The organism is Legionella pneumophila subsp. pneumophila str. Philadelphia 1 (assembly GCF_000008485.1).
Lineage (GTDB): Bacteria > Pseudomonadota > Gammaproteobacteria > Legionellales > Legionellaceae > Legionella > Legionella pneumophila.
Genome location: NC_002942.5, coordinates 3,335,686 through 3,393,356 on the forward strand (window position 1 = coordinate 3,335,686; position 57,671 = coordinate 3,393,356).

Sequence of the window (57,671 nt, forward strand, 5' to 3'; positions counted from 1 at the left end):
ACACCAAGTCATAGCGTTCTAATATTGTATTGGTTTTATATTCGAATTGATATTTGTGTTGTTGTAAATGGTTACTCATCGAGATTATCTCCAGTAAGTAATAATCAATACAGATCATTTAGGTAGTTGATAAAAAATGCTGTGCTTAAAGCTGGGACCAAATGCATATTAACGTCTTGAAAATTTCTTGATTGCGGACTAATGGGATGATTAGCAAATAAATCCAAAAGGTATTTTTTAGGATAAATTTCCCAAATGAGAGGGTGTTTCTCTGCAATATCTGCCAAAAGCCTTCCCCAGGCATGACCATATTTATTGAATTGATAGTACCAATCTGCTGCCTGTTCACCGCGATAGGGATTATGGCGGATCTCAGGGGGCACAAGCCCTTCCAGAGCATCTCTCACCAATAAGCGCCTTTTTAATTTAGGCAATCGCCTGATTTCAAAATATTTGTTACCTCCATGATAAACCCATTCAGGAAGATCATAGCAAAACTGGACCAGATCCAGGTTACTTGTTGGGTCAATCACCTCTACCCCAAACCACAAATAGATGGAACGCATGTAACTTCTTGTTTCCAACCTGTTCTTACCTCTCAGGAGAGAATAATGGGGCTCTAAAAAATTTTTTTTCATCTCATTGAGATCAGTACGATTTTTTTTCAGGTTTAGCGAGCCAGATTTTATAAATTGCTTGCCTAATTTCATATGGTATTTTAAAAGATGCCGCGTAAATTTTACACGCTGATTCAGATAGTTGCCCAATGTCACTCCCTTCCATGAAATGGATCCATTCCCCTGTTCACCATTTAAAAGAATCCTGCAGTTTTTGGCTGCTGCCATTTCCAATCCTGCCAATATCCATTCCATATTGAATACCGCTTTGAATGGCTGATCTAAATAAGGATAAAAGACTTGAAGTTTATCAAAAATACTCAAGTCTTCAGAGCTTTGATAAACTATTGTTTCAATATTGTCATAGTAACGGCATGCGCTTTGCACCCGATCTAATTCATGATATTTACATCCTTTCCGATGACTATCGCCCGACAAATATTTAGGAATCGCGGTATATGCCATAAGAGTTTTATTTTCTTTGGCAAGTTGCAAGGCAGCAATCGAAGCAATGGATGAAGAGTCTAAACCACCGCTGTAATGGGCCATGATTTCTGCGTCAGTCCGGATACTTTGTCTGATACTTTGCTGAATCTCATTTCTGAATGCACTATAGTAGTCTTCACGCGATTGGCATTGTCCTGTCTGTTGTGTCTTACGGAGGTCCCAGTATTGTTGCTCTTGTAAATTTTGGTCGCTAACAATCATATATCTGGCAGCCGTCAGTTTTTTAACCGATTTCAGGCAAGTTTCCTGACCTATTTTCTGTTTTGCCGCAAGCTTATGGAAAGCGCCATGATTCACCGCTAAGGAGTCATGAAAAACTTTGAATGTATTGAATGTATTGCTAAATATAAAGTATTTACCAGGCACAAACAGATAGTAACAGCAACAAAAATTAAAATGATCAATGGCAATAAACAGCCGTTTTTTGCGTAAGTCATAAAATACAAGGAAAAAATTCCCTGCTAAATAATTCACACATTTTTCACCCCATTTTAAATATGCACGGGTTGCCAGGTATAAATCCGAATTTTTGGAGCTAACTCCTAACCAATTTGCCAAACTGGAATGATTAGTTAGATAAAGATCGCCGTTGGCAATTACACCCGATTCCTTATCATGATATGGAGCTGTTTGTAAGGCGCATTCGGGAGTAATAAAGCGCTGTGTGCTCGCCGTAGCATAAAAATCATTATAATAAAGTTCGCTATGATCCGCTCTCCAAACCGGGCTATTAAATTTGGCTCGTTCTAATAACTCTCGATCAAATGGTTGCCCGTCAAAACGCAGAACTCCATACAAAGCATTCATGCTATATCCTAAGATAAAAAATAACTACTAATGTTTGTGCTGCTTAATTTCCAACCAGCCAAAAATGTAACTACCGCAACAGCAAAACTAATAAATTCGTTGCCGGTAGTAGCAAGCTCCATTTCTACTCTAAGCTTTTCATTAAATGTAATAAAATTTGTTCGCCATCATACGTAATATTCTTCTTTTCGAGCGATATGTGCTTTTTGAATGGTAAATTAAAGAAATCAGGGCTTTTCTCGTTAAAGAGTTGGGTAGTAAACCTGCATTACCGCTTTCTGTAAACACACTTGGAAATATTCTCTCCGCACAATAAGTCGCCATTTGATACTCTGTCTGTATGGAAAGATTATTAACCAATTCAACAATTCTTCTGCTGTCATCCTGGCTGAGCAAGGTGGAATAACGGGCAAAATCATAAAGCCAGTGCAAAGATTCAAATCCATGATTCGCTCCATGTACAGCGACATACAGATACTCGTCAATAGGGGACAGGGTATAAAATAAATTTTTTCCCCCCACCAAAATCGGCACTTTATTGTTCCAATAAAACTCAAAAGGCTGATTGAATTTATCTTTCCATCTAAACAAACGCCAGTGGAGTTCGATTTTAATACCATATTTTTCAGCCACGTACGAAACATCCTTTAGTACTCGATGTTTCTTTAGCTTATTAACGTCATGTAAGAAACTGTATTTATCCCGAATGATTCCATTTTCAAAAAACACTTCATCTGCCTGTTCCAAGTGCTGGGGAGAAATATATAAATCGATGTCGCATGACTGACGAATCAAAGGGTCTCCAAACAATTTTTGCGAGAGTGGTAGTCCTTTCAGGTGAATAACCGGAATATTGTATTGCTGAAAAAGCTCGTTGATTTTGATGGACAAAAATAATTTCCTAATGGCCCTGTCTCTATTTTCCTTTAAAACGAGCTTAAAGTTAGCGAGTTGAGAAGCAGGAATACCATAGTGCTCCCTTAAAATGGTATAAACCGAATTGGTCAGGCGCATTCTTTGTGCTGTCTTTAGGATTTCAGGTGCTGAAAATGAAGTCAAGGCGGTTTCATTCGTGTTTAAAATATCAATAAGGTTGCCATATTCCATTAATTATCCTAAAGGCTTGATTGCTGGCGAATCTAAAAAATAGAAAAAGGGTAATTTGTACTTTACTTATAAAGAACCCTTTTCTTTTTAACCACCTGAACTGCTGCTTGAGGAAAGGCCGCTTTCACTACTGCCGTCCTGAACGTCAGCTTCCTCAGTGCTAGCGCTAACACTGTCTATTGGTATAGCACAAACCTCAGGCTGCTCCCAATTTAACTTATCCATCATCTACTCCTGTATTTCAGACTACTAAACGGCCGCCATTCTAAAATAATTTTTCAAGGCACGCAAATATCAGAAAAAATAACATTATGGATCTAACCAAAACAAGGAGGAATTTCTCTACTGCCATCTTTGATAACTATCAAGGATCATGGCATTTCATACCTATGAGAAAATCTTTTGAACAAGTTTTAGTTATCCCTCATATAAGTTGATTATGAGGGATAATAAGTAAAACTCTTTTTATTGAATTACCGGGAGTTGGGGTGCAGCGGTTCGCTTTGGCCCAGGAGTAGATTTTTGAGAGGTATCCTTTGACGCATAGCTTTTTTGTTGCGGCTGGGATTGATTGCTAGCGGTGGTTTGTCCTCCACTGGATGGCATGCTATTTTCCTGGTAAGAATACCCTCTTTCTTGAGGGCTTGTCCCGTCAAAATAACATCCTGATACCCCTAAAGCAAAGAGCGCAATGAGGCCATATCTCCATTTTATCGTTTTGTAATTTATCATAATTAAGCTTCCTGCATTCGTTAATTAAACAAAATATCAATTGAAATGAATTATTGTAACTATTTGAAAACACTTTGGATTTTTGCCATTTTTGTAAAACAGATAGAAATCCGTTTTTTGATCTCAATTAATAAGTAATGTTTTTCTGTTTTTACAAAAATAACCAACGCCCACAATAAATATAATGTAAAAAAGGAGAAATAACCATAAAAACGAAGTATCCCTGCATTAATAAGGAGGATATCACAAATATAAACTGCCAAGATGATTTGCATTTCTTTCCAATAAACGCGAGTTATGGATTAATATAGGTCATTATCTTGTATCGTTCGGGCTGACGAGGCATTTAGGCTGTCTTGAAGCCTTGCCTGAAATTTGATGTTTGGTACCAAGGCTTCGAGACGATGCTTACGCATCTCCTCAGCCCAAACGAATACTGGATATCGATTGCTTCTTATATAACCCTTATCTATAACTCCCGTTAATAAGAGAAAATAACTTGATTGTAGAAACCACCATTTTGCTATTTTACCTTATCCGCTTATAATCAACTCATTTCACCATGACAAAGGACTACCATGATTTACCCTAACATCCTGGCCACTATAGGCCATACTCCCGTTGTAAAAATTAACAGGCTTGGAAAAGATCTGGAATGTGAGCTGTATGCCAAATGCGAATTCTTTAATCCTGGCGGCTCCGTAAAAGATCGTATTGGCTATGAAATGGTAGTAAAAGCAGAAAAGGAAGGGAGAATTAAACCGGGAGATACCTTGATCGAGCCTACTTCCGGGAACACCGGCATAGGTATAGCCCTGGCAGGCGCTGTATTAGGCTACAAAGTGATTATTACCATGCCAGAAAAAATGAGCCAGGAAAAGCAATCCGTGCTCGAACGCCTGGGAGCCATCATTTATCGAACGCCAACAGAAGCGGCGTATAATGATCCAGACAGTCATATTTCTCTGGCTAAAAAATTACAAGCTGAAATCCCTAACTCCCATATCCTTGATCAATACGCGAACCCCAATAACCCCAATGCCCATTATTTTGGGACCGCTCAGGAAATTATTGACGACTTCGGAAAAGATTTACATATGGTTGTTGCTGGCGTTGGGACAGGCGGAACAATTACAGGCATTGCCAAACGCCTTAAAGAATTTAACCCTGCCATCAAAATCATTGGAGCAGATCCCGAAGGCTCAATTCTCGGTGGCGGCACAGAAATCAAATCTTATCATGTTGAAGGGATAGGTTATGATTTCTTCCCTGATGTGCTGGATAATACGTTGATTGATGCCTACATAAAAACCAATGATGCGGATTCTTTCCGTACTGCCAGACGCCTCATTAAAGAAGAAGGACTGTTAATTGGCGGCTCATGTGGAGCAGCGATGTGGGCCGCATTGCAAGCAGCCAAATCCTTAAGCAAAGGACAAAAATGTCTGGTGATTTTACCCGACTCTATCCGTAATTACATGTCCAAATTTGCCAATGATGAATGGATGAAAGAAATGGGCTTTCTTTAATTGAAAGCCATAAAAAACTATCGTATTGCTATTTCATCAAAAAATGATCGTTGACAATCCGCTTTGAAAAAATGATCCGGATTGCCAACACACTTTAACCAACAGACATGGATACTGAAGAAGGTCGATTTTCTAAATGATCAAACAATTGATCAACATCGACCTGTCTGGCACTAATCCATCCAGCCAGCGCAGAAGCCAATAACTGATTGACTCCATCCTTGTTTTCACCGGAATAATCAGGAATAACCGGCTTGTCAGAATCTTCTGATAACCTGGAAAAAAATTCTGCTGAGTCAACAACTAAGCCTTTTTCTGAAGGTAAAAACTTGATGTAAAGATTGATCATCCTCTGGGTTGTTATTTCGCCTAATTTAAGCATGGTTAGGAAGTTCTGATGCCATTGTTTATAGGTCTGTAATAATTTTTTATTATCAGACGCAATTAAATCAACCATATCAGCGATAGTATCTTTCCCACTTGTATTGGAGCTTTCTACTGGTTTGGGGGGGCTTACTGCCAATTGCCCTACATAAACAAAATCACCTTTATTTTTCACGGCAGGGAAATACCTGTTATTTTGCTGGACCTGAATGGTTATCCCGGGTTTTGCACTATTCAGATTATCCCCAACATACACTTCACGTTTCCTCAATTCCTTGCCATTTTCCACAACAGATAAAGTGATGTTTGTACCAATTACATGAGAAAGGGCTCTCAAAGCACTGGCTGGGAGAGGAGTAGATGGTTGACGTAACAATGATTTTGGCGTGTCGCGGTCGAATTCAGCAAAGATATCACGATAATTGAGAGGTTTTGCATAAATCTCATCTATAGCCAATTGGCGTAATACATAAGCAAAACATTCGACAATTTCTGACTTCCGTGCCCCATTAATCAACATACTCATGCGTTCGGAGGGGGTCAAATAAGGTTGGCTGGGAATGTATTTTGGAAAATGAAAGTAGAAACGCTCCAGTATTTTTTTCAAAGTATCATCATTAATGCGTGGGGATCTCTTAAAATAATCAATTAAAGCAACTGCAGCCGCATGAAACTGCTCTCCGCCCACATTAATAAAGCTTTGCTGTACTTGCGAACTATTAGTTTCTGCTTTAAAGAACCTAGCTCTTGGCATAATGTTCTCCTATCCCAACTTATATCTTCATTCTAATCAATCCAGATTAAGGAAATATTAACAAAGTTTTTACAGTCTACTGAAACTTTTAACGCAGGGCGTTTCTCTTGACCACATCATTTTTAAACCACCGCTCATTTTCATATAATGCCATTGAGCTTCGATTATTTCTGCAAACCGACAACTCGTCTCAGTGGATTTTAATAATAAAGAAAGTATATGCCGAGTATATTACATTCAAGCATAAATAATGCCAACTTTATGAGGCATGACTATACTGTACCCATCTAGAATTTATGGAACTAATAACGAAAATTGAGTGAGAATTTTAGGCAAAAATTGCCGTTTCCAAAATAAAGTTATGGATATAATATAATATGGAACATCATAATTCTAAATTCACAGCCAAAGAGGCAAGATGCATCAAAGGATATTATTAGCTCTCTTGTATAAACTGATTATTTTGTTTTAGGCAAAGTGCAAACATAGAAACGTTTGCAACGCGGCAATAAAATGAAAAGGATAGATTATGCGAGAGGTCTATTTGAAGATTCTCTGACTATGAATTTAGTAAGGAGAGAGGCATGGAGCATTATCAGGAAGATGACTTGGCTCGCATTAAAGAGTTGCTGAGACATACTGGAGAATTTATTGCCTATTTTGAGTTTGTCGAAGCGAAAATGATGGAATGGCGAGAGGAAATTGAGCAACAGGCTGGGCGAGTTCTACATATCGCTCAATCACTACAAAATGAATTAACTTCAATGCAAAACCTTATTTCTCAATCAGGAGTAACCCATTTTAAAATAAGTGCTGAAAAGGCACTGGCTCAAGGCGAAACACATTTACATTCTTTAGAAAGAACTTGCAATCAATTTACCCAAATCTTCCAACAACAACAAGAAAGGCTCAATGCCCTAACAGAAAACTGCATTGATAGAATCGAAAGGCATACTGGTCAAGCAACTCAAACACTGACTATGCAACTATCTAAATACGATGTTCAACACTTTCATCGCATCGCTAACGAAAGCTGTGACCATGTCGACCGAGTTGCAAACGATGCCATAAACAAAAGCAATAAAATGCTTAATATGCTTCAATTCAAAGTAGGTCTTTTTGCCATGTTAATCACCGTACTCACTGCCTTCGTGATAGTCATTTACCTTAATGATGAAATGCCTTGGGAAATGCATCACCAAGCCATGAGTGAACGCCAGGCTGGTAAAGTTCTTCTTCAAGCATGGCCAAAATTAAGTCAAAAGGAAAAGGCAAAAATCTTGAATGAAGATGGTCTGAAACCAGGATAATACTGTGCTTGATTTCATATCGTCAAAAACGCTTTTTTTATGCCTTATTCTGTTTCTCATTCTTTTTTGGCTTTGTTTTGATAAGGCAAGAAAAGAGTTGCGCATTAACCGATGGCAAAAAAAACTAAATTTAAAGCATCATGCTCAAATTTTTCATCTCCTGTACGGTGATGTTAATGGCTTCATGATTTCCCAACAAGCAAGAAAGAATCGAGATGCAATAGAATATGTGTATGGGGAAATTGAGTTTTTACCGTTCACTGCTTTATTATCAATGGTCAATATTGATCACAATACTGTTTTTTATGATCTTGGCTCTGGAACTGGTAAGGCTGTTGTCGCCTGCGCTATGGTATATCCAGTCCATAAAAGTGTAGGTATCGAATTGTTCCCTAACTTACATCAATGTGCTTGCGAGCGTCTCCAGAAATTGGCGGCTATGGAAGGCTATACAGAGAGCAGCAAAAAAGTCTCATTTATATTGGGTGATTTTCTAACCGTTGATTTATCTGAGGCGACCTTAATATTTATTAATTCAAGTACCTTATTCGGTGCAACCTGGGAAGCCCTTAACACCCGTCTCAATAGCCTGCCACAACTTTCAACCGTCATTACTACTAGCAAAACCTTATCATCCAGTCGTTTTAAATTAGTTACTCGCGCTAAAATACAAATGAGTTGGGGTGTAGTTTTCGCATTCATTCATAAGAAAGAAAACTAATTTTTACTAACCAGCTTGAAAACATTGAATAATTTTTTACCCGAACTATACTTATAAAATCAAATGGGAAATTGTCAGCGCCTGATGTGTCTTGGTAGCAGACATTAGGCCAGTTGCTCAGCTCGTGGAGTTTATTTTAGTATCGGCCACCCGTGTTTCAAGATACAAAGCGAATAGAAACATAGGCAACCAAGCTAAAATAATAGAGGATGCAATCGGTCTATTAAATACGCGACAAAACGAGGTGAGTATATGATTAAATCCGAACTCATTGAACACATCGCTGCTCGAATGACGCATCTTACTGAAAAGCAAGTAGCCGATGGCATCAACAGAATACTTGAATTAATGAGTGAAGCACTTATCCATGGCCAAAGAATAGAAATTCGTGGCTTTGGCAGTTTTTCTCTTCATTACCGACCACCGCGAAATGCTCATAATCCTAAAACGGGTGAAAAAGTAGTAACAGAGGCAAAATACAGTCCTCACTTTAAACCTGGAAAGGAATTACGAGAGCGAGTCAATTCGTCGCGAGCCAAGTTCCCACTTTTGGATAAAGATTAAATTTTATTTTTCATCCTAAGTGCGTGGTAGTGTAACCCCGGTTTGTCCCTGGTACTTTCCGTTTCGATCACGATAAGAAACAGCACAAACCTCATTAGCCTCTAAAAACAGCATTTGAGCAACTCCCTCATACGCATAAATCTTGGCTGGCAAAGTGGTCGTATTGGAGAACTCGAGAGTAACATGCCCCTCCCATTCCGGTTCCAGAGGAGTAACATTCACTATAATCCCGCAACGAGCGTAAGTGGATTTACCTAAGCATATCGTTAATATATTGCGGGGTATACGAAAATATTCGACAGTTCTTGCCAAGGCAAACGAGTTGGGGGGAATAATGCAGACATCAGACTGAACATCTACAAAGCTATTTTCATCAAACGCCTTGGGATCAACAATCGCTGAATTAATATTCGTAAAAATCTTGAATTCATTCGAACAGCGAACATCATACCCATAACTGGAGACGCCATAAGAAATAATCCTACCATTTTGGTTTTCTCGCACTTGACCGGCCTGAAATGGAGAAATCATCCCATGCTCAAGGGCCATTTTCTCTATCCATCTGTCTGATTTGATTGACACGATATTCCTCTTTTCTTAAAAAGATAGATTTCTATCATAAAAGTCAATGAAACGAAAGTTTGTTTTGGGAAATTATACAGAATAAGATGATTGAAACTTCGATAAAAGCCCTCATTTTAAAAAAATACTGATACCACAACCTGTTGTGGAATAAAAAAACTCATCACCATATTCTCATATCCAATGGCAGCACTCTATACACTTAGGTATATTTGGGGCTTATGCCACTGTTCAAGGTCTATTTTTTCTTGCCGGCCATGGAAGTTAATATATCACCTATCTCCATTGGCATAGGGAAAATTATCGTTGAATTGTTATTAACCGCTATAGTGGCTAAAGTTTGCAAATATCTTAGCTGCATTGCCTGGGGTTGCTGGGCTAGTACTTGAGAGGCTTGTAATAACTTTTCCGAAGCTTGCAGCTCTCCCTCCGCATGGATGACTTTCGCTCTCCTGTCTCTTTCCGCTTCAGCCTGTTTGGCTATTGCCCTTATCATACTTTCATCCAAATCCACCTTCTTGATTTCAACATTTGAAACTTTGATTCCCCAGCTTTCTGTTTGGGCATCAAGAATTTTTTGCACATCACTATTCAGTTGCTCACGTTCAGCCAACATATCATCCAAATCATGTTGACCTAATACTGATCGCAATGTGGTTTGCGCCAATTGGCTGGTTGCTTCAAAATAATTTTCTACCTGGATGATTGCATTTTCAGGAACAACAACGCGAAAATACACCACAGCATTGACGCGTACAGAAACGTTATCTCTTGAGATAACATCTTGACTGGGTACATCCATGACTATGGTTCGCAAATCAACACGTACCACTTGTTGAATAATTGGGATAATGATTATCAATCCCGGACCTTTAACGCGCCAAAACCGACCCAGCATAAAAACCACCCCACGCTCATATTCCCGAAATACCTTGAACATTGAAGCCAGTAGCAAGCCTATCGCTACCAGTAATATAACCAGAAATGGTCCCATCTCATTCTCCTTAATCCCTTTCATTCAACATGGAATAACCAACTAATAAACCGACTGATCTTCCTCCACTTCCAACAATAATCCTGATGCTCGCGTGACTTTAACACTTTTATTTGCCGCAATGGGCGAGCTTGAATGGACATTCCAAATCTCTCCCTTAATTACAGCCTGGCCTTCCAGATTAATGTCTCCTAACGCTCTGCCTTTTGCACCCACCAACGTTTCCAGGCCATGTCTTATTTTTTGGTTTCGAGATTTAATTAACATCCCCAGAACCAAAACAAAAATCAATATATTCAGAACTGCCATAGCCCAAATTGCTGACCACGCTATCTGAAAAGCCAGGTGCTCCGTGTTCATCAGCATAATGGAACCCAAAATAAAAGAAACAGTTCCTCCTACACCTAACGCTCCAAAACTTGGGGTAAATGCCTCGGCTATGACAAATAAAATACCTAAAATAATCAAGCCCAAACCCGCGTAGTTTATAGGCAACAGCTGCAGCGCATACAGCGCAAAAAGCATTGAAACTGCGCCAACCACTCCAGGTAAAACATAACCTGGATTCACCAATTCAAAGAAAATTCCATAAATTCCAAGTAGCAATAATAAATAAGCCACTGTAGGGTTGGTAATGACTGATAGAAAGCGGGTTCTCCAATCTGGATTGATTACTTGAATGTCAGGGCTTTCGGTATTAATAGTTATTGTCTTGTTATTTTGACTGACTTTTATTCCATGGATTTGAGACAATAAATCATCTCTATTTTTTGCAATATAATTGACCACTCCCTTGCTGAGGGCTTCATTCGCTGTTATGGATTTACCTTCTGTCACTGCCTTTTCAGCAAAATCAGGATCGCGTCCTCTTAGTTGAGCAAGTGACCTTATTGTAGCGACAGCATCATGAGTTACCTTATTTTCCATGGTTGATTTTTTTTTCTCATCTTTTTCACCTTCACTGAATCCTGTGCCAAGGCTGACAGGACTTGCAGCCCCCATTTGAGTGCCAGGTGCCATAGCCGCTATTGTACTCGCATACATTAAATAAGTTCCTGCACTCGCAGCCCTTGCTCCAGTAGGACTTACATAAGTCACTATGGGCACATCAGAAAGTAAAAATAACTGAATGATATTTCGTGTTGAATCATATAAACCACCTGGTGTATCGATTAAAATCACTATCAAATCAGCATCTTGAGCGCTTTTAATACCTCTTTCCATATAATCTACTGTAGCAGGCCCAATTGGTCCTTTTATATTCAATTCTACAATTTTTGCTGCAAATGAAGTTTGCAATCCAATCAAAAGGAACAAGGTAAGGAATATAAAAATACAGCTTGTTTGCATTAATTTACTCAGTCCCTTTTCACACGTTACTGAGGCTGGGGATTGTTTTGTTGCAACAGAATCTGAATCCTCATGAACTGAATCAGATAGTCTTCTTTTGAATATCATTCCTTGCAAAATTCTTTTTACCACAGCCAATTTGCAGAAAAAATTATTGAGTTTGTGCAGTCCCTCTTGCCTGACGCAATCCCGATGCATTTTTACATCCCTTTAAGAGGTAGTTATAAAATAAAAGATAGCACAGGTTGAAAAAAACAAAGGGGCTGGTCACGTCAATTCAGTATTATCAAAGTGAGTTGAACTGGGCAGGATACTTACCCCGCATCCGGTGTAAGCAGCCCCCTAAACACATCAGCTTGTAACCGATTGAATTGTTACAAGCCTGCTATTTGAATGGAAATAATTTAGAAATAAACACCAATTTGGGCTGAAACAGTATCGGCAGATTTTCCTGTACCCAAAGTCGGAAGATTAACAAAACCTTGAGGTGCAGCACCATTAGCGAACTGAGTAAGTCCATAATCAATATCATGCCTGTACTCAATACTCTCGACTGTGTCTTTCCAAATGGAAATGTTAAACACTCCGACATAGCGTCGTTTAGGTAGATTCAGTGCTAATGCTTCTTTTGTCCACTGATAACCAACTCCTATGGAGGCTGGTCTGTTAAAAGCCATAAAAGTCATACCGAGTTCTGCTTGGGCAGCTTGGGGTCTGGCACCTTGGCCATTAAAACTTAAATCCTGGGGTCTAAAACTTTGTATGGCACCAACCCATTCCAAAGTCAGATTATAACGATCATACCCTACGTGACCGTGGACATCAGCTGCTTTTGTTTTTCGAACGTTTTCATTACCGTTTGTTATGGAGCCAAAACCACCAAACGTTGTTCCTACGTTGGCGCCTGTGCTTTGCATACCGCCGGCATCTGCAATAGAGCTAATGAAACCGCCCCCTACCTCACCATTGATGTCATTATCAAATCCGAAAATATACCCTAAATTAACGCCTCCGACTCCTGAGCGACCCAATGTGGTATCACTTCTGTAGCCATAGACAGCGCCAAAAGGACCGGTATCAGCCTGAGACTTATAGCCAAAAATGACAGGCCTTGTTTTGGTCCTTGCTAAATTCATTGTCACAGGGGAACTGACCATTGCACTGGAATAACGGCCAAAAGGAACATAGACTTGTCCTGCTGTAAAATACAACGGGCTCTTATCCAAATTACCAATGTTCACGAATCCCATATTCAAATTAAATGCCGAGTTATTAACCCGCGGGCCAATTGCGGGAGGGCTTTCATCATAGGCAATTGCAATATAAGCTTCGACATTTTCATTCAATGCAGCAGCAACGTCCAGCTCACTTGAGCCTAGCGTGATATCACCATCCGTATTAGTTGATCGAAATGGATTATTAAATGTCGCTGCTGGTTCTGCCTTACCACTTAATGAAATAATTGGCATATTAGGGATAGGGTAGCCTATTTTTTGGTAGGCTCTGTATAAACGGCGTCGCTGCTGCATTAAACGTACATCTCGGTTAATACTGGAAATGTTTACTATATAATCAGAGCCATCAAACGCAGGCCGGTCTCCTAGGAATGGCGAGCTTACTACAGGAGTCCCTGCTATATAAGTAACCACTCGGTTATCGGCTATCAATGCTGTTGGATAAAAGCTTATTGACTCTGGGTGGGCATCAGGCGCATGGACTTCGACTTTGGATGAGTGATATTTTTCTTCTATTGCAGCCCCTGATTTAACCGTCGGCTTACTCTGTGGTTCTGCAGGCTTTGCGGCGGCCTGTTGCTCGTGCTTTTGCTGAGAGCTTTTATGATTTGCTAATTGTTTTTGTAATCGGTTGAGTTGGGCTTGTAAATCTTCTGCTTGATGCTGTAATCGTTGAATTTCACTTTTCAGTTGTTGATCTTGATCCGCATATAATGGCGATGATAAACAAGCGAGGGCCAAAATAATTTTTTTAAACTTCATGCGGGGTACTCCTGTTTATTATTTTTACATCCTAAACGGATAGCCACCGGATTATAGCGCGGCAATTACTGGCTGGCTATAGGATCACTCCGCTAAAATTTAAAATAAATTGATTTATTTGTATGCATTTATAGTTTATTGTCTATACATCAATAAATTAGGGGTTTAGTTGGTTAAACTTAGAATGGATTACCGTGATTATATTTTTTGTTAAAGAATTTTTTTCAAGATTTTTAAGCAGTATTTTAAAGCAATGCGTTCGTCGATGACGAACGCATTTAAGTAAAGGACTTCGTTTAGGCATTACCAATATATTTTGCGCCAATATATGGTCCATAGAGTCCATAATCACTATTGGTTACTGGGTTTGCCATGTTTTGCAGGAATTGTGTATGCAGGGCATTAAAATAGTTCATTACCTGATAACCACCCTCAAGATTTAATACTCCTTGGGCCATATTGTAAGCATAATTTAATCCAAGCTTAGCTTCCAGACTGGGAACTATCGTTCTTTTATTTGCATAGATGGATCGCACTACTGCGCCAGAAGAGCCTGTAGGCAATGCAACATAGCCGATGTTGTATTTACCCTTACCGTATAGAACTGAAGCCGCTCCATTCGCAGTGACACTCAATGCATTGGTTAGGGCATAGGCATAATCGATTCCTACAACAGGTCCTACCCCTTTATAATCAGTATTATCGAATAGGTTGACTCCGCCTAGCTGAGGAAACGCACCAAAATAATAGTTCGTATTATCAATTTCAATATTGGCGTACTGTAAACCACCATAGAATCGCATATCCTTCACCAAGCCAAAATCAGCATGTTGCCCCATCACCAGGTTCACTTGCTCAAATCTGTTTTTGTATATTGCGCTAAATAACCGTGGGAACGCTAATGCAGGCGGCAATGGAGGGATATCAATTCGCCCGACAAGACCGCTAGGATTTGCAAAATCACTGTAGTGAATCCATGTAAGAGTCACATCATTACCAGTATTAAAGTGATAAGAACCCTCTAATCGGTATCCCCAATCCCAACCCTGATCATCATCATATCTTGTAGGGGCTACGTGAACTTGTCTATAAGCCATATCGGCATCATAAACTGGTTTTAGATAGAGTGCCTGCACACCTAAATCCCAACGTTTTGCTTCACAGGGAACAGTGACATTACCAGGCGTACAAACAGGTCCCATAGTTCCTGCCAATGCATAACCACTTGCAGCCAATCCCAATAGGGCTAAACTTGTCTTTTTCAACATATGGACTCCATTTCAAAAAAAAAGCCCATCATTTTGGTGATGGGCTCAAAAAGAACTTAATTACTTAATAAATTACACATTACCAACATACTTCAAGCCAATGTAAGGACCAGAAGCTGCGAAATCAGTTTCAAGACCATTAGTAGCAGTATTGTGCATAGCGTTGAAGTAGTTAAACCACATGTAACCAACGTCTAAAGTCAAATCGCCTTGAGCCATTGCGTAAGTGTAGTCAGCGCCAAGCTTAGCTTCCAACTCAGGAACGATGGCATTTTTAGAACCAGTAACGAAACCTATTCCATCATAGAAATCGCTGGTACCAACCAGAATAGCAGCAGCTCCTTTAGCATAAATACCAAAGCCATTGCCAAATACATAGTTCATGTCTAAACCAGTGCGAGGACCAAAGCCGTTGAACTTGGAGTTGAATCCGTTAAACGCAAAGTTATTGAAATAACGGTTCACATCAGCTTCAATGCGAGCATATTGAACACCGCCATGGAAACGCATTTTCTTGTTAGCGCTGAAATCTACGAATTGACCTAGTTCAGCATTAACTGCATCCCACTTGTTGTTGTAGTTGTGCCAGTTAGCAAAATCAAACCAGTGATCACTGTCGTTATCAAAATGATACCAGTTCACATTGATGTCATTACCAGTATTGAAGTGATAAGAACCTTCTAATTTGAAGCCCCAATCCCACTCATGGTCAACATCATGCCAATGCCGCCAGCCACCAACTTGGGTGAAACCATTGTAGCCCCAATCAGCATCATAGATTGGTTGCAAATATAGTGCGGTGATACCAATATCCCATGCAGTTCTTTCGCAAGGAACAGTTACATTACCTGGGGTGCAAACTGGTCCCATGGTTCCAGCAAACACTGCACCGCTTCCTAAGGCGAGTACTGCCACTGCTGTTTTTTTCAAACTAAACATGCCTTGTCTCCACTTGTTTATTATTGAGTTTCCATTTTATTGATAACTCACCATTTGGAGTTGTCAATAGCACGCATCGTCGCTTAGGTTCGAAGCATGCAACGATATGAGTATCTGCAGTGATTTTAAATAAGTCAAGAAAATTTATTAAAAATTCCAATATTTTCATAACGATATAACTAAATTTGAACAGTATCTATATTTTTTTAACATTATTATCATGTCTCTTTCAAATGAAATTTGTTGACCAAGAAGGGGGTTTTCGAGGATGAAATGCCATCATGAAAAGATACTTTTTTAATCACAAAATTTATTTTTTTATCAATGTCACAACAACACGTCTGTTAGCAGCTCTCCCCTCGTCAGTATCATTCCTGGCTATCGGTTGCAGAGCTCCTACCCATGTTATTGATAGTTTTCTTTGAGGTACTCCAAGCCTAATCAAATAATTTTTCACAGACTCTGCTCGATATTGTGAAATGGCATTATTGTAACCTTTACGGCCGCTATCGTCAGCATGACCAATAATCTTAATGGCATCAATTTGTACATCAGCATCCACGTATTGGGCAATCCGTCGTAATTGCACTTTATCAGCATCAGACAATAACTTACTATCCACCCCAAAATGAAACACGCTTTCTTTTACATCCTCATAGTTGAAAGGCAACAGGCCACTCAGACAACGTTGATATTGTGAATACACTTTTTGAAACCGAATAGGTGAGAGTGTAACCGTAGTGCGAAATCCTTCCTCTGATAAATAGTTAAAGCTTGCCTGATATCCTTGCGATAAAAACGTCAATAATTTTAAAGCGGGCTGTCGATTTAAAAATAGTCCATACTCCCCGGGTTTAATATAAGTTCGGGTTACCAGATAAGATCTGGTTAATAACGGTTTCCACACTGGGGGACTTGCTACAATTTGAGCAGGTAAAACCCGTTGAACTTGATCCCATTTACGCAGAATGAAATGAGGGGATTGGGTAGCGTATTGCTCAAAGTAGCCAATACCATAATTTGGAATCGTCAATGACAAGCCACATCGAAGAGGATTGCCTGTCATACGCCAATTTTCTTCTCCCATAGGGCTTGCGTATTGGATAGAGGGAGCAGCAAAGACGACAGTAGTAATGAATAAAGAACTCATTGCAATAATTTTTGCCTTCTTGCATATAAAATGCTCTGAAATCATTTTTTGCTCATCCAAATTGCCTAATTCATGTTATTCTCTTTTATCGGCAATAATGCAGGAACCTTTATTATGCAAACTCTGATAATTAATCGCCCTGACGATTGGCATCTCCATCTCAGGGATGGAGAGTTTCTAACTCATACCGTCCAGGCGTCTGCCCAACATTTTGCCAGAGCGTTAGTGATGCCCAATCTCAAACCAGCACTAACCAATTTATCTGCAATTGAGAGTTATAGAAACAGAATCATTTCGGCCATTCCCAAACAAAACTCCTTTATTCCTTATATGACTTTTTATTTAAATGAGTCCGTCAAACCAGAAGAATTACAGCAAGCCGCCTCTCTTTCTTATATAGTTGGAGCAAAACTTTATCCAGCTGGAGCGACGACAAATTCTGAAGAGGGTGCTAAATCTTTGAAAGCACTCTACCCCCTTTTTGAAACATTGCAAGCGAATAATTTAGTCTTGCAAATTCATGGCGAAGTCACTCATAGCGATATTTTCGAGCGTGAAGCATTATTTATTGATGAATACCTGAAACCTATCGCCAAACATTTCCCCAAATTAAGAATCGTGCTGGAGCACATATCGACTAAAACTGCCGTGGATTATGTTTCTGAAGGGCCTGCTAACCTTACAGCAACAATAACTCCTCACCATTTGCTTTATAATCGCAATAAGCTACTCGCAGGGGGCATTAGACCTCATTATTATTGTTTGCCTATTTTAAAACACGAAAAAGACCAAAAGGCCTTACAAATTGCAGCGACAAGCGGAAATCCAAAATTTTTTGCCGGCACTGACAGTGCCCCTCATGCCATCAATGCCAAGGAAAATGCATGTGGATGCGCCGGTATTTATTCAGCTCCATATGCGGTAGCGCTCTACACGCAGATCTTTGATGAACTTAACCAATTAAAAAAACTTAATGATTTTCTTAGTCGATTTGGTGCAGAGTTTTACCAACTCCCTATTAATCAACAGCAATTGGAACTCATTAAATCACCTCAAACTATCCCCAACTCAATGCCATTTGGATCAACTCATGTTGTGCCTATTGCTGCTGGAGACACTATAAACTGGAGTATTAATGGTTTCTCGCAATAATATTCTAAGTAACACCATTAAAAATCGCTTTCGTGGCTTTTTGCCTGTTGTTGTTGATGTAGAAACTGCGGGAATAGACCCTCAAAAAAATGCTCTCCTGGAAATGTGTATTGTTTTATTGGATATGGATGAGCAAGGCTTGTTAAAAAAGGATAGTAGTTATTTTGAACATATTTTACCTTTCCCGGGTGCAGAACTGGATCAAAAATCACTGGAATTCAACCAAATAGATCCTTACCAGCCTCTTCGTTTTGCAGTAGATGAACAAACTGCCCTTGAACGATTATTCAAACCCATCCATGACTTGCTAAAAAAAACCCGTTGCCAAAGAGCTGTTTTAGTAGGGCATAATGCCTGGTTTGATTTGTTATTCATCAAAGCGGCAATCAAAAGAACCGGGATAAAATCACCTTTCCATGCCTTCACTTGCTTTGATACAGCAACATTAGCGGGTTTGATTTTTGGAGAAACCGTATTGGCCAAAGCAGCTCAAGCAGCCGGATTACATTTTGACAGCCAGGAGGCGCATTCTGCTATTTATGATGCGGAAAAAACAGCTGATTTGTTTTGCCTTATGATAAACAAGTGGCGAATGCTGAACATCTGATATCAGAAAAACATAAATAGCCTGGATTACCTAAAACAGTAACCCAGGAGTTTGATAGAAATTTTCTTGTGTTATGCTTCACAATAAAACACAACAACAAAAGAATTCTATTTCCTCGCCCTTATATTACAAGGACTCGGAATGCTCAGACAAATATTCTGCAACACCTTTAGGAGATGCTTTCATGCCAGCTTGTCCTTTTTGCCAGCCAGCAGGACACACCTCACCATTTTCTTCAAAGAATTGAACTGCATCTATGATACGAAGAATCTCATCAATATTTCTACCTATCGGCAAGTCATTGACGATTTGTGAACGGACCATGCCATTCGTATCAATAACAAAAGCGCCTCGGAAAGCCACGCCAGCAACTGGATGCTCTACGCCATAGGATTGGCAAATACTGTGAGTCATGTCAGCTGCCAAAGTAAATCTCACAGGCCCTATTCCGCCATTTTTCACAGGCGTATTCCTATACGCATTATGGGTAAAATGTGAATCAATAGATACAGCAACCACCTCAACATTACGTCTTTTGAATTCTTCAATACGGTGATCAAGAGCAATTAACTCGGAAGGGCATACAAAGGTAAAATCCAGGGGATAAAAGAAAACTAATCCGTATTTGCCTTTCAAATGTTCGTGTAAATTGAATTTATCAACAATTTCCCCATTGCCCATTACTGCAGCCACAGTAAAATCAGGTGCTTTACGCCCAACTAAAACACTCATTCTATAATCTCCATTAGCGGTGGGTGAGTAAATCCCACAATTGTTATTAAAATTATGCCGCTACTGCATCACGCAACATAGGCTCTAACTCTCCTTGCTGAAACATTTCGGCTATGATGTCAGATCCTCCAATTAATTCCCCTTTCACATAAAGTTGAGGAAAGGTAGGCCAGTCAGAAAATTGTGGTAAAACTTGACGAATATCAGGATTGGCAAGGATATCGACATAGGCAAAGTCTACTCCACAAGCCTCAATACACTGAACTGCACGAGCGGAAAACCCGCATTGAGGCATCTTGGGAGTGCCTTTCATGTAGAGCATTATCGCATTTTCAGCAATTTGCTTTTTAATCTTTTCTAAAGTATCCACTATGCACCTTTTATAAAATAAAAAACCCAATTATGTCGAAAACCAAACAAGGTCGCAACTAATGATTCTATTGTGATAATCCTATCAATCTTTTTCTTATATTGATATTTTACCCTACCTTAACGATCAATAAAATACCAATTTAGTACTAAATGTGCCAAAAATCCCCACCTTGACGAGAATTAAAATCCACTATTTTGTAAAAGATTATTATACCAGCAGAAATGTATCCATGGCCAAGACTATAAAAATATTGAATCGCTCAGTAATGGCACATTGAATATCACACTTATCCTGATAAACTAAAGACTTTTAATCCTGGAGATTGATATGACTTTTACCCTGCCGCAATTACCTTATGCATTGGATGCACTGGCTCCTCATGTTTCCAAAGAAACCTTGGAATACCATTATGGTAAACACCATAACACTTACGTCACCAACTTAAATAAATTAATTCCCGGAACAGAATTTGAATCCATGACTCTGGAAGAGATCATCATGAAAGCTAAAGGCGGTATTTTTAACAACGCCGCTCAGGTTTGGAATCACACCTTTTATTGGCACAGCATGAGCCCTAATGGTGGAGGTGAGCCAAAAGGCAGGCTGGCGGAAGCCATTAATAAAAGCTTTGGTTCTTTTGCAGCATTCAAAGAACAATTTTCACAAACAGCTGCTACAACATTCGGTTCCGGGTGGGCATGGCTAGTCCAGGATCAGTCAGGGGCTTTAAAAATTATCAACACAAGCAATGCTGGAACACCAATGACTGAAGGATTAAATGCCTTATTAACTTGTGACGTATGGGAGCACGCTTATTACATCGATTATAGAAATAGGCGCCCGGATTATATTGAAGCCTTTTGGTCATTAGTTAATTGGGATTTTGCGAGCAGTAATCTGAAATAAAATAACAAGCTGGATTTGTTGCAATCCCTACCGGATAATTTTATGTTTATGGAGACATCATGAGTTTAATTACAAGTTACAGCCCAATGCCTGTAACCTTCACGCACGGAGAAGGCGTGTGGTTGTATGATGAGCAGGGGAAAAAATACCTCGATGGCTTAAGCGGGATAGCAGTTTGTGGATTAGGTCATGCACACCCTGATGTCACCCGTACCATACAGGAGCAGGCAGCCAGGCTAATACATACTTCTAATGTCTTTCATATTAAAGAACAAGAATTATTAGCCGCCAAACTCACTTCAATGGCACGAATGGAGCAGGTTTTTTTTGCTAATTCTGGAGCAGAAGCTAATGAAGCAGCCATTAAACTTACTCGTCTGTTTGGTCATAAAAAGGGAATTGAAACGCCTTCTATTATTGTAATGGAAAAAGCATTTCATGGTCGCACTATGGCCACCTTAACTGCATCAGGCAGTCGTAAAGTTCAAGCTGGTTTTGAACCCTTGGTCCCTGGGTTTATTCGTGCTCCCTTCAATGATCTTGATGCCATTCATACTATTGCGGCCAACAGAGAGGATGTGGTTGCAGTTATGGTAGAACCGATTCAGGGCGAGGGGGGAATTTATCCCGCAGAGGAAGGTTATCTGCGTGCATTGGCTAACCTTTGCGAGCAGAATGACTGGATGTTAATTTTGGATGAAATACAAACAGGAAATGGCAGAACAGGTAAGCTTTATTCTTGTATGCATTACGACATACAACCTGACATTCTTACTACGGCAAAAGGACTTGGAAACGGTATGCCAATTGGGGCTTGTTTAATGAGCAAGCGAGCTAAAGATTTATTTAAACCTGGAAATCATGGCTCGACTTTTGGTGGCAACCCTTTAGCTTGTGCAACGGCTTTGACTGTTCTGGAGGTCATTGAACGAGATAAGCTATGTGAGCGCGTCACTAAAAACAGTGCTTTGTTAATGGATAAATTAATTAGCAACCTGGGAGAGCATCCCCATGTAAAAGCTATACGTGGTAAAGGTTATATGATAGGAATAGAGTTGGACAGACCTGCAAATGACATGCGCGTCCTGGGTTTGGAAAACCAAGTTTTGTTCAATATTACAGCTGAAACAGTAGTAAGATTATTACCTCCACTTATTATCAGTGAAGATGAAATTGATGAATTGGTCAATCGAATAACTCGTACTATTAACCAGTTCACCAATCAGTAGTGAGAAGACAACTTTCTCTCAATTGAATAGAAATTGTTTTCTCCCTGGCTGTCTCGCAGTATGCTAAATTAATCTGGTATCTGACAACATGCTCCCTGGATTGTCCGGGAGCATGTGTGTGAGTTACATCAAAACACAAAGCTTTGCCCCTTGGCAACAAAACCTAAGAAACCATCCTTTTTGGCATTAGGCAATTTCCCTGGATTATAATGATATAGCCACATTTTTTTCTTTAAATGAGAGGGAAGTTTAACGAGCTCTGAATAGTGCGCATGTACCCCGCTTTTAGATTCTGTAGTTTCACAATCATGAAAAATAATATCTGATTCCTCATAAAAGGAAATTAACTGTACCGGACAACTTTGTGTGTCTGATGTAAAAAGGATGCGTGATTTATTATAGCTAAATATCAAACCAAAACTTGGCATCAATTCATATTCACTATAGTAATGGACTGTTTGTACCAATTTAAACTTTATTGATCGCCAAACAAAACCTTCATATTGTTTTACCGCCTTAACATCAAAAAAAGCGCTAAGATTTGCTCTCTCATGAGGCAAGGTGCTTAACCCGCCGGATAAACTTTTATCCCATAATTCGTTAATAATTTTATCAGAAGCGATTAAACAAGGTTTGTGCGAGAGATTAGGATCAAAATAGGTTATTAGAGCGAACCATTCCAATCCACCGCAATGATCATAATGCAAGTGGCTAATATAAATATTTTTTATATCTTTATAACTCAATCCTTGATCTCGTAATGAGTATTTGATATCTGTTCCTGCATCGATTAATAAAGTATCGTTTTCTAGCTCTAAAAGCACATTGGATTGATAATTTTCTGGCCCAATAGCAAAGGATGATCCGGAACCTAAAAAAGTAATTTTTAGAGTCATTGTACCCCCTGCCGTCACTCACGAAAATGTCCCGACCTTAAACCTGCTATCTTTAAGGTACTAATCCTTGCTACATGATAAAATCGAACTGTTAATTTAAGACTATGTGATGATTATTGAATTGTCAAAAACAGGCAGGAGTATTGTCAAAATGATTACATTCTATTTTTTAAGTCATTTAAATACTGATTAATGTTTATTGCCTCATTAGTAAAGAGCCATTTAACCCCTCTATTTAATTCTCTATACAGACTGTTTTTGGAATCAACAAATCCCACGCCAAAATGTTGATTGGCATCTTGTAAATATTTTAATGCCCTATTAGTCAATAATAAATAATTACCCAGTACGCCTCCATACCCCTCCTTGATGCTTAATTCACAAAATTTCTTAACGTTATTATGCACTGCAACAAGCAATAAAGATTGCCTAGGAAAAGAACACAATTTTTTAAAGGTAGTTTCCTGTAAAGTCAATAAATGAAAATCTTTACATGGCGTTAAATGTTGCAGGGTTTGCACTAATATCTCTTCCTCCTCAATAGCTGTTTTTAATTCAATAAATAAATGCATGGAATTTCCATACTGACTCACTACTTCAGAGAGCGAGGGGATTCTGCACTCCAATGCCCGTAACTCACTAAAATTCAGATCAGCAATAGCAATGTCCTTGTTCCATAATCGATTTAAGGTAGGATCATGATTAACAACGAACACCTTGTCCTTAGTGAGGTGTACATCCAGTTCAATTCCCCAACATCCGGTCTCTTTTGCGTTCTGAAATGCTTCCAGAGTGTTTTCAATTATCCCTCTTGCATTATTATGAGCTCCTCTATGCGCGATTATTAACGCACCGTTGATATTTTCGAATTCCGGTGTGTGCCTGGGAATTACAGCAAAATACTCATCAATTATTTTTTCTATGCATTTGAGTAACAAAACCAATTATCCTAATAGTCCAATTTTAATCATTTTATGCCGGCATAAAATAAAAGGCAAAATACGCTATTAGCACAAAATCACAAAAATCGACTAAACTAGAAACTATGTGAGAATGACAATACAACAATAAATTAGCATTTATAAAATTTGTAAATAACTTCCATCTTAAAATCAATGAGTTGAATTGAAGTTATTTAGAAGTCCTGATTTAAATTTCTCGGTTACAAATATTCACAAGGAGTGTTCTAATGGCAATCAAAGTAACAAAAAGGGGAATGGACATACTAAGAGACCCCATACTAAATAAAGGTACCGCATTTAGCCTCCAGGAAAGAGATGAATTTGCCTTGCATGGTTTAATACCAACAACAGTGGAAACCCTTGAACAACAAGTAGTTCGCTGCCTTGACGCTTATAGTGCCAAAGAGGACCCTTTGGAGAAACACATTTACTTACGTGCCTTGCAGGACCGAAATGAAGTACTTTTTTATCGTTTTATAATTGATAATCTGGTTCATATTTTGCCCATTATATACACACCGGTTGTCGGCCAAGCCTGTGAAATGTTTTCCCACATTTATCGGCAACCAAGAGGAGTATTTCTAAGTTATCCAGAGCGAGACAAACTGGACAGCATCATACAAAACATTGCGTCGACTCGTTCAACCAAAGTAATTGTTGTCACTGATGGCGAACGGATCTTGGGGTTGGGAGATCAAGGAGCAGGTGGATTGGGAATTCCTATAGGCAAATTGTCTCTTTATACCAGTTGCGGTGGTATACATCCTTCTAACACTTTACCTATTATTCTGGATGTAGGAACCAATAATAAGGAGCGTCTGGACGATCCGGAATATATTGGGTGGAGACACGCTCGGATTTCAGGCAAAGAGTATGATGATTTTGTTGATCAATTTGTGCAAAGTATAAAACGCCATATGCCTCATGTGCTATTACAATTCGAAGATTTTGCACAACAACATGCCTATCCTTTATTGGAGCGATATAAAAATCAACTTTGTACTTTTAATGATGATATTCAAGGAACTGCTTCTGTTGCTGTAGCCGCCATACTAGCAGCAACTCGTGTTACTAATACTCCTTTAAAGGAACATCGAGTTGCTTTATTAGGTGCAGGATCAGCGGGTTGTGGGATCAGTGAGCAGCTGGTGCATGCCATGATGAACCAGGGACTTTCTGAAGAAGAAGCCAGATCACGTTTTTATTTAGTTGACAGGTATGGACTTTTACATGATGAGATGACAGATCTATTGCCATTTCAAAAAGGATTTGTCCGTTCTTCTACCAGTCTCCAAAATTGGAAATTAGAAAAAAAAGGAGAAATCACGTTAACAGACGTTATTAACAATGCCCAACCGACTATACTCCTGGGGGTGTCTGGCCAACCTAACCAATTCAAGGAAGCAATGATCAAGACCATGCTAAGCTATTGTGAACGCCCCATAATTTTTCCTTTATCAAATCCTACGTCTCGCGCAGAAGCAATCCCGCAAGATCTGTTAAATTGGACAGCTGGTAAAGCTTTAATTGCAACAGGCAGTCCCTTTGAGCCAGTTGTAATTAATGGTCATAAAATTGAGATAGCTCAATGCAATAATTCTTACATTTTCCCGGGAGTTGGTCTTGGAGTAGTTGCAGGACAAGCCAAAAGAGTGACTGATTTAATGATGATGGCAGCAGCAGTTGCATTAAGTGAGCTAGCACCTGCAATCAGAACCGGAGAAGGACGCTTACTCCCAGAATTAAATTCCATTAGAGAAGTCAGTCAACATATAGCGAGAGCGGTAATTTTACAGGGTATAAAAGAGGGTCATATAGAGCCAATGAACAATAATAAAATCGATGATTCTATAAAAAGAACGATGTGGACTCCACAATATGAACCATATGTTCTATAATAAACCGATGTAGAAATTGCTGGAATTTAAGTTTTAATTTTTTAGAAAGACTAAAATTTATTAGTTTATCGCAATAGAATTTACAGCATAGGGTTGAGGGAAAATCAGGTTATTGATCCTACCTGATTCCCTCCAGTTTATTTATAGAAGCTTATTCTTATTATTAAATTGAGCTTAAAAACAGATAGAAAGACCCTGAAACATAACTATTTTTTATCGAGCCCCTTATATGTCCATAATTACTACCAATCTCAATCGGGCAATTCATGATTTACAGCAAGGAAAACCAGTAGCTATACCGACTGAAACGGTTTACGGATTGGCAGCACCAATAAACAATAATGCTGCCATCAGAGCTGTGTTTGAAATGAAAGGCAGACCTTTAAATCATCCTTTGATTGTTCATATTGCTTCCAATTGGGATCTGCATAAGCTCGTGGAAGAGGTACCTGAGTATGCGCATCAATTAGCTAGCAAGTTCTGGCCTGGACCATTGACCCTGGTATTCTATTGTAAAAAAGATCAAATCAATCCGCTCATTACCGGTGGTCAATCTACCATAGCGATAAGATGCCCGGATCATCCCTTGACACAAAAATTGTTACAAAAATTAAATATTCCTGTGGTGGCACCCTCTGCCAATCCTTTTGGAAAAATTAGCCCGACAACCGCTTTGCACGTTAAACAATCATTTAATGATGCCGAGTTAACTATCCTGGACGGAGGACGCTGTCGTGTGGGTATTGAATCAACCATTGTAGATGCTACCAATCCTGTTTCTTATCAAATTTTACGCCATGGAATAATAGACGAAAAAACTATTGCTGAAACGATTGCCATAGGTTGCTCGACTCAAAAAAATAATATTCGTGTCCCTGGTAAATTGGATAGCCATTATCAACCACAAAAAACTTTATATTATTTTGATCAATATGAAACCCTTTCCGAATTTTGTCAAAAACGCAAAGGGACTGTTTATGTCATAGCGAATAGACAACCCCCTGGTGTCGAGACTAATCTCTTTCATCCACTGGGAATGCATCCTGAAAAATCGGCCTATGATTTGTATTATCAACTAAGATTAGCTGATACATCCGATGCCATTTGTATCGCTATCGAGCTACCACCCAATACGAGTGAATGGCAGGGAGTACGAGAAAGAATATTAAAAGCCGGGTTCCCCTATTCGCAGCAATAAATCTCAAGTAATTTATACTTTTTTGATTTCGCGCAATTCTGTATTGACAGAACACTATAATTTGCGTAACTTAACGCCCTATGCCGAGGTGGTGGAATTGGTAGACACGCTAGCTTCAGGTGCTAGTGGGGGCAACCCCGTGGAGGTTCGAGTCCTCTTCTCGGTACCATTAATTAAGTAATAATTGCCATTGGTTTACCCAACTGAATCTTGCTACCAGCCAATAATTCTTTATCCCATTGTATTTTTTCTCCATTTGCAAACAATAAAACGACCGTAGATCCCAATTTAAAATAACCCATTTCACTTCCCTGAGATATAATCTTGTCCAAAAACTGCTCACTATAATCAAAGCGTTCTAATTCTTTTGATCTTTTGACATCACCATGCCAACTGGTTCCAATTGCACCTACAATAGTAGCCCCAACCATCACCATCACCATCGGACCAATTTTCGTTTTAAAAAAAATGGCAAGCCTTTCATTTCGTGCGAACAATTTAGGAACAACACGTGTAGTTGCTGGTTGAACGGAAAACAAAGCACCAGGAATATAAGTCATTGAAACGAGTTCTGCATCTATTGGCATATGTACCCTGTGGTAATCTTTCGGCGATAAGTATAGCGTTGCGAATTGTCCCTGCACAAATTGTTCGGCCAATTGCCCATCACAGGCTAAAAGCTCTTGTACAGAATAATATTTGCCTTTAGCCTGCAATAACTGTCCTCGTTCAATCTTGCCTATTTCGCTGATACAACCATCTACTGGACAAATCACATCTGACTGAGAAAGAGGACGGCATTCCGGCTTTAAATGACGAATAAAGAAATCATTAAAACAGTCATAAGACTTAGGATCTTCAATAAGCGCCTCACTCATGTCGACATCAAACTTACGAATAAAGTTTTGAATTAGGAAATTCTTGAGACGAGGGTTCTTAACGTCAGCAAAATACCCTGCTAAAGCAGTGATACCGTGTTTCGGAATAAGGTATTGGGGTAGTGTCTTCAGTACATCACGAAACATACTTTTTACTCAAAACTGAAAAAAGAGAATAATAACCTAAAGCTTATTGTATTGTCACAATAAGACGAGTAAATCTCCATGCCAGAGAAAATTTAGACCACCAAGCTCGTAACATTTGAATTCAAAGTAGTTTCTTGCCTATGAGATATAGGTTCTGCGTAATTTTTGACCTCTTTAAAATAATCAGCCCTGTGTTCTTTGGCATTGTAGCAATTAATTAGCCTGAATCCTGGTATCTTTAATTTTTCTTTGTTTTTGTTTATGTCTTTTTGTATAGCCGCGATGATTTTATCAAATAAAACATCATTCAGAGAGGAGGAATCTTTCCCGTTTAAAAAGGTCATAGCAACAATTTTTGCTTGTGAGAATTTTGTACAATAACCTTCCACCTCCGATCTCCTTGAAGTGGACCACCATAATTTACCTTCGTAATCTTTTAATGCAGACTCAAGCAACCCCTTAAACTTAGTCGCGGGGAGCTCATCAATCCACTCATACATTGTTTTGAAAAATAGAGACTTACCCTCCACATTGTATAAATGAATAAAACGCCTGTCATGTTTGGCGAAATCTACAGCTGCTTTGGTAAAAATTTCCAAATCCTTATCAAAATTACCTTCTTTAACTGCATTACGGATGCTCAACAAAGGATAAGTTTGTAGCATATAAGGCGTGAGGTGTTGAATAAGCAAAGTATTTAAAGCACCTGTATCACCCTCCCCTGCGCTTAAAATATAAGCCAATCTGTTTTCACCACTTTCATTTACGCTGGCTTGTAAATATTCTTTAACAGGTTGTGCTCTATGACGCTTTGATAACAGTTCTATAGTTGGGGCATAATATTTATCAATTATTTCAGAGATATGATGAGATAAATCTTCAGGTCTTAAGTTCTTGGCCCAAAGGAATAAAGAATCATTAAACTGCCTAATGACGTCTTCATGCGTATGCGGCAATATTTCTTTGGGGGTCGTGGCTACAGTTGCCTCCTTCATCTGCTCATCTGTTGTCGTTAAATGTAATTGGAAATTGGCCCGCTCTGTGTATTGTTTTAGCCCAACGGCTATGCGATTAAATTCACCGGCAAGAGTGCTTGTATGTGCCAAACTTTGACGAATTTTCAGGTTATAATTCGTATACAACTGTACCAATTGCTCGGAGAACTCAAGATTGTCCTCCTCCGTTAAATCCTTTCGGTCTTTCTGATAATAAGTCTTAGCTACTGCATGAAATTGAGTTGTAAATTCAACAAGCAATATTAACGCTGTTCTTAGTTTGCTGTCTTTATCTACACTAATTAATGGGGTAATTTTCTCGAGTGATAACTCAGGCATGGTGCCAAACAACTCCCAGGCATTGGTTAAGGTGTCATCGGTTGGCTTTTTGCCTTCTACTTCATCCAGAACAACGTGAAATGTAGACACTTGCTGCAATAGTTTATTAGTCAGGCTATAGGAGTCATGCAACAGATCTCTGAATGTAGGCGCATAAGCATCTCGCCACACCTGATGATATCTTCTTCGCAACTCATCTTCATCAAATTTGATGCTGCTGTCGTCCTTGCTAAAAATCGTAATATTTTGAGTCCTTGCCCATTCGACTATGTCTTTATAGAAAGAAGGTTTGTGGTAGAGCGCTGAATTCGTTGCAGGCAACGGAACTCCGTACCCATTATTTTCACACCCCATATAAAAAACCACTACTCGATACAAATTATCATAATGCATTTGATATAAATTCATTATGAAATCGACGAATGGTTTTATATTGGTGTTTTCATTGCATAAATGAGGAAATGTTTTCTCGTACTGATTGCGCAGGGCGACATCCGTTTCATCTAGAGAAGTGTAGTTTAGCGTCATCTCACCAAAAAGCTCGGTCAAACGCTTTCTTATCATCTCCGGCTGATAAGTTAACAATATTTTCAACGCGGCAGCAAATTTTTGCTCCTGAGCCACTGGCTCATGAGCGAGTTGCTCAAATTGACCAGGATCCGGGTACGTCTTTTCAAGAATTAAATTAACCAGCTTATCTTGAACAGGCAAAACCGTTGGCAAAGTTTCCTGCCCCGGATTTTTATATGTTGGCCAATGAAAAGGCTTTGAGTCTTTGACATTAGGAAATCCTTCCCAATCGCGCACAGTCAAATTAACCCTTGTTTTAGGTATACCTATAGCTGGCCTGGGCTCTTTCATATAGATGGTAAACCAATAAAAAAACATATCAAAATCAATATCCCCGGCCAAACTTAGATTATGCGGGTGACCATCATCATCATCAAGAAACCACCTTCCCAGAAGGATTTCCATGAAACTTTTTTCAATTAAGGTTCTTGTGCTGGGAATCACCTGTTCTTTGGCGGAAGACTCCTGAGGCACTGACTCTTTATGGAAATTAAACCCTTTAAATCCGTCAACACTGATAGATAAAGTACCTACCAGCCTCTCTTCATCATCAAATACAAGACGTTCTTCTGCCGACCTTCTTCCCTGAAAAATTCTTTTAAATAAAGAGACAGCGACACTTATTTTCGCTAAAAGTTCCGGATAATGATTTTTAGGATCCAGTTTTTTATAAAAGGCATTTTTAATAACGCCATTTTCAATAAAACTGACCTTGTATGTTTGATGAGAGCTATCCGAAACCGCAGTCCCCGCTGTTAAAAACTGCAGTTGGCTCTCTTTCAGTGCTTTTTTGGGCAAACCCATATATCAAATCCTTTAAATCAGATCAATCCATCCTATGCCCCATATTAATCAGAAATAGTCAAGAAGTTCAAGTATAATTTTCATACAAAATTACACTTGACTAGAAACAAACTAGACATCTGGCACACATAATGAGTTATAAATGAAAATTTGCTTGTTTATTTGTCATGATGACGAACTCGAAATCATCATTTTAATTAAACATTCAGGGTTGTCTTATATTGCCCAAAGCAATAAGGGTTTGTTAACAGAAGCCCTATGATTAGGGCAAAATTGTAATTAACTCCGGAGAATCAATAGTAGTTAATACTTCTTTATTTAAGGCTCTTATGACTTCTCCAGATGGACTTTGGTTAAAAAACCAATAATTGCCAGTGGCACTTTCTTTTAAATCGTTAGCAAAACCCAAGGTCAATGCCGTAATAATAATATTAGCTATAACGACTAAAACTTTATGTATTATTGACTTTATTTCAGGATCAACAATACTCAATATTTCCTTTTCCGCACTTTTCATTTTAATGTGCAGATCAACACCTGATTTTGTTATGCCATCATAGGCAATGCTGTAGAGTGTTTGCCGGTATTTTTCATCAGCACGCTGCCAATTTCCAACTTTATCTTTATCAAGAGATGATTTTCGTAATCTTTCATGTATATCCTTGCATTTTTCTTCTACCCGCATAATGACATGCCTGAAACGGCTGGAGTTGATATTGTTTTCTTCGCCTGTGAATGCAATGATCTCTTTCTTAAATCCTAAATCTTGCATCTGCTGGACACAAATAAATCGTTCGCGCAACGCTCGTGACAAAGCCAATAAATTGCTGTCTTTAATTTGTAAAAGCGCCTTTCCCTGAGTAACAACCCCTTTTTGGGCTCCTATATATAAAAGTTCAATTAAAGCTTTTCTATGAGAGAGCGATTCGATTTTAGCAAGCCCTGGCAAAAACAAGCGAAGCAATTGCCCTGTTTTATTATTTTTTAGTACCAAACGATAAGCATAATCATTGGCAATCCCCGCTTCTTTCAAGACTTTAAAAGATTTTCCTAAAGCATCCAGATCATCCAAATTTAATTGGGATAAATCGGATTTACGCAAATTGTAGGCTTTAAATTGTTCAGAGTAATGATATAAAATAGATTCCTGTTGATGTTTTTTGGGATCCAGAGCCAGTTTTTTTAGCTGTTTTATAGAAATGGTTTTGGTTTTATCTAATGCTATCAATGTTTCAGCCAGCATTGGGTAATGGCTGGTAGCATTAACAATGTCTTGTATTTCTTTGATCGATAAACTCCCCTTAACCCAAAATATAAGACATAGTTTTCTGCAATGATCATTTGCTAAAGTATTAATGAATTTTAGTTGCTCTCTTTTTTCCTGATGGGCTAATAATTCAGGGATATCTTGAGTTAAACCAAAATCGACAAGGACATGAAGCGAACGATAATACGCATCGTCAAATAAGAGCTCTTTAATCTCACTTAAAGTGAAATTTTTCTGAATTAGAAAAGGAATTAACTTGATTTGGATATCATCCCACATCAATGCGCTTAATTGCTTTATTAACTCATGATCTTGCAATAAATAACGATTTTCTTCCAAAGTATTTTCTTCATAAAATACAATAATCATTTGCAAAATACTTTTATACAGAGTTTCCTCAGAGTTAAAAGGAACCGCTTCAAGCTCCTTCTTTAATCTGCTTTCTTCCGACAATAAATCGTTTTCCATGGCGGGAGTCAAACGAAGCTTGTATTGTTTTACCAACTCCTGGGCTGTAATACTCATTGGAAGTTAACCTCTTGTTCATTTACTAATTAACCCTATTTCATGGAGATAGGGTAATAAAGATTATTTTTTGGATCAAAATTTGGTTATTTTGAACGATACATAAATAGTATCAAAACTACAAAATGTAAATATTATAACCAATTTTGCAGCAAATGGGGATTTTTTTTAAAAATAAATTGAGTTTTATTCACTCTCTGTTTTTGAGGAATAACCTCCTCAACGTAGAGAAACCTTGACTCGGATGTGGCTGAGCCCTTGCTACCTATCCTCTAGTGGCTCCAAGCCAGTATTTATTTGGCCTCTTGCATAACCTAATTATTTTGGCGCAAACATTTTAAGGAGCGAAGATTACGTACAGCAAATGAGCGCCGCAGAAACGTTTGCAACGCTGCAATAAAACGAAAGAGACTGGGTTAGGCAAGAAGTCTATTGAACTAAGCCTCGTCTTTTAAGCTTTGAATACCTGGAATAATTATCTTATCCAGTAGGCGTTCTATAAAAAATCATCAATCTTCCTTAGCAACTCTCGTTGCTTCAAGTAGCTTGAACTGAAGTCAAACTACTTAAAACTAGCTTTTATGCATCGGACAAACGACCCCCACCTCGGCAAATGCCTCGATAACAGGTGTTTTATCCCAATGCTTATCTATGGTTGCCTGAATGACGCCACATGCAGCAAAATCATAGTATGCAATAGGAGACCAATAATTCATATTGGCGTCAACCATAACCTGAAATGCTTTTTGTATAGACCAGCCTGGTTTATGTGCTAATAAATAAAATGCTTTATTAAATACTCCGCTCGTTATATGCACATCTAACGCATCAGTGTATTCACTAGCGTGCCCTATAGACATTCCATCCTTGGCTGGATCATCCAAATAACGAATAGGTTGCCCACTTTTTACAGCTTCACGCCCAATGGTCCAATCCTCACCATCCCAATACCATGGATAATCTTTACTAAGATAATCTAACAATGCAATTGCCGCCATATCAGAGAAAGATTCATTGATCCCCCCAGATTGCCCTTCATACATCAATCCGGAATGCAAGGCAGTAAAATTGTGCGATAATTCATGTCCCAATACACTCTGGGCGGGAGCTGTTAAAAATTCATCACCATTTCCGATTACAATTTGCTGATGTGCAAGAACTACCCCATCAAGACTGATAGTTGGTACTGCAAAAGCGTTATCCATGTCACCAAGATGGGTGTAAGCCCGTATAGGTAAATCATCACCTATTGGACGATTAACACCATAAACTTTTTGATACATATCTAACGTTTGTTGGGCAAAATACATCGTATCGTTAACTGGAGAAAAAGCATAATTGACAGGACCTGTTCTGCCATCAGCATAGTTTAAAAACAAATTGGTTTCATTACATGGGTAGGAAAAGGCACTTAAATTCAGTACAGACTCTGCAAATATGGTAATTGGAAAGAAATCATAACCTATATTATGATTTTCCAAATTCATTACTTTTATGGATTCATTTTCAACACGACATAAGCCGTCCTCAACATTAACGTCAAACTTCCCTAATGAGGGAAGCCCCGGCAAAGCATTACCATGCTGAAACATTCCCTGACGGTATGGGAGAGTAAACGCATTACCGCCTAATCCCTGACCAATTCTTTCATGACGCACCTCATTCCATTGTTTCAAAATCTCACCGCTGTTGGCATCAATAAGATAATTAGGTGCATTCACATGTTTTTTTTCACTATTGGAATAGTAAGACAAATGATAAGCCAAATGAGCCTTATTTCCTTTATCTATATAAATAACCTTTTTAAGGTTTTTAAATTTAACCGGTTCAGTTACCTTTCCAAGAGTCTTTTGTTCTATATCATTCGGGCTCAATTTTCCCTCAGTAGAATTAATATCCTGTTCAATTCCGGTAATATTCATACCTGTTACAGTTTCTTTGGCGCCATCTTTGGAATGAAAAATGACTTGATAACCCCAAAACCGGAACCCCCTTGTAGGTTATTTGATAACGAGCATGCCTGGTCGCATGGTTAGAATTATTTTGTAACTCCAGTTTATAATCACTTTGCTGACTTTTTACAGTTTGCAATAATCCTTGTTTCTTAAAAGGATGTGCTTGCATAAATTGAGGTAATGCTTTCGTTGACTCACCCCATACGATTGCTTGGGTAGCTGCGTTTACAGATGAAATAGCTGTTGAAATGACAAATAATGAAACAATCCGTTTTTTCATAATATCATCCTGATTTTTTGTAGAAATTTCATGCTGCTACAAATTCGAGAAAAAAAAACAATCAGAAGACACAAATTACGACAAAATTTTATTTTTTTATATCTAGAATAACAATTTATACTCAACTTCTTATCGCAAACGATTCCCTCAGACTCTGCTAATGTCCGCTTAATTCAGACTGATAATTTAGCAAGACAATAAATTATTTTCCATTATAATAAGAAAATGTACTGAGACAGACATTGGTTTCACTATGAATTTCAATATTATTGGTGCTGGGCGTCTGGGTAAGAATTTAGGCATTGCAATGTCTGTTCATCAGATTGCCTCTTTAAATTCTATTTGTAACTCAAATTTAGCAAGTGCCAAGATAGCCTGCAATGAAATCGGATTTGGCAATGCGGTTGGTAAAATATCTGATCTTTCTGAAGCAGATATAACGTGGATAACCTGTAGGGACGACTCCATTTTGGATGTAGTATCGATATTGGACAATATTGAGATATTAAAAAAAGGCAGCTTGGTGGTCCACTGCAGCGGCGCTCTTAATTCAAGTGTACTTCTTCCTCTGAAAAAACAGGGTTGTTATATTGCAAGCGCGCATCCTTTGAAAGCATTCCGCACTAATTCTTTGGATTCCAATGCGTTTAAACAAGTCCATTGCGTGATAGAGGGAGATTATGAGGCATGTCGTTGGCTTAGGTTTGCATTTGAGAAGCTGGAAGCCAGCATTATCGCAATTCAACCTGAAATGAAGGTCATTTATCATACTGCAGCAACGATTGCTTCTAATTATTTAGTGACTTTAGCTTCATATAGTGAAGAGTTACTTTTAAAAGCGGGAATACAGCAAGCACAATCAAGAAAAATGATATGTGATCTCATGTACAGCAACATCCTTAACTTAAGTCAGGTAGATAGCGCAAAAAGTGCTTTAACCGGACCTTTGACTAGAGGAGATATGCAAACTATTTCCTTGCATCTCGAAGCGATAGATAATAGTGAAATCAAGAGATTATATAAAAGCATGGCGCTAGCTACCCTGCCTTTGTTAGATTTATCATTAGATAGAAAAGAAACCTTAAGAAAAACTCTTGAAAAAGAATAACGTTGCAGTTATTGAACAATAAGCCAGCTCTGTGCACTATTCTGTTTGATTTCAAATCATCACTTAAAGGTGTTTCACGGGAAACATACAGTCCCTAACGGCCATGTTACTCAGATTGAGTAACATGCAATTGAGAAACATTTTGTAAACCTCTTGGCAACCGGTTTCCTCTCCTGCCCCTTTCACCCTTATAGTGAGTCAAATCCTCACCTTTCAGAGTAAAATGCCGTTTACCAGCATAAACCGTCAGCGAATCATTCGTTGTTAAAACTTGCATATCAACTATATACTCTTCTCGTGAGACCGCTTTAGCGACAGGGATACTGATCAATTTATTCCCTTTTCCTCGAGATAATTCAGGCAACTCCTCAAGAGAAAAAATCAATAAACGCCCTACATTAGTGGCACAAGCAACAAATAATTGCTCTCGATTTGGTATTAGCCTTGGCGGCAATATATGACTGTTTTCACTTAATTTGATGCATGCCTTTCCATTACGATTTTTTACATATAAATCTTCAATTTTGGCGATAAATCCATACCCGGAATCGGTAGCCAATAACACCTTTTGTTCAGGCTCTCCGCCAACAATTGCTTCAAACAATACTCCTTCAGCAGGGTTTAATTTTCCGGTCAAAGGCTCGCCTTGACCACGTGCCGATGGCAATACATGTCCTGGAAGCGAATAGACCTTTCCCTCTCCATCAAAAAATAAAACTTGCTGATTAGTACGAGCTAGCGTTTGGGCTTTGAATTCATCTCCCGCTTTATAGCTGAGTTCCTTACCATCGACATCATGCCCCTTGGCCGCTCTGACCCATCCATTTTTAGACAATACAACCGTAATAGGCTCATTAGGCAAAATATCCTCTTCTTTTAATGCCTGAGAGTCTTCCCTTGTAATAATGGGTGAAAGGCGTGGGTCACCAAACTCATCTCGATCTTTCGTTATCTCTTCTTTTACCAGTTCTTTTAAGAGAGAATGACTAGCCAGTGTTTTTTGTAAAGTATCACGTTCATCAGACAGCTCATCCAGTTCACCACGCAATTTAATCTCTTCCAATTTGGCTAAATGCCGCAGTTTCATTTCCAAAATTGCTTCAGCCTGTCTTTCGGTTAAGTTAAAGCGTGAAATTAATCCTTGTTTTGGTTGATCATGTTCTCTGATGATTGCAATGACTTCATCTATATTAAGATAGGCAATAAGCAGTCCTTCAAGAATATGAATACGCTCCAGTACCTTTTCCAATCTGAATTGAAGACGTCTTTTTACTGTGGCAAGCCTAAATTCCAACCATTCAGTCAAGATTGCTAACAGTCCTTTAACTCTTGGCTTGCCATCAAGCCCAATCATATTAAAATTAACTCGATAGCTACGCTCCAAATCCGTGGTAGCAAATAAATGCGACATTAAACTTTCTATATCTACTCGATTAGAGCGAGGGATAATAACCAACCGTGTTGGATGCTCGTGATCTGATTCATCACGTAAATCCTCAACCATCGGTAATTTTTTCTGTTGCATCTGCAACGCGATTTGCTCCATTACCCTGGCTCCGGATACTTGATAAGGCAAAGCTGTTATGACGATGTTTTGTTTTTCTTGAGTATAAATTGCTCGCATTTTAATTGAGCCATTACCGGACTCGTATATAGCTCTAATTGTTTCACTTGGGCTAATGATTTCTGCTTCTGTTGGAAAATCAGGGCCTTTAATATATTCACAAATAGTCTTAATATCTGCTTGGGGGTTATCCAGCAGATGAATACACGCATTAGCAACTTCAGTCAAATTGTGCGGAAGAATATCTGAAGCCATACCAACAGCTATACCTGTTGCACCATTCAATAAAATATTAGGCAAACGAGCTGGTAAAAGAGCGGGCTCTTGCAAAGTGCCATCAAAATTATCTACCCAATCTACAGTTCCTTGTAGCAGTTCTCCGAGTAACACATCAGCATAATGAGATAATCTTGCTTCTGTATACCTCATTGCAGCAAATGATTTGGGATCATCCGGGGATCCCCAATTTCCTTGTCCATCAACAAATGGATAGCGATATGAAAAGGGTTGAGCCATTAAAACCATAGCCTCATAGCATGCACTATCACCATGAGGATGGAATTTACCAAGAACATCCCCTACTGTACGCGCTGATTTTTTATATTTTGCTGTTGCTTTCAAACCCAACTCAGACATAGCATAAACAATTCTGCGTTGAACAGGCTTAAGTCCATCTGCGATGCTCGGTAATGCTCTGTCCAAAATGACATACATTGAATAATCAAGATAAGCTTTTTCTGTAAACTCAGTAAGCGGTTTTTTTTCAGTTACTTCATTCATATTGGGTATTTTCTTCATATATTAATTGCTATCCATCATCCTAGTGAATCGTATAAGACAATGCAAAACAATTTTAACAGAATATTCATGCTGTTAGAATTATAATCATCGTATTATCTGTGTATAACTTTATATTCTTTTTGCTTTATCTATATGGATTAAGTTTAACTTATTGATTTATATTAACATTTATTAATTTCATTTAATTTTATATCTTTGTGTCCTGTGGATAACTATGTGAATGAATATGGAATAAATAAGATAACTTGTTGTTAATTACCAAGAATTTTTTATAAGTTGTAAATTGTTCTCTCCACTATAAACAAATTTTCAAATTTCAGTTGTTACCACTTGATTTTTAAATGACCAATTGCCCCTGGTATTGCCTTTCAACCATAATGGCAATGTACATACTGGATACCATATCTATGCATCCGCAGATAACTTGAATTCCCTCAAATAATAGAGCAATGCAAAGCATTAGAGTTAGCACACTATTTTCTGGTGTATTAGAGAGAAAGATACGGCGACAAAATTACATTTACTAAGAGAGTAAAACACGGGTTTTTCCTATCGGGAAGAAACCCGTTTTGTAGAGGAGTATAAGGTATTCATAGCAAAGCAGTTTCCACAAACAGGAAACTCTTACTTCATTTTTTTCCTGGTCTTTTGAATTGCTCTTATTTGAGCGACAGCCCTGGCCAATTCTGCTGCAGCAACAGAGTAATCAATATCGCCTCCTTTACTGGCTATAGCGGCTTCAGCTTTCGCTTTAGCTGCCAATGCAGCAGCTTCATCCAAGTGCTCGGCTCGTTCTGCCACATCAGCAAGAATTGTTACACAGTGAGGCTGAACCTCAAGCATTCCACCCTGCACATAGTATATGTCCTGTGTACCACCTTGCAAAGTAATTCTAACTTCACCCGGCCTTAGCACAGTTAGTAATGGAGCATGCCCTGGAGTAATTCCAATTTCACCCAACTCTCCAGTTGCAACTACCATTTCTACCACACCAGAGAAAATTTCATGCTCTGCACTAACAATATCCAAGTGCGTTGTAATACTCATATTATCTTGCCTCATAAGGTTTTAGCTTTTGCAACAGCTTCCTCGATGCTTCCAACCATATAAAATGCCTGTTCAGGCAAATCATCATATTCACCAGCAAGAATGCCTTGGAAACCTTTGATGGTATCTTTAAGCGATACGTATTTACCAGGAGAACCTGTAAATACTTCCGCAACGAAAAATGGCTGAGATAAGAATCTTTGGATTTTACGAGCTCGAGTTACAACTCGTTTGTCTTCCTCAGACAGTTCATCCATACCCAAAATTGCAATAATATCTTTTAATTCTTTATATCGTTGCAAGGTTTGCTGTACACGACGTGCGGTATCGTAATGCTCTTGACCTACAATCAATGGATCCAGCTGACGTGATGTAGAATCAAGCGGATCAACCGCAGGATAAATACCTAATTCAGCAATTTGACGAGACAATACTACAGTGGCATCCAAGTGTGCAAAGGTTGTAGCTGGTGATGGGTCAGTCAAGTCGTCTGCAGGTACATATACAGCTTGTATGGAAGTAATAGAACCTGTTTTTGTGGAGGTAATGCGCTCTTGCAGCATACCCATTTCCTCTGCTAATGTCGGCTGATATCCTACTGCAGAAGGCATACGGCCTAACAGCGCAGATACTTCAACCCCAGCCAAGGTATAACGATAAATATTATCGATAAACAAAAGAACGTCTCGCCCTTCATCCCGGAATTTTTCAGCCATAGTCAAACCGGTTAGAGCAACACGCAAACGGTTTCCTGGCGGCTCATTCATCTGACCATAAACAAGCGATACTTTATCCAATACATTAGAGTCTTTCATCTCATGATAGAAGTCGTTTCCTTCACGGGTACGTTCACCAACCCCTGCAAACACTGAATAACCGCTATGCTCAATTGCAATGTTTCGTATTAATTCCATCATGTTAACGGTTTTGCCTACACCGGCACCACCGAATAGACCAACTTTACCTCCCTTGGCAAAAGGGCAAAGCAAATCAATTACTTTAATACCAGTTTCCAATAATTCCTGGCTGCCAGCTTGCTCTTCATAACTTGGTGCTTTACGATGAATAGCCCAAGTCTCTTCAGCATCGATAGGCCCAGCATCATCTACAGGACGCCCAAGAACATCCATAATGCGTCCCAAAGTTTTCTTACCTACTGGCACTTGAATAGGATGGCCTGTATTTTCTGCTTTTAATCCTCGCTTTAAACCATCGGTTGTTCCCATGGCAATAGTACGCACAACTCCGTCTCCAAGTTGCTGCTGCACTTCAAAAACCAGATCACTATCAACAAGCTTTAACGCATCATTGACTTTAGGCACGCTATCACGAGGAAATTCTACGTCAACTACCGCACCAATTACTTCTACCACAGTTCCTAAGCTCATTATATACCCTCTTTATAAAGCGGCTGCGCCACCGACAATTTCTGCCAACTCTTGAGTAATGGCTGCTTGTCGGGCTTTGTTATAAGCCAATTGAAATTCTTTAATCAAATCACCAGCATTATCCGTTGCACTTTTCATTGCTATCATCTTTGCAGCTTGTTCACAAGCAATGTTTTCTACAACAGCTTGATACACTTGTAATTCAATATATCGCTCTAAAATTTCATCTAATAATTCTTTAGCTTCGGGCTCGTAAATATAGTCCCAATGATGACCCAATGTTTTTTTATCTTCTTCTGATTTTGGTAACGGCAATAATTGTTTTACAAAAGGTTTTTGCGTCATTGTATTAATGAACTCATTGTATACAATGTGCAAAGAATCAATGGTGCCATTGTAATAAGCATCAAGCATTATTTTTACAACACCAATGAAATCATTGATACTCGGTGTATCACCCAGATGATCTATGGAACCTAATATGTTCCCACCCACACGCCTAAAAAAGGCCTGGCCCTTTCTTCCGATAACAGCGATATCAACTTCCTTGCCATGTTCTTGCCAATTACGAATAGTACGAATTGTTTCACGAAATAGATTCGAGTTTAAACCACCACAAAGACCTCTATCTGTGGTGACAACAATAATACCTATACGCTTGATTTCGCGCTCACTCATAAATGGGTGTCTGTACTCAGATGCTGCTCGAGCAATATGCTTTATGACTTCATAGATTTTATTCGCATAAGGTTTAGAAGCGCGCATTCTTTCTTGCGTTTTGCGCATTTTGCTTGCAGCCACCATTTCCATAGCTCGAGTAATTTTTCGAGTTTTATTAATACTCGAAATTTTTGAACGTATTTCTTTTGCTCCAGCCATCTTTCAATTCGCCTTAATTAGTTTTAGAGGCCATTACTTTCAAATAATGGCCTTTGTGCCTCAAAGAGTTAGCTCTTTGAGGCCATACCTTACCAACTGCCTGTGTTCTTGAACTCTTCTACTGCTTTTTTCAGTTTTGCTTCGATTTCATTATCATAAGCACCGGCTTCATTAATTGCATGTAATAAAGCGGCATGGGTACTGCGCATGTAATCGTGCAAGGAAGCTTCAAACGAGCTGATTTCATTTACAGGTACATCGTCCAAGTATCCCTTTTCTACCACAAACAAGCTTACCCCCATTTCAGCCACTGTAAGTGGGGAGTATTGCTTTTGTTTCATCAGCTCTGTAATGCGTTGTCCACGCTCCAGCTGCTTACGTGTTGCATCATCAAGATCAGATGCAAATTGGGAGAATGCTTCTAACTCACGGAATTGTGCCAGAGCAAGCCGAGTACCACCACCAAGCTTTTTCATGATTTTCGTTTGTGCAGCACCACCAACCCGTGAAACGGACAGTCCGGAATTGATTGCTGGTCTAACACCTGAGTTAAATAAGTCAACATCAAGGAATATTTGCCCATCGGTAATAGAGATTACGTTTGTTGGTACGAAGGCTGACACATCTCCCGCTTGTGTTTCGATAATCGGCAATGCAGTCAGTGATCCTGTTTTACCCTTCACTTCTCCATTAGTTAATTTTTCTACTTCATCGGCATTAATTCTTGCGGCTCTTTCCAACAAGCGAGAATGCAAATAGAAAATATCACCAGGATAAGCTTCGCGACCTGGTGGCCGACGTAATAACAAGGAGATCTGCCTATATGCCCATGCTTGTTTAGTTAAATCATCGTAAACAATCAATGCATCTTCCCCACGCTCCATGAAATACTCACCCATGGTACAACCTGAGTAAGGTGCTATATATTGGAGTGCTGCTGAATCAGAGGCTCCCGCTACCACAACAATAGTATGCTCAAGAGCGCCATGCTCTTCCAATTTTCTAACAATCGATGCAACGGATGAAGCCTTTTGACCAATGGCTACATATACGCATTTAACGCCGGTACCTTTTTGATTGATAATCGCATCAATAGCAATGGCAGTTTTACCAGTTTGGCGGTCACCAATAATAAGCTCTCGCTGACCTCTTCCAACGGGGATCATCGCATCGATTGCTTTTAATCCTGTCTGAACAGGTTGATCTACTGATTTACGTGTAATTACACCAGGAGCGACTTTTTCTATTGGAGACATACCTGATGACTCTATCGGGCCTTTCCCGTCTATAGGATTTCCTAAAGCATCAACGACACGTCCCAAAAGACCTTTTCCAACTGGGACTTCCAGAATACGACCTGTACATTTACCTTTTTGCCCTTCAGCTAATGTGGATGAGTCGCCTAATATTACAGCACCAACAGAATCTCTCTCCAGGTTAAGAGCCAATCCGTAGACCCCTCCTGGAAACTCTATCATTTCACCTGCCATAACATCGGCAAGACCATGCAGTCGTACAATACCGTCTTTCAAACTAACGATAGTACCTTCATTTCGTGCTTCAGAAACCACACTAAATTGATCTATTTTCTTTCTGATTAATTCACTGATTTCAGAAGGATTTAACGCTACTTGTTCTGACATGGAAACTATCCTCTAAATTAAGCGGCCAAGCTGGTGCCAAGCATATTAAGCTTGCCCCGAACTGAACCATCGATAACTAAATCGCCTGCTCGAATTAGCGCTCCGCCAAGCAAGGAGGGATCAATACTTATTTTTAAAGAAACCTTACGTGATAATCTTTGACTTAAGGATTCGCTCAAACGCTGTTGTTGCGCTGGAGTCAATTCGGAATAGCTGACTACATCAACCTCCAGTATTTTTTCTTGCTCTGCTCTATATACTTCATAAAGAGCTTCAATTTCTGGCAACAACATCAATCTTTTATTGGTTGTTAATAGCTTGATTAAATTATTTAGTGCATCATTTTTCTTGAACTTTGAACCACATACCTCAATAAGAAGTTCAATTTGTTGTTCATCTGTTGATGCAGGATTAGCGATAAACTGAGTAGCTTGAGGAGTTAAAACAACTTGAGCCAGTAATGTAAGATATTCTGACCATTCACTCAGTTTTTTTTCTGCTAAAGCATGTTCAAATATCGCTTTTGCATAGGGTCTGGCTATAGTGGTACTATCAGACATTTTAAATCTCTTCAATTAGGTTATCTAACAGTTCGCTATTCGCTTTTGCATCTACCTCTCGCATTAAAATTTTCTCTGCCCCAGTAATAGCCAGCTTTGCAACTTGTTTTCTCAGTTCTTCTTTGGCGTGATTTACTTGTTGAGCAATTTGTTCTTGCGCGAGTTTTGCTTGAATTTGAGCTTCGCGTTTTGCGGCCTCTTTTGCTGCTTCAATAATCTCTGATGCTCGCTTATTCGCTTTATCAATAATATCAGCAGAGTGAGCCTTGGCTTGTTTTAACTCATCTTTTACACGATGCTGAGCCAACTCCAACTCTTTGCGCCCTCTTTCAGCAGCAGCCAATCCATCAGCAATTTTATCTTGTCTTTCTTCAAGTGCTTTTGCTAGTGGAGGCCAAACTAATTTCATAGTGAATAGTACAAACGCGGCAAAAACCAACATTTGAACTATTAATGTTAAATTAATATCCAAAGTATATTCTCCTGTAACAGTGAGGGCGCATAGCGCCCTATTTGTGTGTTATCAAGAACCCAGGCTGCTTAGGAAAGGGTTAGCAAAGGTAAAGAATAATGCAATACCTACCCCAATCATGGTTACCGCATCAAGCAAACCAGCTACAATAAACATTTTAACTTGTAACATAGGTACCATTTCTGGTTGACGAGCTGAGCCTTCGAGAAATTTACCGCCTAGCAATCCGAAACCTATGGCTGTGCCTAACGCACCTAAACCTATCAACAAGGCAACCGCAATGACGGTCATACTTTGAACTTGTGCTATTAATTCAGCAGCTTGCATATTTTATCCCCTTTACAATGGATGATGATAATTAAATCGGTTAATGATCTTCATGGGCCAAACTCAAATAAACTATAGTCAGTACCATAAAAATAAATGCTTGTAAGGTTATCACTAATATATGGAAAATGGACCAGGCGAGTGCAAGAATAAATTGCGCCGTACCCAGTGTCATAGTACTAATTAATGATGACGTTGTTGCATTTAAGGTTAGTAAGGCTATCAAAATAAATATTAATTCGCCAGCGTATAAGTTACCAAAAAGTCGTAATGCCAAGGAAATGGGTTTAGCTATCAGCCCAACCAACTCCAACAATAAATTAAATGGAATGAATAGTGGGTGATTGAAGGGCTGCAGGGTGAGCTCTTTAACAAAACCTTTAACGCCTTTTATTTTTAAACTGTAAAAAACTATTAGAAAAAATACAGAAAGTGACAATCCAAATGTTAAATTCAAGTCATTAGTTGGTACAACTTTCAGGTAGTGTATACCGACTAGCTGCGCAAGTACAGGAAGGATATCTACCGGCACGATATCCATAAAATTCATCAGGAATACCCACATGAAGATAGTTAATGCCAATGGGCCTATTAGGTTATTTTTTCCATGAAAACAATCTTTAACTTGATTATCAGCAAACTCGAGCATGAGCTCAGCAAAATTTTGTAACTTTCCAGGAACACCAGTGGTTACTTTCCTTGCCGCTAAATACATAATTGCCAGAGCAATTAGACCCAAGGCTATAGAAAAGAAGATTGTATCCAGGTTCAAAGTCCAAAAACCACCACTTGAACCGAATGTCATATCATTTACGTTATAGGTAAGGTACGTTAAATGATGCTTAATATAGTTTGTGCTAGATACCATTTCAGTCACTTTTTGGCCTATTCTGTTTATTGACAATAATCCATGGGGCAAACCAATGCGTCATAAGAACCAAAATGTATGATGCAAAAAACGCTGCCGGTGTGATCCTACATAATAAAAATACTAATGCAAACAGGAACATGGACAATATTATTTTTAACGCTTCACCCTTATAAAAACTATTAACTATTTGCCTCGCAGCTCTCGCGCCTTGATGCTTAAACAGTTTAATAGCAAAGTAAGCATTTGGTATAATACAAACCAGTCCACCAAGCAATGCAGAACTGGCCGCATTGACACCAAATAAAATTGCGCAAAGGCCAGCCAGGATTATAGTAACTCCCAACTGCGCCAGCCACAATCGCGTGATTCCGCGCTTATTCAGCTGTTTGTTCACATATTCACCTAACTTTCACGGCGCGAATTATAAATTAAACAATTGTAATAATCAACGTTGATATTCAAATTACGAGCTATAATTGTAATGTAGGGTTTAGCATTAATCACATGTTAAGCGATTTACTATTTAACCTCGCCTAAGGATTAAAAAATGTCAGAGAAAATTCAGCATACAGCAGCCAGGCTGCAAGAAAAAATGAGCAATCGTTATAGCGATGGGCTTTCACACAAGCATAATAAAAATCACCTTTCATATCGACAACATTGCAGATCTCATCCATGCAATCAAACGAACAATAACGACGAAGAAAATATTGTAAATGGCTCTACAGGGCTGTTACGTGAGTTTAATTTGAGAAAAATACGAAAACGACTGGATAAAGGTCGATTCCATTGATACAGTATACTTATCCTCCCAGGTTAGCCACTTCCTGGATTGGACGTGCAGCTATTGGCCTGATTCTGATCAGGCCATATTCGTACTGGTTTGATAAGTATAATACCGCATAAGTTTTATTACTTTCTGTACACCACCTGTGTATCTTGCAATTTTAATCACTTTTTCAGCTTGTTCTGTCTGAACATCTCCCATCAAATAGACAACACGATCAGAAGTAACCACCTTGAAAGCGTTAGGATCGATTGAAGAGTCTGCAAAAATTTGGCTACGGATTTTCGTGGTAATCCAGCTGTCCTGGATCGAGTTGGATGGCATTTTATTGATAATTACACGATTGAATAACCGCCTGTATCCTTTAACTTTGCTTAGACGTAGTTGTAATTCATCGTACAACTCCTGGGTTGGAACATGCCCTGCTATTAAAATATCTCTGTTGAACACAGCAATATCCAGTACTGTCTCTGAGTTTTTAAATGTCCGGTTGACAGCTAAAACATCATTAAGAGCTTTTATTAAATTATAATCATCTAATTTTTTATATACATTGTGCCGGTCATAGGCTAGAGTTGCCCCAGTCCATAAAACCCCCAGACAGCCTGACAAGCAGCTGGCTAAAAAAAAGACTATTAGTATAAAACATCCGTGTTTAAACATGCTAACGTATATATTGGAATATTTTTACGACTTTTCTCACTCCAGCAACACGTCTTGCCACATCAACAGCTAGCAATGCTTGCTCGTCAGAAACAATTCCCATCAGATAGACTACTCCATTTTCAGTGACTATCCGTATTGAACCCGATTCAAGTCCCTTTTTAGTCAACATGTTACTTCTCACTTGACTTGTAATCCAACTGTCTTTTGTCCTTTGAGTCAAGGGAATGGGATTATCAACGGTTATTTCATCATACACTCTTTTAACTCCAGGGGCATTTTGGGCAATCCGCTCTGCTAGAACGCGTAATGATGCAGCGGGAGTTTGTCCAACCAGCAATACCACCCGGTTAAAACTGGAAACAAGAATTCTCGAGTGCCGAAATCGAGGGTCCTTGATGATGGTTTTATGAATCACATGAAATAATCGGGCGTCCGCCTCCATGGTAGTTACGCTTCTTCTATCATAAACCATTCCTGCTGCAGCACCTGCAACAACCACAGCAACGCAACCAGTCAGTAAAGCACCAATCATCATTACTATGATGGATTTAAATTTTAGATTCATGTTCATTTTTTATCCTAAAACTTGGCCAAATAAAGATTGTTCGATTAAATCACAAAAACAATGCAATATGAACAAGTGTAGCTCTCTTATCAATGCAGTACTGTCAGATGCCACTCTTATCTCTATATCCTCTGGCCCCATATGATTCGCCAAAACACCTCCATCGCGGCCACTTAGTGCAATGGTATCCATGCCGCGTTCACTTGCTGCGTGAAGAGCTTGCAGCATGCTATCAGAATTACCTGATGTAGTTAGTAAAAGTAATACATCTTGCTCTTGGCCCAAGGCTTGAATTTGCCTTGCAAACACTTGACCAAAGTGATGCTCATCGGCAAATGAACTCAAACAGGACGCATCAGCGCATAAATTAATGACCGGCAAAGAAGGTCTTTCCACTTCAAAATGATTTAGCATGGAACTGGAAAAATGCATGCAATTAGCACTAGATCCCCCACTGGCGCAAATGAATATTTTTCCATCATTCAATAAACAGTTAACCAACAACTTCCCTGCTTTAGCTATTGAACCCGACAACACATCAGCTGCTGATATTTTTGCTTCTATTGTGACACCAAATAAATGCCTTACTCTTTCTTCTAACTGAATCATTTCAAAACCTTCTATTCATTATCTTCCTAGCATCCTGCATCAAATGCGTTCTTTAACCAGGTAATCTTGTTTGATTTTCCATCTATACTAATCACATCAAACCGTATAGGAAATTTATCTTGTATGCGATACTTAATCATATAATGAGAAGTTGCTTTTATTATTTTTTGTTTCTTTTCGTAAGTAATGCTGGCAAGCCCCCCACCAAAGTTCATATTTGAACGCGAACGGACCTCAACAAAAACCAGATAAGATCCCTCACGCATAATTAAATCAATTTCTCCTAAACGGCAATGATAGTTTTGCATTACTAATGCAAGACCATTTTCCTTTAAGTAATTTAAAGCCAATTGTTCAGCAAACTTTCCTTTTTCTTGGGTCATTATTCTTGGCTCACTTCAAAACTAAACAGTATCCCCTAGTGAATGGGCTAAACCCTTTTTAAATTGCCCCCATTCAAGAACCCTGGCTACTTGTTGAGTCGGCTTTAAATATAAAATACCTGTTGAATCGTTAGAGCCATCGGCTGGAAATAATATCAGTTGGTTTAATTGGGTAGCCAAGGTATAACTGTCCACGCCTAAAGCATAAAGCCTGTTATAGCTATTGAATTGTTCAGGCCAGTTTTTCGTTCCCATCTGATGAGAAAATACCCAAGGCATATCGCAGAAAATGATCCCATCCAAATCCTTATCCTTCAAAGCATTGGCGCTACCGCCATAAACACTTGAAGTAGCGTACACAGGAGCATCTCCGGCATAATAATATTTTAATAAAGGCATAATTTGGCGGGCCTTGGAAGGATAAGCCAATAAAAATATCATATCAAAATCCTGTCTTCGGCTCGTAGTCGATTGGAAATTATAGCCTAATACCTGCTTTAGTTTTTTCTCGCGCTCCTGGCTATTGGTGATTTGTAAAAAATCTTTCATGCTCTTATTCAAATCTTGTTTGGCTTCGTAGCGAAGAGAGTCAACAATATGGCCCCCATCTTCATTCCACTGATTGATAAAAGCTTTCGTTACTTCATTACCCCAAGCATTATTGGGGGCAATAATCAGCGCTTTTTTATATCCTTTGCTTCTTGCTTTTATTGCAACCTGAATCGCTTCATTAACAGGGGATAAGCCTAAGGAATAAGAATTGCTTTGTGTGCTGGTATCCGTATCGTTTAGCAATAGGGTAGGAACCGGATGCTCCATTGATGCAATGGTAGCGACTTGAGTTTTCGTTAAAGGACCAACAACATATTCGGCACCGTCAGAAATAGCTTGGCGATATGTGTTCGTTATATCGTCTTTGCTTGTATCATAAACTTTAATTTTTGTTGATTCATCTCCCCTGTTGGCCTTATAGGCTGCCATAAAGCCTTCCCGTATAGCATTACCCGGCCCGGATAATGGACCACTTAAAGGCAATAACAAAGCAACCTGTTTAGGTGGAGCTAATAATTTACCTGATATGCTGTCTAAGGGATTAGGCAAAATCTGATTTGCTGGATGATTACTAAAATGCATCTGCCATTGATCCAAGGCAGCCAGCAACGACTTTGAGTTATTTCTATACTTACGGGAAATAACAGCCAGCTGCAACCAGCCTTGCATTTCTGATTTGTTCACAGCCTCCAGAGCCATTGTATTCAGCTCCTCTTGAGGTAAACTGGTTAAGGTCAACCACAAAGCCCGCCGATTATTGACCTGATTTTCCTCATCAGGGAGCAATGATTCTAACTTGATACGCTCACTAACTGATTCAGAGTAACTACCAATGGACCGAAATGACTTCGCCAATTGTTCGTGAAATTGGATTTGATTATATAACGAGAGTCTTTCAGGTTCTTTAATTCTAGCTAACTTGGCTAAGGCATCTCTGGGCCTATCACGCATAATGTCGACTTTTGCCAGTAAAAGATTCTTTTCATTAGCTTGCTCAACTGTTAATTCCCCAGTTTGTGCTAAAATGGCAGTTCCTTGCTTCCATTGACCATCAGTAATTAAACGGCCAGCTGCGGAAATCAATGCGCTTTGCTTTTCATGGCCTTGTTGATTCTTAGCCATAGCCAAGTATGCTGCAGTAGGTAATGAATATGGAGATTTTAATTTTTTATTAACTGTTACTACAGGCTCGGTTGAGTTAACTGTTTTTGTGCATTGGCAAAGCAAAAAAAGAGATACCAATACTAAGAACATGCGAAGTTTTAATTGTTTAATTAACATGTTAATTCGCCAAATTTGCTTTTCGCAAGAGGATAAACTATGACAAACACTCTAGCAACAGGTTTAGGAACTCTCTATATAGTTGCTACCCCAATAGGAAATCGCGAAGATATTTCTTTCAGGGCTCTTAATACCTTGAAAAGCGTTGATTTAATACTTGCTGAAGACACACGCCATTCCATGCAATTATTGACTTCGCTAGGGATAAAAAATAATTTAGCTTCATTGCACACCCACAATGAAGCGAACAAAAGCAATGAGATAATTGAGCTGCTGCTCCATGGAAAATCAATCGCACTAATCAGTGATGCAGGCACGCCCTTGATTAGCGATCCTGGATTTCCTTTAGTGAAACAGGCTCGCCAGCACCATATCCCTGTTGTGCCTGTTCCTGGCGCATGCGCTTTAATTGCTGCGTTAAGTGCTGCCGGGGTACCCTGCGATTCTTTTGCCTTTTTAGGTTTTCTTCCGGCCAAACAAAGTGCCAGAAAACATGCCCTGGAATCATCGCGGTCAGTGCCTTATACCATAGTATTCTATGAATCAACTCACAGAATCATAGACTGTCTTAACGATATTGCAGAGATCTATGGCCAAGATTATGAACTTGTTTTAGCAAAAGAAATAACCAAAACCTTTGAACGATTTGTATCTGGAAAAATAAAAGAAATTAAAGACTGGCTACTCAGTGAACCCGGTCATATCAAAGGTGAATTTGTTTTGATTTTTCCACCTCGCTCAACAAATAAAGACCCCAACTCGCATGAAGAACTACTCAAGATATTGTTGGAAGAGTTGCCTTTAAAGCAGGCTGTGGCTATTGCATGCAGATTGACTAATGCCAATAAAAATCAGCTCTATGAAGAGGCATTGAAATTAAAAGAGAGCTAAAAAGAATATTGATCGCTTATTTCCATAACATTGTCCGTAAATGACCTTTTTTTGTCCTCTAAGACCAAGCAAAGATATCGCCTTTTAAGCTATATTGTTTCTATATTAGGCTATGCTTGGAATTATAAAATGGATGATTTAAAAAAATATAGTTTTTTACTGGTCTATTTACTTATCCCATTACCCTTTGTCTCTTTATATTTAGGAGGCTGGTACAGTTTTCTACCCTTTTTTATTGTTTTTGCTTTTATTCCATTAATTGATGCCTTTCTTCATGATTCGGTAAATCCAACAAAAGAGCAGGAACAAGAACTCCTAAAAGATAAGTTCTTTAAATATATTACTTGCGCCTATGTGCCTATACAAATAACCATCATTGCTTATGGAGTCTATATAGTTAGTACTCAAAATTTGGTTTGGAATGAATGGTTAGGATTTACCATGTCACTAGGACTTATCTCAGGTGGAGTAGGCATCAATTTTGCTCATGAAATGATGCATAAAAACAGTAAATTGCAACAACTAATGAGTAAAATTTTATTGGTTACAGTTTGCTATGGTCATTTTTTTATCGAGCATGTCAAAGGCCATCATGTTAAAGTAGCAACGCCTGACGATCCTGCCACAGCACGATTAGGCGAAAATTTATATCAATTTTTACCAAAAACATTATTAGGTTCGTTTCAATCTGCCTTAATTTTGGAAGAAAAGCGTTTATCGCATAAAAATTATTCCATCTGGAGCATACATAATAATTTTTGGTGGATCCTTACTGTGCCATTAATGATTTGTATAGTCTGTTTCATTTTTGGGGGATTAATCGCTCTGTCATTTTTCTTATTACAATCATTCATTGCCATCCTGACATTAGAAATTGTTAATTATATTGAGCACTATGGGCTGGAAAGGAAAATGCTGAGTAACGGCCAATATGAAAAGGTAAATCCAAATCATTCATGGAATGCTAATCATTGGCTAAGTAATCAGCTGCTAATTCATTTACAACGCCATTCAGATCACCATGCCCATGGTGCACGACCCTATCAAATTTTACGTCATATGGAGAACAGCCCTCAACTTCCCTCAGGGTACCTCGGAATGATTATCATAGCTTTAATTCCACCGCTCTGGCATTACATCATGGACAAGAGAGTTCTTGCCTATCGAATTCAGTTAAGACAATTGGAACAACTTTAAAACGTTGTTCCTTATTATTTCACAGTAAAAGAATATTTTATTAACTTTTATTGCAATATGGCGGTGGAATCAAAAACTTTTATCCGTTTATTTAGTACCGAGAGACGGTTTGCCAAAATTTTAGCCATACACACATGAAATTGAACCAAGAGTAGGGGTTTATTTTTAGAAAGCTCCTGGATTGATTTCAAATCAATTTCATAAACAATGGTTTTTTCATTGGTTTTTAATGTTGCTGTGCGCTTCTTATGAGTGTATATAGCAATTTCACCAAGTACATTACCTGAACCCACAACAAGTACACGTTTATCACCGACAAATGCTGTAACTCTTCCCCGATGAATAAAGTAAACACTGTTTGACTCTTCTCCTTCATGACAAATGATATCATCAGGGTTATAAGGTTTTATAGAAGCTTTTTCACTAATCCATGCTACCAGTTCAGAGGAAAAACCTAAATAGAGTAACTGTTTCTCAAGTGTTACTTCTTCAATATTTATATTTTCTGTATATTTTTCTATAACTTGATCTTCACACCACTCTAAAGCTGATTCTTGATCAGTAAAGACTTTAAGCCAGTTGGTTTTCGATTGTAATAAATTGGTTTTCATTAATTCATGATAAACAATGGGCTTTAATGAACAAATTGCAAAGGAAATATTATTCTTTTCCGCATGGAGCTTTAAGTTTTTCATTAAAATAATGCGGGATGAGTCGATATTGTAGACAAGCTCAAAGTCTAAAATAATATATCGAGCTTTCTGTATACTTTTTATTAACTGAAGTAGCCTGTAAATAGAGCCAAAAAAAAGAAATCCTTGCAACTTCAAAAACTGAATTTCATCTCCCTGTGTCGATAAAATGGATTGAGATATAGGATTTCTCTCAAAAGAAGAATTATAATCTGCTCCGGAAAACAAATACTTAACCGGATTTATTTTGCTGTAGCGAAAAGCGAAGATAAAAATTGAAATAACCGTTCCTATAGCAACCGCCGTAATCATATTAAAGACAATAGCAATAACCAATATCAGCAAAACGATTAAATATTCACTTAAATTTAATAAACGCCAGGTATTGATCAACCATTCAGATAGAAAGCAAAAAGCGATATAAAACAAATAACAGCCGATAGCCATTTTCGGGAAACATTCAACGACCACAGCACCAAAGCACAAAATAAGCAACATGGGAACGAAAGCCATCACCCCTATAATACGAGCGCCGCCATACTCTTTTGCAACAGTGGACGCTGACAAAGACAAATAGCCAACCATTCCTCCAAGTAATCCACTGAATACATTGCCAATACCTGCTATACGAAGTTCCTTGTTTAAATCTAATTGCTTATTAACTATCAATTCATAACTGCTTGCGTTTAATAACAAGGCAATAAAACTTACCAGTATAACTAACCCTATGTAATTCAATAGGGTCATTGAGAATGGATAATGAATCATTTGCCATATTTCAGGTTTCATGAGCGAATCAATATGGCTTTGATTGAAAGGTCCCAAGACGTACCCTTCGGTTGGATCGACCAAATACTCCAAATTAAAAATATAAAAAAGAGCATAGAATAGAATTACAAGAGAAATAAACATCAATTGAAGCGCGTATCGATAACCTAATTTTTCTTTAAAAATATAAACAACTATTCCCGCAATAAAACCTGGCGCCCACAATAATATTTCCTCTTTATGAAAAAAGACAAGCCAATTCTGATGCAGCGCTTTACCAGTTAATAATGCAAATGTTCCTGATAAAACTAGCCAGCCTGTCGCTGCCATAAAACCACAAATCACAGGATATGGCAGATAACGGATAATATTTCCAAACCTAAATTTTCCAACGAAGTAGAATGATAAGCCCGTTAAACAGGTAGTGACTCCAAGCATAAAGAGAATCGTAATAAAGATGGCTTCATTCGTAGAACTTGATGGCATCGACTTAATTATCACTAAACCCATGGCTGAATACAAAATTGCCGCTTCATCTTGCAACTGAGCGATTGCATAAGGAGGGGAAGACATGAACAAATAGCTGGCGCTTATAATAATTACTGAAATTGCCAATATATTAATGACAAGTGGAATATAAATCTCTAATGCACCTTGATAAATAAGCGAAGAAAATGCAACAATACTAATCATATTGTCAATACTTATGACCAAGCCTGCTAAAATAGCCAAAATCAATTGACTTCGAGTCATCCTACCTCTCACTCATTCATTTCAAAACCAAAGGATTATTTTAGTAAATAACAGAAAAATCCAGTTTTTCACATTTCTGATCGAATTAAAATAGCAGCCTCCATTCATTAAAGATTCTGCATAATTTTCTCTTAGCATGGATATTGCTTTACAAGCTATTGTTCATGAAACTAAGGATATTAATAATTATTCGAATAACCAGATAAGCATTTAAAATTCTTTAATCAAAATGGAGATAGTGCTCAGGTTAACAACATTACACCGACTCTTGGCAAAAATATTTAAACTTAACCTTATATATTTTGCACCGCTATATTCTTATAGCTATTTATTCTTGTAATTGCGCATAATTATCAATTAAGGACGTTTTGTAAAAGCGTTCTTGCTTTAAGGTTATCAAGAGTCAACAAACTATATAAAAAGTTCTGGAAATCTACTCCCTCTTTCCCCTAAACTGTCCTTGGTTTTTTTAGACTTAAGGACTATATATGAAAACTAAATCATGGATTGCCAGTTTGTTTTATTCCTCATTATGTTTCTCCTCTTCTTACGCAATTAATCTCCATCAAATCACAATAACTGATCCAATAATGGGCAGTCGTACCATTACCTATGAACAAGTTGGAGAATTTGCAGTAGTGGAAGGTGATATTTTGATTGGTAAAGCAGAGAATCTTAAAAACCAAGGTGCTGTTATTACACCAAAAGTAGGAGGTTCACGCTGGCCAAATGGTGTTATCCCTTATGAAATTGCTGAAAATTTACCTTTTATAAACAAGCTTGCCATTTTACAAGCAATAGATCATTGGCAGAAAAACACGAATTTAGAATTCGTTGAATTAACTTCTAAAAATCGCTATGACTATCGTGATTACATTTCTTTTATCCCGGCAGAAGGCACAACCTGCTCTTCCTACGTTGGACGCCAGGGAGGGAAGCAAGAGATCAATTTGGCGCCAAGATGTACTACCATGAATACGGTACATGAAATAGGACATGCCTTGGGCATGTGGCATGAGCAATCCCGATCAGACAGAAATCAATATATTCGTATCGTCTGGGAAAATATTGATGAAGAACATAAATTTAATTTTGACCAACATTTAACTGATGGGAAAGATTTCGGTGAATACGACTATGGATCCATTATGCATTATGGTCGATTTGCTTTTTCCAAGAATGGTCAGCCAACTATCATACCTCTAGTTGATGGAGTTGAAATAGGGCAGCGAACTCATTTAAGTGAAAAAGATATCGCTGCCGTCAAAGCAATGTACCCTGAAACCTAATTGGGAGTGGCTAAGGCCATATATCCATCCTTTTCCTCTGAAGGAGCGGCTAAAGCCAACTGTTTGGCCGCTTTCGCTTCAGAGTGTTGGTCATAAGCATGGAAAATTTCATAACCAATGTACATAGCTGTTAAAACAATTGCAGCAGGCCAGCAAATTGCAAATGTTGTAATTAAAACTATAGGCATGACCGTATTTTTTACCATGGTAAAAATAAAATCATTCCGAGCTGCTTCATATTCTTTAAGAGCAACTGGAAGGTTTTTACCTGTCAATTGAGCCTCTTCCAAATACAAACTTTTTTCCTCGTATTTCGAATAAGATCCCGTAGACAGATACATTGCAACAGCAAGAGTACAGGCAAAAAAACAACCAACGACTAATATAGGCGGGCTAACCAGCATCGATGCAGTAAATCCCATCATCAATAAGGCGGCAGCAGCGGCAACAAAGTAAAAAGTAGCCTCCTGGGTTTTATAATTAATTTCAAGCTCTCTAAGTTGCTTATTGAGCATCTCTATATGCAATAATCGCTGTTCAGGAGTCATTTTTTTGAATTTTTCCGGATTATTATAGTCTTCTATTTCCTGCAAATATTGAGCTTTCTTAATCAAATATTCTTGTTTGGCTAAGTTGCACTTATATAAAGCCATGCATACGTCGAACCCGAGAAAAACAGAAGTGATCATCCCTGCTGCAGGAGCGGAAATATTAAAAAGGTAATTATAGTTGGTAAGCAGGTTGATTGTAGCCCAAACAAAGTCATTGGCAAAATTACAGTGTCGTTTATAAAACTCATGTTTAAATCTGTCCCATGCCGTAGTCACTTCGGGAACATGCCCTGTTTGATGAGTGATTATCTCTTCTACTTCAGTTGAGTTCAAACGAAGGGATGATGTGTCCTTATTCATTTTCTTCAGTAAAGCATCTTTCAGTTTGTTATTTTCTTTAATGCTTAATTTTTCTGCTTTACCACTTCTAGGAATGTAATAGAGTGATACTTCTTGATTGTCTTCATGAACAAGAATATAACTTTTTCTATATGCTTCGAGACTGGCTGGGCCTGGCAAATAATCCATTTGATGGATTTCACAACCATTTTCTGCGCCTTTTTCCAATTCAGTAGGGAAAAAGGTATGTCTTAATAGCATACCACCATCAATTATTAAGCGCATCAAAAAGAAACCAACACTAAAGTAAGTTATAACCCCGGTAGGTGCTTGAAGAGTTGAAATAATCTTATCGACATCAGTATGAGTTCCTAAAATAGCATCCAACTTCTCAATAATTTTTAGGTCTCGAGCTACGCTCAATCCATTAGTTAAAGTCAAACGACAAAACGTCCAATAGATACGACACAAGTTCGAGTAGGCAACATAATCTCTGATTTTGGAAGCGTGCAATGGAGAGCTGATTAAATTGCGAAAACCTCCAAGAAAGGAATTGTACAAGGATTGAATAAAACCAGATTCTTCCTCTTTGACATTGACCTTATTTAAATGGTCTTTTATTTTTTGTTTTATTTTAGCATATTCAGCTTGTTTACTGTTTTG

The 57,671-nt window shown here is 38.6% G+C and carries 54 protein-coding genes and 1 tRNA gene (2 of these 55 only partly in view); 16 read left to right on the forward strand and 39 right to left on the reverse strand.

Translation table 11 applies throughout. The annotated features are described in order from the left end of the window. The 5 genes from LPG_RS14905 to LPG_RS14925 all read right to left on the reverse strand — a co-directional run. Window positions 1-79: the start of a PqqD family protein gene (locus LPG_RS14905; protein WP_010948633.1), read on the reverse strand. Its footprint begins 236 nt before the window's first position; 79 of the gene's 315 nt are visible here — the first part of the coding sequence; it begins with the start codon at window positions 77-79; its stop codon lies off the left edge, out of view. A gap of 25 nt (window positions 80-104) precedes the next feature. Further along, window positions 105-1,931, reverse strand: coding sequence for an asparagine synthetase B family protein (locus tag LPG_RS14910; RefSeq protein WP_010948634.1), 1,827 nt, complete (start codon window positions 1,929-1,931; stop codon window positions 105-107). A 141-nt stretch (window positions 1,932-2,072) separates the two neighbouring features. Then, entirely contained in the window at window positions 2,073-3,038 is a 966-nt protein-coding gene (locus LPG_RS14915) for a nucleotidyltransferase domain-containing protein (protein ID WP_010948635.1), read from the reverse strand. A gap of 87 nt (window positions 3,039-3,125) precedes the next feature. Then, on the reverse strand, window positions 3,126-3,263 hold the full coding sequence (locus LPG_RS14920) for a hypothetical protein (RefSeq protein ID WP_015443875.1): 138 nt from the start codon (window positions 3,261-3,263) through the stop codon (window positions 3,126-3,128). Window positions 3,264-3,503: 240 nt separating this feature from the next. Beyond that, the gene (locus LPG_RS14925; protein WP_014327031.1) at window positions 3,504-3,770 is read right to left on the reverse strand and encodes a hypothetical protein; all 267 of its coding nucleotides are present in this window, start codon (window positions 3,768-3,770) and stop codon (window positions 3,504-3,506) included. A 578-nt stretch (window positions 3,771-4,348) separates the two neighbouring features. Here LPG_RS14925 and LPG_RS14930 point away from each other — a divergent pair. Further along, complete coding sequence (locus LPG_RS14930) at window positions 4,349-5,299, forward strand: pyridoxal-phosphate dependent enzyme (RefSeq protein ID WP_010948636.1); 951 nt, start codon at window positions 4,349-4,351, stop codon at window positions 5,297-5,299. Window positions 5,300-5,393: 94 nt separating this feature from the next. Here the strand turns inward: LPG_RS14930 and LPG_RS14935 are convergent, their stop codons facing one another. Then, on the reverse strand, window positions 5,394-6,437 hold the full coding sequence (locus tag LPG_RS14935) for a hypothetical protein (protein ID WP_010948637.1): 1,044 nt from the start codon (window positions 6,435-6,437) through the stop codon (window positions 5,394-5,396). A gap of 584 nt (window positions 6,438-7,021) precedes the next feature. Here LPG_RS14935 and LPG_RS14940 point away from each other — a divergent pair. The 3 genes from LPG_RS14940 to LPG_RS14950 all read left to right on the forward strand — a co-directional run bounded on the left by LPG_RS14940 (window position 7,022) and on the right by LPG_RS14950 (window position 9,032). Next, the gene (locus LPG_RS14940; RefSeq protein WP_010948638.1) at window positions 7,022-7,747 is read left to right on the forward strand and encodes a hypothetical protein; all 726 of its coding nucleotides are present in this window, start codon (window positions 7,022-7,024) and stop codon (window positions 7,745-7,747) included. Window positions 7,748-7,751: 4 nt separating this feature from the next. Next, on the forward strand, window positions 7,752-8,468 hold the full coding sequence (locus LPG_RS14945; RefSeq protein WP_010948639.1) for a methyltransferase: 717 nt from the start codon (window positions 7,752-7,754) through the stop codon (window positions 8,466-8,468). A 252-nt stretch (window positions 8,469-8,720) separates the two neighbouring features. Continuing rightward, the gene (locus LPG_RS14950) at window positions 8,721-9,032 is read left to right on the forward strand and encodes an integration host factor subunit beta (protein ID WP_010948640.1); all 312 of its coding nucleotides are present in this window, start codon (window positions 8,721-8,723) and stop codon (window positions 9,030-9,032) included. A gap of 15 nt (window positions 9,033-9,047) precedes the next feature. Here LPG_RS14950 and dcd read toward each other — a convergent pair whose 3' ends face one another. From dcd to LPG_RS14985, 7 genes are all read right to left on the reverse strand, one after another. Continuing rightward, entirely contained in the window at window positions 9,048-9,614 is a 567-nt protein-coding gene (dcd, locus tag LPG_RS14955) for a dCTP deaminase (protein ID WP_010948641.1), read from the reverse strand. Between the two features lie 238 nt (window positions 9,615-9,852). After that, window positions 9,853-10,608, reverse strand: coding sequence for a slipin family protein (locus LPG_RS14960; protein ID WP_011216798.1), 756 nt, complete (start codon window positions 10,606-10,608; stop codon window positions 9,853-9,855). 42 nt (window positions 10,609-10,650) lie between these two features. Beyond that, the gene (locus tag LPG_RS14965; protein WP_010948643.1) at window positions 10,651-12,156 is read right to left on the reverse strand and encodes an NfeD family protein; all 1,506 of its coding nucleotides are present in this window, start codon (window positions 12,154-12,156) and stop codon (window positions 10,651-10,653) included. A 206-nt stretch (window positions 12,157-12,362) separates the two neighbouring features. Beyond that, window positions 12,363-13,955, reverse strand: coding sequence for a FlxA-like family protein (locus LPG_RS14970; RefSeq protein ID WP_010948644.1), 1,593 nt, complete (start codon window positions 13,953-13,955; stop codon window positions 12,363-12,365). A gap of 296 nt (window positions 13,956-14,251) precedes the next feature. After that, window positions 14,252-15,223 carry an Lpg1974 family pore-forming outer membrane protein gene (locus LPG_RS14975; protein WP_010948645.1) on the reverse strand — a complete coding sequence of 324 codons (972 nt, stop codon included), beginning with the start codon at window positions 15,221-15,223 and terminating at the stop codon, window positions 14,252-14,254. Between the two features lie 72 nt (window positions 15,224-15,295). Continuing rightward, on the reverse strand, window positions 15,296-16,162 hold the full coding sequence (locus LPG_RS14980) for an Lpg1974 family pore-forming outer membrane protein (protein WP_010948646.1): 867 nt from the start codon (window positions 16,160-16,162) through the stop codon (window positions 15,296-15,298). A 310-nt stretch (window positions 16,163-16,472) separates the two neighbouring features. After that, window positions 16,473-17,357, reverse strand: a complete 885-nt coding sequence (locus LPG_RS14985; RefSeq protein ID WP_016357050.1) for a flagellar protein MotY — start codon at window positions 17,355-17,357, stop codon at window positions 16,473-16,475. Between the two features lie 69 nt (window positions 17,358-17,426). Here LPG_RS14985 and pyrC point away from each other — a divergent pair, with 69 nt between their 5' ends. Both pyrC and rnt read left to right on the forward strand, forming a co-directional pair. Beyond that, window positions 17,427-18,464, forward strand: a complete 1,038-nt coding sequence (pyrC, locus tag LPG_RS14990; RefSeq protein WP_025862420.1) for a dihydroorotase — start codon at window positions 17,427-17,429, stop codon at window positions 18,462-18,464. Next, on the forward strand, window positions 18,448-19,071 hold the full coding sequence (gene rnt, locus LPG_RS14995) for a ribonuclease T (protein WP_010948649.1): 624 nt from the start codon (window positions 18,448-18,450) through the stop codon (window positions 19,069-19,071). Before pyrC ends, rnt begins: the two co-directional genes overlap by 17 nt. Window positions 19,072-19,197: 126 nt before the next feature. Here the strand turns inward: rnt and LPG_RS15000 are convergent, their stop codons facing one another. Together LPG_RS15000 and grxD are read right to left on the reverse strand one after the other, a co-directional pair. Then, window positions 19,198-19,803 carry a peroxiredoxin gene (locus LPG_RS15000; protein ID WP_010948650.1) on the reverse strand — a complete coding sequence of 202 codons (606 nt, stop codon included), beginning with the start codon at window positions 19,801-19,803 and terminating at the stop codon, window positions 19,198-19,200. 52 nt (window positions 19,804-19,855) lie between these two features. Beyond that, complete coding sequence (grxD, locus tag LPG_RS15005; protein ID WP_011947866.1) at window positions 19,856-20,173, reverse strand: Grx4 family monothiol glutaredoxin; 318 nt, start codon at window positions 20,171-20,173, stop codon at window positions 19,856-19,858. Window positions 20,174-20,503: 330 nt separating this feature from the next. Here grxD and sodB point away from each other — a divergent pair, with 330 nt between their 5' ends. Beyond that, window positions 20,504-21,082, forward strand: coding sequence for a superoxide dismutase [Fe] (gene sodB / locus LPG_RS15010; RefSeq protein ID WP_016357051.1), 579 nt, complete (start codon window positions 20,504-20,506; stop codon window positions 21,080-21,082). A 59-nt stretch (window positions 21,083-21,141) separates the two neighbouring features. Beyond that, complete coding sequence (locus tag LPG_RS15015; protein ID WP_010948653.1) at window positions 21,142-22,311, forward strand: aspartate aminotransferase family protein; 1,170 nt, start codon at window positions 21,142-21,144, stop codon at window positions 22,309-22,311. Window positions 22,312-22,439: 128 nt separating this feature from the next. Here LPG_RS15015 and LPG_RS15020 read toward each other — a convergent pair whose 3' ends face one another. Next, window positions 22,440-23,207 carry an MBL fold metallo-hydrolase gene (locus LPG_RS15020; protein ID WP_011216809.1) on the reverse strand — a complete coding sequence of 256 codons (768 nt, stop codon included), beginning with the start codon at window positions 23,205-23,207 and terminating at the stop codon, window positions 22,440-22,442. A gap of 155 nt (window positions 23,208-23,362) precedes the next feature. After that, window positions 23,363-24,145 (reverse strand): glycerophosphodiester phosphodiesterase, encoded by a 783-nt coding sequence (locus LPG_RS15025; protein WP_025862421.1) that lies wholly within the window; start codon window positions 24,143-24,145, stop codon window positions 23,363-23,365. 251 nt (window positions 24,146-24,396) lie between these two features. Between LPG_RS15025 and LPG_RS15030 the strand changes: the two genes are divergently transcribed. The 3 genes from LPG_RS15030 to LPG_RS15040 all read left to right on the forward strand — a co-directional run bounded on the left by LPG_RS15030 (window position 24,397) and on the right by LPG_RS15040 (window position 27,434). Then, window positions 24,397-26,067 carry an NAD-dependent malic enzyme gene (locus tag LPG_RS15030; protein WP_010948656.1) on the forward strand — a complete coding sequence of 557 codons (1,671 nt, stop codon included), beginning with the start codon at window positions 24,397-24,399 and terminating at the stop codon, window positions 26,065-26,067. A gap of 229 nt (window positions 26,068-26,296) precedes the next feature. Next, a complete protein-coding gene (locus tag LPG_RS15035; RefSeq protein ID WP_010948657.1) occupies window positions 26,297-27,265 on the forward strand; it encodes an L-threonylcarbamoyladenylate synthase in 969 nt (322 codons plus the stop codon). Between the two features lie 82 nt (window positions 27,266-27,347). Then, window positions 27,348-27,434: transfer RNA gene (locus tag LPG_RS15040), tRNA-Leu, on the forward strand. Window positions 27,435-27,438: 4 nt separating this feature from the next. On the opposite strand, the gene asd is transcribed toward LPG_RS15040, so the two are convergent. The 5 genes from asd to LPG_RS15495 all read right to left on the reverse strand — a co-directional run bounded on the left by asd (window position 27,439) and on the right by LPG_RS15495 (window position 35,025). Further along, window positions 27,439-28,290 carry an archaetidylserine decarboxylase gene (asd, locus tag LPG_RS15045; RefSeq protein ID WP_010948658.1) on the reverse strand — a complete coding sequence of 284 codons (852 nt, stop codon included), beginning with the start codon at window positions 28,288-28,290 and terminating at the stop codon, window positions 27,439-27,441. A 92-nt stretch (window positions 28,291-28,382) separates the two neighbouring features. Then, entirely contained in the window at window positions 28,383-30,998 is a 2,616-nt protein-coding gene (locus LPG_RS15050) for a lpg2975 family Dot/Icm T4SS effector (RefSeq protein WP_010948659.1), read from the reverse strand. A gap of 262 nt (window positions 30,999-31,260) precedes the next feature. Next, window positions 31,261-32,790 carry a hypothetical protein gene (locus LPG_RS15055; RefSeq protein WP_010948660.1) on the reverse strand — a complete coding sequence of 510 codons (1,530 nt, stop codon included), beginning with the start codon at window positions 32,788-32,790 and terminating at the stop codon, window positions 31,261-31,263. A gap of 572 nt (window positions 32,791-33,362) precedes the next feature. Continuing rightward, the gene (locus LPG_RS15060) at window positions 33,363-34,712 is read right to left on the reverse strand and encodes a M4 family metallopeptidase (RefSeq protein ID WP_010948661.1); all 1,350 of its coding nucleotides are present in this window, start codon (window positions 34,710-34,712) and stop codon (window positions 33,363-33,365) included. Next, window positions 34,693-35,025 carry a hypothetical protein gene (locus LPG_RS15495; protein WP_016357052.1) on the reverse strand — a complete coding sequence of 111 codons (333 nt, stop codon included), beginning with the start codon at window positions 35,023-35,025 and terminating at the stop codon, window positions 34,693-34,695. The genes LPG_RS15060 and LPG_RS15495 overlap by 20 nt, the downstream gene beginning before the upstream one ends. A 253-nt stretch (window positions 35,026-35,278) precedes the next feature. On the opposite strand from LPG_RS15495, the gene LPG_RS15065 reads away from it, so the two are divergent. Further along, window positions 35,279-36,133 carry a Rossmann-like and DUF2520 domain-containing protein gene (locus LPG_RS15065; protein WP_010948663.1) on the forward strand — a complete coding sequence of 285 codons (855 nt, stop codon included), beginning with the start codon at window positions 35,279-35,281 and terminating at the stop codon, window positions 36,131-36,133. A gap of 106 nt (window positions 36,134-36,239) precedes the next feature. Here LPG_RS15065 and parC read toward each other — a convergent pair whose 3' ends face one another. The 10 genes from parC to LPG_RS15115 form a co-directional block, all read right to left on the reverse strand. Beyond that, window positions 36,240-38,495: a DNA topoisomerase IV subunit A gene (gene parC / locus LPG_RS15070; RefSeq protein WP_010948664.1), complete on the reverse strand. Its 2,256-nt coding sequence runs from the start codon at window positions 38,493-38,495 to the stop codon at window positions 36,240-36,242. A 627-nt stretch (window positions 38,496-39,122) separates the two neighbouring features. Further along, entirely contained in the window at window positions 39,123-39,545 is a 423-nt protein-coding gene (locus LPG_RS15075; protein WP_010948665.1) for a F0F1 ATP synthase subunit epsilon, read from the reverse strand. 11 nt (window positions 39,546-39,556) lie between these two features. Continuing rightward, complete coding sequence (gene atpD / locus LPG_RS15080) at window positions 39,557-40,933, reverse strand: F0F1 ATP synthase subunit beta (protein ID WP_010948666.1); 1,377 nt, start codon at window positions 40,931-40,933, stop codon at window positions 39,557-39,559. 12 nt (window positions 40,934-40,945) lie between these two features. After that, on the reverse strand, window positions 40,946-41,812 hold the full coding sequence (gene atpG, locus LPG_RS15085) for a F0F1 ATP synthase subunit gamma (RefSeq protein WP_010948667.1): 867 nt from the start codon (window positions 41,810-41,812) through the stop codon (window positions 40,946-40,948). An 89-nt stretch (window positions 41,813-41,901) separates the two neighbouring features. After that, window positions 41,902-43,455 (reverse strand): F0F1 ATP synthase subunit alpha, encoded by a 1,554-nt coding sequence (atpA, locus tag LPG_RS15090; RefSeq protein WP_010948668.1) that lies wholly within the window; start codon window positions 43,453-43,455, stop codon window positions 41,902-41,904. A gap of 17 nt (window positions 43,456-43,472) precedes the next feature. Beyond that, window positions 43,473-44,015 carry a F0F1 ATP synthase subunit delta gene (locus tag LPG_RS15095; protein ID WP_016357053.1) on the reverse strand — a complete coding sequence of 181 codons (543 nt, stop codon included), beginning with the start codon at window positions 44,013-44,015 and terminating at the stop codon, window positions 43,473-43,475. A gap of 1 nt (window position 44,016) precedes the next feature. Continuing rightward, entirely contained in the window at window positions 44,017-44,487 is a 471-nt protein-coding gene (locus LPG_RS15100; RefSeq protein WP_010948670.1) for a F0F1 ATP synthase subunit B, read from the reverse strand. Window positions 44,488-44,538: 51 nt separating this feature from the next. Beyond that, a complete protein-coding gene (gene atpE, locus LPG_RS15105) occupies window positions 44,539-44,814 on the reverse strand; it encodes a F0F1 ATP synthase subunit C (RefSeq protein ID WP_010948671.1) in 276 nt (91 codons plus the stop codon). Between the two features lie 40 nt (window positions 44,815-44,854). Beyond that, a complete protein-coding gene (gene atpB / locus LPG_RS15110) occupies window positions 44,855-45,682 on the reverse strand; it encodes a F0F1 ATP synthase subunit A (RefSeq protein ID WP_015443864.1) in 828 nt (275 codons plus the stop codon). Between the two features lies 1 nt (window position 45,683). Then, window positions 45,684-46,079 (reverse strand): F0F1 ATP synthase subunit I, encoded by a 396-nt coding sequence (locus LPG_RS15115; protein ID WP_010948673.1) that lies wholly within the window; start codon window positions 46,077-46,079, stop codon window positions 45,684-45,686. A 153-nt stretch (window positions 46,080-46,232) separates the two neighbouring features. On the opposite strand from LPG_RS15115, the gene LPG_RS15120 reads away from it, so the two are divergent. Then, on the forward strand, window positions 46,233-46,478 hold the full coding sequence (locus LPG_RS15120; RefSeq protein WP_016357054.1) for a hypothetical protein: 246 nt from the start codon (window positions 46,233-46,235) through the stop codon (window positions 46,476-46,478). Window positions 46,479-46,547: 69 nt separating this feature from the next. Here LPG_RS15120 and LPG_RS15125 read toward each other — a convergent pair whose 3' ends face one another. Genes LPG_RS15125 through LPG_RS15145 form a run of 5 tightly spaced genes read right to left on the reverse strand, consistent with a single transcriptional unit; the run spans window position 46,548 to window position 50,528 of the window. Beyond that, window positions 46,548-47,135 carry a BON domain-containing protein gene (locus LPG_RS15125; protein ID WP_010948675.1) on the reverse strand — a complete coding sequence of 196 codons (588 nt, stop codon included), beginning with the start codon at window positions 47,133-47,135 and terminating at the stop codon, window positions 46,548-46,550. Window position 47,136: 1 nt separating this feature from the next. Then, a complete protein-coding gene (locus tag LPG_RS15130; protein WP_010948676.1) occupies window positions 47,137-47,709 on the reverse strand; it encodes a BON domain-containing protein in 573 nt (190 codons plus the stop codon). Window positions 47,710-47,712: 3 nt separating this feature from the next. After that, window positions 47,713-48,312 (reverse strand): SIS domain-containing protein, encoded by a 600-nt coding sequence (locus LPG_RS15135; protein ID WP_010948677.1) that lies wholly within the window; start codon window positions 48,310-48,312, stop codon window positions 47,713-47,715. A gap of 26 nt (window positions 48,313-48,338) precedes the next feature. Continuing rightward, a complete protein-coding gene (locus tag LPG_RS15140; RefSeq protein ID WP_010948678.1) occupies window positions 48,339-48,695 on the reverse strand; it encodes a YraN family protein in 357 nt (118 codons plus the stop codon). A 21-nt stretch (window positions 48,696-48,716) separates the two neighbouring features. Beyond that, on the reverse strand, window positions 48,717-50,528 hold the full coding sequence (locus tag LPG_RS15145; protein ID WP_010948679.1) for a penicillin-binding protein activator: 1,812 nt from the start codon (window positions 50,526-50,528) through the stop codon (window positions 48,717-48,719). A gap of 39 nt (window positions 50,529-50,567) precedes the next feature. Between LPG_RS15145 and rsmI the strand changes: the two genes are divergently transcribed. Both rsmI and LPG_RS15155 read left to right on the forward strand, forming a co-directional pair. Next, window positions 50,568-51,419, forward strand: coding sequence for a 16S rRNA (cytidine(1402)-2'-O)-methyltransferase (gene rsmI / locus LPG_RS15150; protein ID WP_010948680.1), 852 nt, complete (start codon window positions 50,568-50,570; stop codon window positions 51,417-51,419). A gap of 129 nt (window positions 51,420-51,548) precedes the next feature. Further along, on the forward strand, window positions 51,549-52,616 hold the full coding sequence (locus LPG_RS15155) for an alkane 1-monooxygenase (protein WP_027223809.1): 1,068 nt from the start codon (window positions 51,549-51,551) through the stop codon (window positions 52,614-52,616). Window positions 52,617-52,663: 47 nt separating this feature from the next. Here the strand turns inward: LPG_RS15155 and LPG_RS15160 are convergent, their stop codons facing one another. Beyond that, window positions 52,664-54,829 carry a SulP family inorganic anion transporter gene (locus LPG_RS15160; protein ID WP_016357055.1) on the reverse strand — a complete coding sequence of 722 codons (2,166 nt, stop codon included), beginning with the start codon at window positions 54,827-54,829 and terminating at the stop codon, window positions 52,664-52,666. A gap of 488 nt (window positions 54,830-55,317) precedes the next feature. Between LPG_RS15160 and legP the strand changes: the two genes are divergently transcribed. Beyond that, on the forward strand, window positions 55,318-56,118 hold the full coding sequence (legP, locus tag LPG_RS15165; protein WP_010948683.1) for a Dot/Icm T4SS effector LegP: 801 nt from the start codon (window positions 55,318-55,320) through the stop codon (window positions 56,116-56,118). Here legP and LPG_RS15170 read toward each other — a convergent pair. Then, window positions 56,115-57,671, reverse strand: partial view of a lpg3000 family Dot/Icm T4SS effector gene (locus LPG_RS15170; RefSeq protein WP_010948684.1) — the 3' portion only. It continues 282 nt past the right edge of the window; only the last 1,557 of its 1,839 coding nucleotides appear in the window; the start codon falls outside the window, past its right edge; its stop codon occupies window positions 56,115-56,117. The two genes, legP and LPG_RS15170, sit on opposite strands and share 4 nt — an antisense overlap.

What these genes read in the sequence shown, in the direction of transcription:
- LPG_RS15065 (WP_010948663.1), top strand. Translation starts at nt 35,279, where the DNA reads ATGAATTTCAATATTATTGGTGCTGGGCGTCTGGGTAAGAATTTAGGC.
- LPG_RS15015 (WP_010948653.1), top strand. Translation starts at nt 21,142, where the DNA reads ATGAGTTTAATTACAAGTTACAGCCCAATGCCTGTAACCTTCACGCAC.
- LPG_RS15155 (WP_027223809.1), top strand. Translation starts at nt 51,549, where the DNA reads ATGGATGATTTAAAAAAATATAGTTTTTTACTGGTCTATTTACTTATC.
- LPG_RS15145 (WP_010948679.1), bottom strand. Translation starts at nt 50,528, where the DNA reads ATGTTAATTAAACAATTAAAACTTCGCATGTTCTTAGTATTGGTATCT.
- atpG (WP_010948667.1), bottom strand. Translation starts at nt 41,812, where the DNA reads ATGGCTGGAGCAAAAGAAATACGTTCAAAAATTTCGAGTATTAATAAA.
- LPG_RS15035 (WP_010948657.1), top strand. Translation starts at nt 26,297, where the DNA reads ATGTCCATAATTACTACCAATCTCAATCGGGCAATTCATGATTTACAG.
- LPG_RS14930 (WP_010948636.1), top strand. Translation starts at nt 4,349, where the DNA reads ATGATTTACCCTAACATCCTGGCCACTATAGGCCATACTCCCGTTGTA.
- LPG_RS15095 (WP_016357053.1), bottom strand. Translation starts at nt 44,015, where the DNA reads ATGTCTGATAGTACCACTATAGCCAGACCCTATGCAAAAGCGATATTT.
- LPG_RS14965 (WP_010948643.1), bottom strand. Translation starts at nt 12,156, where the DNA reads ATGCATCGGGATTGCGTCAGGCAAGAGGGACTGCACAAACTCAATAAT.
- atpD (WP_010948666.1), bottom strand. Translation starts at nt 40,933, where the DNA reads ATGAGCTTAGGAACTGTGGTAGAAGTAATTGGTGCGGTAGTTGACGTA.
- atpE (WP_010948671.1), bottom strand. Translation starts at nt 44,814, where the DNA reads ATGCAAGCTGCTGAATTAATAGCACAAGTTCAAAGTATGACCGTCATT.
- asd (WP_010948658.1), bottom strand. Translation starts at nt 28,290, where the DNA reads ATGTTTCGTGATGTACTGAAGACACTACCCCAATACCTTATTCCGAAA.
- rnt (WP_010948649.1), top strand. Translation starts at nt 18,448, where the DNA reads ATGGTTTCTCGCAATAATATTCTAAGTAACACCATTAAAAATCGCTTT.
- LPG_RS14925 (WP_014327031.1), bottom strand. Translation starts at nt 3,770, where the DNA reads ATGATAAATTACAAAACGATAAAATGGAGATATGGCCTCATTGCGCTC.
- sodB (WP_016357051.1), top strand. Translation starts at nt 20,504, where the DNA reads ATGACTTTTACCCTGCCGCAATTACCTTATGCATTGGATGCACTGGCT.
- rsmI (WP_010948680.1), top strand. Translation starts at nt 50,568, where the DNA reads ATGACAAACACTCTAGCAACAGGTTTAGGAACTCTCTATATAGTTGCT.
- LPG_RS14975 (WP_010948645.1), bottom strand. Translation starts at nt 15,223, where the DNA reads ATGTTGAAAAAGACAAGTTTAGCCCTATTGGGATTGGCTGCAAGTGGT.
- LPG_RS14980 (WP_010948646.1), bottom strand. Translation starts at nt 16,162, where the DNA reads ATGTTTAGTTTGAAAAAAACAGCAGTGGCAGTACTCGCCTTAGGAAGC.
- LPG_RS15075 (WP_010948665.1), bottom strand. Translation starts at nt 39,545, where the DNA reads ATGAGTATTACAACGCACTTGGATATTGTTAGTGCAGAGCATGAAATT.
- LPG_RS14970 (WP_010948644.1), bottom strand. Translation starts at nt 13,955, where the DNA reads ATGAAGTTTAAAAAAATTATTTTGGCCCTCGCTTGTTTATCATCGCCA.
- LPG_RS15495 (WP_016357052.1), bottom strand. Translation starts at nt 35,025, where the DNA reads ATGAAAAAACGGATTGTTTCATTATTTGTCATTTCAACAGCTATTTCA.
- LPG_RS15050 (WP_010948659.1), bottom strand. Translation starts at nt 30,998, where the DNA reads ATGGGTTTGCCCAAAAAAGCACTGAAAGAGAGCCAACTGCAGTTTTTA.
- LPG_RS15000 (WP_010948650.1), bottom strand. Translation starts at nt 19,803, where the DNA reads ATGAGTGTTTTAGTTGGGCGTAAAGCACCTGATTTTACTGTGGCTGCA.
- LPG_RS14960 (WP_011216798.1), bottom strand. Translation starts at nt 10,608, where the DNA reads ATGGGACCATTTCTGGTTATATTACTGGTAGCGATAGGCTTGCTACTG.
- LPG_RS14950 (WP_010948640.1), top strand. Translation starts at nt 8,721, where the DNA reads ATGATTAAATCCGAACTCATTGAACACATCGCTGCTCGAATGACGCAT.
- LPG_RS15055 (WP_010948660.1), bottom strand. Translation starts at nt 32,790, where the DNA reads ATGAGTATTACAGCCCAGGAGTTGGTAAAACAATACAAGCTTCGTTTG.
- atpA (WP_010948668.1), bottom strand. Translation starts at nt 43,455, where the DNA reads ATGTCAGAACAAGTAGCGTTAAATCCTTCTGAAATCAGTGAATTAATC.
- parC (WP_010948664.1), bottom strand. Translation starts at nt 38,495, where the DNA reads ATGAAGAAAATACCCAATATGAATGAAGTAACTGAAAAAAAACCGCTT.
- legP (WP_010948683.1), top strand. Translation starts at nt 55,318, where the DNA reads ATGAAAACTAAATCATGGATTGCCAGTTTGTTTTATTCCTCATTATGT.
- LPG_RS15130 (WP_010948676.1), bottom strand. Translation starts at nt 47,709, where the DNA reads ATGAACATGAATCTAAAATTTAAATCCATCATAGTAATGATGATTGGT.
- LPG_RS15120 (WP_016357054.1), top strand. Translation starts at nt 46,233, where the DNA reads ATGTCAGAGAAAATTCAGCATACAGCAGCCAGGCTGCAAGAAAAAATG.
- LPG_RS15020 (WP_011216809.1), bottom strand. Translation starts at nt 23,207, where the DNA reads ATGACTCTAAAAATTACTTTTTTAGGTTCCGGATCATCCTTTGCTATT.
- LPG_RS14940 (WP_010948638.1), top strand. Translation starts at nt 7,022, where the DNA reads ATGGAGCATTATCAGGAAGATGACTTGGCTCGCATTAAAGAGTTGCTG.
- atpB (WP_015443864.1), bottom strand. Translation starts at nt 45,682, where the DNA reads ATGGTATCTAGCACAAACTATATTAAGCATCATTTAACGTACCTTACC.
- LPG_RS15140 (WP_010948678.1), bottom strand. Translation starts at nt 48,695, where the DNA reads ATGACCCAAGAAAAAGGAAAGTTTGCTGAACAATTGGCTTTAAATTAC.
- LPG_RS15060 (WP_010948661.1), bottom strand. Translation starts at nt 34,712, where the DNA reads ATGAATATTACCGGAATTGAACAGGATATTAATTCTACTGAGGGAAAA.
- pyrC (WP_025862420.1), top strand. Translation starts at nt 17,427, where the DNA reads ATGCAAACTCTGATAATTAATCGCCCTGACGATTGGCATCTCCATCTC.
- LPG_RS15135 (WP_010948677.1), bottom strand. Translation starts at nt 48,312, where the DNA reads ATGATTCAGTTAGAAGAAAGAGTAAGGCATTTATTTGGTGTCACAATA.
- LPG_RS14985 (WP_016357050.1), bottom strand. Translation starts at nt 17,357, where the DNA reads ATGATTTCAGAGCATTTTATATGCAAGAAGGCAAAAATTATTGCAATG.
- LPG_RS15125 (WP_010948675.1), bottom strand. Translation starts at nt 47,135, where the DNA reads ATGTTTAAACACGGATGTTTTATACTAATAGTCTTTTTTTTAGCCAGC.
- LPG_RS14910 (WP_010948634.1), bottom strand. Translation starts at nt 1,931, where the DNA reads ATGAATGCTTTGTATGGAGTTCTGCGTTTTGACGGGCAACCATTTGAT.
- LPG_RS14935 (WP_010948637.1), bottom strand. Translation starts at nt 6,437, where the DNA reads ATGCCAAGAGCTAGGTTCTTTAAAGCAGAAACTAATAGTTCGCAAGTA.
- LPG_RS14920 (WP_015443875.1), bottom strand. Translation starts at nt 3,263, where the DNA reads ATGGATAAGTTAAATTGGGAGCAGCCTGAGGTTTGTGCTATACCAATA.
- LPG_RS15160 (WP_016357055.1), bottom strand. Translation starts at nt 54,829, where the DNA reads ATGACTCGAAGTCAATTGATTTTGGCTATTTTAGCAGGCTTGGTCATA.
- LPG_RS15030 (WP_010948656.1), top strand. Translation starts at nt 24,397, where the DNA reads ATGGCAATCAAAGTAACAAAAAGGGGAATGGACATACTAAGAGACCCC.
- LPG_RS14915 (WP_010948635.1), bottom strand. Translation starts at nt 3,038, where the DNA reads ATGGAATATGGCAACCTTATTGATATTTTAAACACGAATGAAACCGCC.